53 protein-coding genes and 4 tRNA genes (2 of these 57 running past the window's edge) are annotated in these 56910 nt (G+C 68.0%); 29 read left to right on the top strand and 28 right to left on the bottom strand.

The genetic code is table 11. The features are described from left to right. On the top strand, positions 1–1329 hold the 3' portion of the coding sequence (locus BDK89_RS11570; protein WP_133869089.1) for an anthranilate synthase component I family protein. The gene continues 210 nt to the left of window position 1, outside the view; the window shows 1329 of its 1539 coding nt (coding positions 211–1539); its start codon lies beyond the left edge, outside the window; the stop codon is at positions 1327–1329. 168 nt (positions 1330–1497) lie between these two features. Here the strand turns inward: BDK89_RS11570 and BDK89_RS11565 are convergent, their stop codons facing one another. Beyond that, positions 1498–2088, bottom strand: a complete 591-nt coding sequence (locus BDK89_RS11565; RefSeq protein ID WP_133869088.1) for a hypothetical protein — start codon at positions 2086–2088, stop codon at positions 1498–1500. 120 nt (positions 2089–2208) lie between these two features. Here BDK89_RS11565 and ygfZ point away from each other — a divergent pair, with 120 nt between their 5' ends. Beyond that, the gene (gene ygfZ / locus BDK89_RS11560) at positions 2209–2862 is read left to right on the top strand and encodes a CAF17-like 4Fe-4S cluster assembly/insertion protein YgfZ (protein WP_133869087.1); all 654 of its coding nucleotides are present in this window, start codon (positions 2209–2211) and stop codon (positions 2860–2862) included. A 20-nt stretch (positions 2863–2882) separates the two neighbouring features. Here the strand turns inward: ygfZ and BDK89_RS11555 are convergent, their stop codons facing one another. Continuing rightward, the gene (locus BDK89_RS11555) at positions 2883–4091 is read right to left on the bottom strand and encodes a site-2 protease family protein (protein ID WP_133869086.1); all 1209 of its coding nucleotides are present in this window, start codon (positions 4089–4091) and stop codon (positions 2883–2885) included. 72 nt (positions 4092–4163) lie between these two features. Between BDK89_RS11555 and ppdK the strand changes: the two genes are divergently transcribed. Next, on the top strand, positions 4164–6821 hold the full coding sequence (gene ppdK / locus BDK89_RS11550) for a pyruvate, phosphate dikinase (RefSeq protein ID WP_133869085.1): 2658 nt from the start codon (positions 4164–4166) through the stop codon (positions 6819–6821). A 59-nt stretch (positions 6822–6880) separates the two neighbouring features. Here ppdK and BDK89_RS11545 read toward each other — a convergent pair whose 3' ends face one another. Further along, on the bottom strand, positions 6881–7762 hold the full coding sequence (locus BDK89_RS11545; protein WP_133869084.1) for a TIGR03620 family F420-dependent LLM class oxidoreductase: 882 nt from the start codon (positions 7760–7762) through the stop codon (positions 6881–6883). A gap of 133 nt (positions 7763–7895) precedes the next feature. On the opposite strand from BDK89_RS11545, the gene dnaG reads away from it, so the two are divergent. The 7 genes from dnaG (at position 7896) to BDK89_RS11510 (ending at position 14138) form a co-directional block, all read left to right on the top strand. Next, positions 7896–9653, top strand: a complete 1758-nt coding sequence (gene dnaG / locus BDK89_RS11540; protein WP_133869083.1) for a DNA primase — start codon at positions 7896–7898, stop codon at positions 9651–9653. Next, positions 9643–10899, top strand: coding sequence for an RNA polymerase sigma factor RpoD (gene rpoD, locus BDK89_RS11535; RefSeq protein WP_133869082.1), 1257 nt, complete (start codon positions 9643–9645; stop codon positions 10897–10899). Before dnaG ends, rpoD begins: the two co-directional genes overlap by 11 nt. Before the next feature lie 56 nt (positions 10900–10955). Then, positions 10956–12296 carry an oxygenase MpaB family protein gene (locus tag BDK89_RS11530; RefSeq protein ID WP_133869081.1) on the top strand — a complete coding sequence of 447 codons (1341 nt, stop codon included), beginning with the start codon at positions 10956–10958 and terminating at the stop codon, positions 12294–12296. Between the two features lie 39 nt (positions 12297–12335). Beyond that, entirely contained in the window at positions 12336–12992 is a 657-nt protein-coding gene (locus tag BDK89_RS11525; protein WP_133869080.1) for a helix-turn-helix domain-containing protein, read from the top strand. Further along, positions 12983–13059 (top strand) — tRNA-Asn (locus BDK89_RS11520). Before BDK89_RS11525 ends, BDK89_RS11520 begins: the two co-directional genes overlap by 10 nt. A gap of 41 nt (positions 13060–13100) precedes the next feature. Continuing rightward, positions 13101–13173, top strand: a tRNA-Ile gene (locus BDK89_RS11515). Between the two features lie 68 nt (positions 13174–13241). Then, positions 13242–14138 (top strand): tyrosine-type recombinase/integrase, encoded by an 897-nt coding sequence (locus BDK89_RS11510; RefSeq protein WP_166657535.1) that lies wholly within the window; start codon positions 13242–13244, stop codon positions 14136–14138. Positions 14139–14219: 81 nt separating this feature from the next. Here the strand turns inward: BDK89_RS11510 and BDK89_RS11505 are convergent, their stop codons facing one another. Then, a complete protein-coding gene (locus BDK89_RS11505; protein ID WP_133869078.1) occupies positions 14220–15515 on the bottom strand; it encodes a HEPN/Toprim-associated domain-containing protein in 1296 nt (431 codons plus the stop codon). Positions 15516–15856: 341 nt separating this feature from the next. On the opposite strand from BDK89_RS11505, the gene BDK89_RS11500 reads away from it, so the two are divergent. The 4 genes from BDK89_RS11500 (at position 15857) to BDK89_RS11485 (ending at position 20613) form a co-directional block, all read left to right on the top strand. Then, on the top strand, positions 15857–16594 hold the full coding sequence (locus BDK89_RS11500) for a hypothetical protein (protein ID WP_166657534.1): 738 nt from the start codon (positions 15857–15859) through the stop codon (positions 16592–16594). A 466-nt stretch (positions 16595–17060) separates the two neighbouring features. Next, positions 17061–17897, top strand: a complete 837-nt coding sequence (locus BDK89_RS11495; RefSeq protein ID WP_133869076.1) for a hypothetical protein — start codon at positions 17061–17063, stop codon at positions 17895–17897. Positions 17898–17950: 53 nt separating this feature from the next. Further along, the gene (locus BDK89_RS11490) at positions 17951–18268 is read left to right on the top strand and encodes a hypothetical protein (RefSeq protein ID WP_133869075.1); all 318 of its coding nucleotides are present in this window, start codon (positions 17951–17953) and stop codon (positions 18266–18268) included. 1148 nt (positions 18269–19416) lie between these two features. After that, positions 19417–20613, top strand: a complete 1197-nt coding sequence (locus tag BDK89_RS11485; protein ID WP_166657533.1) for a hypothetical protein — start codon at positions 19417–19419, stop codon at positions 20611–20613. Positions 20614–20665: 52 nt separating this feature from the next. Here BDK89_RS11485 and BDK89_RS21785 read toward each other — a convergent pair whose 3' ends face one another. Then, entirely contained in the window at positions 20666–21370 is a 705-nt protein-coding gene (locus tag BDK89_RS21785) for an alternative oxidase (protein WP_166657532.1), read from the bottom strand. Positions 21371–21538: 168 nt separating this feature from the next. On the opposite strand from BDK89_RS21785, the gene BDK89_RS21780 reads away from it, so the two are divergent. Then, on the top strand, positions 21539–22480 hold the full coding sequence (locus tag BDK89_RS21780) for a hypothetical protein (protein WP_166657531.1): 942 nt from the start codon (positions 21539–21541) through the stop codon (positions 22478–22480). Between the two features lie 6 nt (positions 22481–22486). On the opposite strand, the gene BDK89_RS11470 is transcribed toward BDK89_RS21780, so the two are convergent. Genes BDK89_RS11470 through BDK89_RS11460 form a run of 3 tightly spaced genes read right to left on the bottom strand, consistent with a single transcriptional unit; the run spans position 22487 to position 24392 of the window. After that, a complete protein-coding gene (locus BDK89_RS11470) occupies positions 22487–23530 on the bottom strand; it encodes a DUF2510 domain-containing protein (RefSeq protein WP_166657530.1) in 1044 nt (347 codons plus the stop codon). Further along, complete coding sequence (locus BDK89_RS11465; protein ID WP_133869070.1) at positions 23523–23786, bottom strand: hypothetical protein; 264 nt, start codon at positions 23784–23786, stop codon at positions 23523–23525. The genes BDK89_RS11470 and BDK89_RS11465 overlap by 8 nt, the downstream gene beginning before the upstream one ends. A 21-nt stretch (positions 23787–23807) precedes the next feature. Continuing rightward, positions 23808–24392 carry a hypothetical protein gene (locus BDK89_RS11460; RefSeq protein ID WP_243839152.1) on the bottom strand — a complete coding sequence of 195 codons (585 nt, stop codon included), beginning with the start codon at positions 24390–24392 and terminating at the stop codon, positions 23808–23810. Positions 24393–24417: 25 nt separating this feature from the next. Between BDK89_RS11460 and BDK89_RS11455 the strand changes: the two genes are divergently transcribed. After that, complete coding sequence (locus tag BDK89_RS11455) at positions 24418–25176, top strand: inositol monophosphatase family protein (RefSeq protein ID WP_166657529.1); 759 nt, start codon at positions 24418–24420, stop codon at positions 25174–25176. 6 nt (positions 25177–25182) lie between these two features. Here the strand turns inward: BDK89_RS11455 and BDK89_RS11450 are convergent, their stop codons facing one another. From BDK89_RS11450 to BDK89_RS11390, 13 genes are all read right to left on the bottom strand, one after another. Next, the gene (locus BDK89_RS11450) at positions 25183–25977 is read right to left on the bottom strand and encodes an SDR family NAD(P)-dependent oxidoreductase (protein ID WP_133869067.1); all 795 of its coding nucleotides are present in this window, start codon (positions 25975–25977) and stop codon (positions 25183–25185) included. Beyond that, positions 25974–26825 carry a crotonase/enoyl-CoA hydratase family protein gene (locus tag BDK89_RS11445; protein ID WP_133869066.1) on the bottom strand — a complete coding sequence of 284 codons (852 nt, stop codon included), beginning with the start codon at positions 26823–26825 and terminating at the stop codon, positions 25974–25976. The genes BDK89_RS11450 and BDK89_RS11445 overlap by 4 nt, the downstream gene beginning before the upstream one ends. Before the next feature lie 24 nt (positions 26826–26849). Next, positions 26850–28217, bottom strand: a complete 1368-nt coding sequence (locus tag BDK89_RS11440; protein WP_133869065.1) for a pyridoxal phosphate-dependent decarboxylase family protein — start codon at positions 28215–28217, stop codon at positions 26850–26852. A gap of 480 nt (positions 28218–28697) precedes the next feature. Then, a complete protein-coding gene (malQ, locus tag BDK89_RS11435) occupies positions 28698–30200 on the bottom strand; it encodes a 4-alpha-glucanotransferase (RefSeq protein WP_133869064.1) in 1503 nt (500 codons plus the stop codon). After that, positions 30197–31105: a hypothetical protein gene (locus tag BDK89_RS11430; protein ID WP_133869063.1), complete on the bottom strand. Its 909-nt coding sequence runs from the start codon at positions 31103–31105 to the stop codon at positions 30197–30199. The genes malQ and BDK89_RS11430 overlap by 4 nt, the downstream gene beginning before the upstream one ends. A 47-nt stretch (positions 31106–31152) precedes the next feature. Beyond that, entirely contained in the window at positions 31153–31767 is a 615-nt protein-coding gene (locus BDK89_RS11425; RefSeq protein ID WP_133869062.1) for a TetR/AcrR family transcriptional regulator, read from the bottom strand. 5 nt (positions 31768–31772) lie between these two features. Continuing rightward, positions 31773–32657, bottom strand: coding sequence for a GNAT family N-acetyltransferase (locus BDK89_RS11420; protein ID WP_133869061.1), 885 nt, complete (start codon positions 32655–32657; stop codon positions 31773–31775). Positions 32658–32727: 70 nt separating this feature from the next. Then, on the bottom strand, positions 32728–34188 hold the full coding sequence (locus tag BDK89_RS11415; protein ID WP_133869060.1) for a carotenoid oxygenase family protein: 1461 nt from the start codon (positions 34186–34188) through the stop codon (positions 32728–32730). A 20-nt stretch (positions 34189–34208) separates the two neighbouring features. Then, positions 34209–35426, bottom strand: a complete 1218-nt coding sequence (locus tag BDK89_RS11410; protein WP_133869059.1) for an acetyl-CoA acetyltransferase — start codon at positions 35424–35426, stop codon at positions 34209–34211. Next, positions 35423–36046, bottom strand: coding sequence for a TetR/AcrR family transcriptional regulator (locus BDK89_RS11405; RefSeq protein ID WP_133869058.1), 624 nt, complete (start codon positions 36044–36046; stop codon positions 35423–35425). The genes BDK89_RS11410 and BDK89_RS11405 overlap by 4 nt, the downstream gene beginning before the upstream one ends. 256 nt (positions 36047–36302) lie before the next feature. Then, positions 36303–36379, bottom strand: a tRNA-Val gene (locus BDK89_RS11400). Positions 36380–36399: 20 nt separating this feature from the next. Continuing rightward, on the bottom strand, positions 36400–36879 hold the full coding sequence (locus tag BDK89_RS11395; RefSeq protein WP_133869057.1) for a pyridoxamine 5'-phosphate oxidase family protein: 480 nt from the start codon (positions 36877–36879) through the stop codon (positions 36400–36402). A gap of 88 nt (positions 36880–36967) precedes the next feature. Further along, positions 36968–38449, bottom strand: coding sequence for a protein adenylyltransferase SelO (locus BDK89_RS11390; protein WP_133869056.1), 1482 nt, complete (start codon positions 38447–38449; stop codon positions 36968–36970). A 78-nt stretch (positions 38450–38527) separates the two neighbouring features. Here BDK89_RS11390 and BDK89_RS11385 point away from each other — a divergent pair, with 78 nt between their 5' ends. From BDK89_RS11385 to BDK89_RS11375, 3 genes are read left to right on the top strand one after another with little or no spacing between them, the layout of a single operon-like run. Next, entirely contained in the window at positions 38528–39850 is a 1323-nt protein-coding gene (locus BDK89_RS11385; protein ID WP_133869055.1) for a glycine--tRNA ligase, read from the top strand. A 25-nt stretch (positions 39851–39875) separates the two neighbouring features. After that, positions 39876–40649 carry an indole-3-glycerol phosphate synthase TrpC gene (gene trpC, locus BDK89_RS11380; protein ID WP_133869054.1) on the top strand — a complete coding sequence of 258 codons (774 nt, stop codon included), beginning with the start codon at positions 39876–39878 and terminating at the stop codon, positions 40647–40649. Positions 40650–40685: 36 nt separating this feature from the next. After that, on the top strand, positions 40686–41048 hold the full coding sequence (locus BDK89_RS11375) for a SpoIIAA family protein (RefSeq protein WP_208294051.1): 363 nt from the start codon (positions 40686–40688) through the stop codon (positions 41046–41048). Here BDK89_RS11375 and BDK89_RS11370 read toward each other — a convergent pair whose 3' ends face one another. Together BDK89_RS11370 and BDK89_RS11365 are read right to left on the bottom strand one after the other, a co-directional pair. Continuing rightward, complete coding sequence (locus tag BDK89_RS11370) at positions 41049–41264, bottom strand: amphi-Trp domain-containing protein (RefSeq protein WP_208294050.1); 216 nt, start codon at positions 41262–41264, stop codon at positions 41049–41051. A 28-nt stretch (positions 41265–41292) separates the two neighbouring features. After that, a complete protein-coding gene (locus BDK89_RS11365; protein WP_133869052.1) occupies positions 41293–42294 on the bottom strand; it encodes an FUSC family protein in 1002 nt (333 codons plus the stop codon). Between the two features lie 87 nt (positions 42295–42381). Between BDK89_RS11365 and BDK89_RS11360 the strand changes: the two genes are divergently transcribed. The 4 genes from BDK89_RS11360 to fabZ all read left to right on the top strand — a co-directional run bounded on the left by BDK89_RS11360 (position 42382) and on the right by fabZ (position 46061). Beyond that, positions 42382–43035 carry a phosphoribosylanthranilate isomerase gene (locus BDK89_RS11360; protein ID WP_133869051.1) on the top strand — a complete coding sequence of 218 codons (654 nt, stop codon included), beginning with the start codon at positions 42382–42384 and terminating at the stop codon, positions 43033–43035. Between the two features lie 28 nt (positions 43036–43063). After that, positions 43064–44275 carry a tryptophan synthase subunit beta gene (trpB, locus tag BDK89_RS11355; protein ID WP_243839151.1) on the top strand — a complete coding sequence of 404 codons (1212 nt, stop codon included), beginning with the start codon at positions 43064–43066 and terminating at the stop codon, positions 44273–44275. Next, complete coding sequence (gene trpA, locus BDK89_RS11350; RefSeq protein ID WP_133869050.1) at positions 44272–45054, top strand: tryptophan synthase subunit alpha; 783 nt, start codon at positions 44272–44274, stop codon at positions 45052–45054. Before trpB ends, trpA begins: the two co-directional genes overlap by 4 nt. 587 nt (positions 45055–45641) lie before the next feature. Next, the gene (gene fabZ, locus BDK89_RS11345) at positions 45642–46061 is read left to right on the top strand and encodes a 3-hydroxyacyl-ACP dehydratase FabZ (RefSeq protein ID WP_243839150.1); all 420 of its coding nucleotides are present in this window, start codon (positions 45642–45644) and stop codon (positions 46059–46061) included. A 29-nt stretch (positions 46062–46090) separates the two neighbouring features. Here fabZ and BDK89_RS11340 read toward each other — a convergent pair whose 3' ends face one another. From BDK89_RS11340 to fabD, 5 genes are all read right to left on the bottom strand, one after another. Then, positions 46091–47278: a beta-ketoacyl-[acyl-carrier-protein] synthase family protein gene (locus tag BDK89_RS11340; RefSeq protein ID WP_133869048.1), complete on the bottom strand. Its 1188-nt coding sequence runs from the start codon at positions 47276–47278 to the stop codon at positions 46091–46093. Between the two features lie 5 nt (positions 47279–47283). Further along, positions 47284–47520 (bottom strand): acyl carrier protein, encoded by a 237-nt coding sequence (acpP, locus tag BDK89_RS11335; RefSeq protein WP_133869047.1) that lies wholly within the window; start codon positions 47518–47520, stop codon positions 47284–47286. A 71-nt stretch (positions 47521–47591) separates the two neighbouring features. After that, a complete protein-coding gene (gene fabG / locus BDK89_RS11330; protein ID WP_133869046.1) occupies positions 47592–48335 on the bottom strand; it encodes a 3-oxoacyl-ACP reductase FabG in 744 nt (247 codons plus the stop codon). Beyond that, entirely contained in the window at positions 48332–49285 is a 954-nt protein-coding gene (locus BDK89_RS11325) for a beta-ketoacyl-ACP synthase III (RefSeq protein WP_133869045.1), read from the bottom strand. Before BDK89_RS11325 ends, fabG begins: the two co-directional genes overlap by 4 nt. A gap of 18 nt (positions 49286–49303) precedes the next feature. Beyond that, positions 49304–50476 carry an ACP S-malonyltransferase gene (fabD, locus tag BDK89_RS11320; protein ID WP_133869044.1) on the bottom strand — a complete coding sequence of 391 codons (1173 nt, stop codon included), beginning with the start codon at positions 50474–50476 and terminating at the stop codon, positions 49304–49306. 160 nt (positions 50477–50636) lie between these two features. Here fabD and BDK89_RS22165 point away from each other — a divergent pair, with 160 nt between their 5' ends. From BDK89_RS22165 to BDK89_RS11290, 6 genes are all read left to right on the top strand, one after another. Continuing rightward, positions 50637–51236, top strand: coding sequence for an RDD family protein (locus tag BDK89_RS22165; RefSeq protein WP_133869043.1), 600 nt, complete (start codon positions 50637–50639; stop codon positions 51234–51236). Positions 51237–51318: 82 nt separating this feature from the next. Further along, positions 51319–51391, top strand: a tRNA-Leu gene (locus BDK89_RS11310). A gap of 1 nt (position 51392) precedes the next feature. Beyond that, positions 51393–51680 (top strand): hypothetical protein, encoded by a 288-nt coding sequence (locus BDK89_RS11305; RefSeq protein ID WP_133869042.1) that lies wholly within the window; start codon positions 51393–51395, stop codon positions 51678–51680. Between the two features lie 70 nt (positions 51681–51750). Then, complete coding sequence (locus BDK89_RS11300; protein ID WP_208294049.1) at positions 51751–52326, top strand: ANTAR domain-containing response regulator; 576 nt, start codon at positions 51751–51753, stop codon at positions 52324–52326. 57 nt (positions 52327–52383) lie between these two features. Beyond that, positions 52384–55053, top strand: a complete 2670-nt coding sequence (gene polA / locus BDK89_RS11295; protein WP_133869041.1) for a DNA polymerase I — start codon at positions 52384–52386, stop codon at positions 55051–55053. Between the two features lie 59 nt (positions 55054–55112). After that, positions 55113–56910, top strand: the 5' portion of a protein-coding gene (locus BDK89_RS11290; RefSeq protein WP_133869040.1) for an AMP-binding protein. Its footprint extends 812 nt past the window's final position; 1798 of the gene's 2610 nt are visible here — the first part of the coding sequence; the start codon lies at positions 55113–55115; its stop codon lies off the right edge, out of view.

Below are 56910 nucleotides of genomic sequence, written 5' to 3'. Positions count from 1 at the left end.
ACGCTGCTGCTCCGCAACGGCGAGCTGACCGTCACCGGCGAACTGCCTGCCGACGTGCCGACCGACCAGGGCATCCTCGCGGCGATCGAGTCGCTGCTCGAGGTCTACACGAGCCCGGCGTTCGACGACCTGCCACCGCTCCACGGTGGGATCATGGGGTTCCTCGGTTACGACGTGATCCGCGAGGTCGAGCACCTGCCCGACGTACCGGCCGACGACCACGGGCTGCCCGACGCCGCCATGAGCGTGATCGGTTCGCTCGCAGCGTTCGACCACTGGCGCCAACGCGTCTACATGATCGAGAGCGTTCCGACCCACGGCCTGTCCGAGGCCGAGTTGGACGACGCCTACGACCGGGCGTCGGTGTCGGTGCTCGCCGGCATCGACAAGCTGGCACAGCCGCTGCCGTACCTGCCCGTCGAACCACCGACGAAGGACGACGACGTGCCCGAGTTGCGGTCGTCGATGCCCGACGGTCTGTACCAGCGGGCGGTCGACGTGGCCAAGGAGTACATCCTCGACGGCGACATCTTCCAGGTCGTGTTGGCGCAGCGCTACGACCTCGAGCTCGGCGCCGACCCGTTCGACGTGTATCGGGTGCTCCGGCAGGTGAACCCGAGCCCGTACATGTACTTCCTGCGGCACCCCGACGTCACCCTCGTCGGTTCGTCGCCGGAGCCGATGGTGCAGCTGCTCGACCGCAAGGTCATCAGCCGCCCGATCGCCGGGACGCGCAAGCGCGGGACGACCGATGAACACGACCGTCGACTCGCCGCCGAACTACTCGAACACCCGAAGGAGCGCGCCGAGCACGTGATGCTCGTCGATCTCGCCCGCAACGACGTCGGGCGCGTGGCGAAGTTCGGCACCGTCCAACCCGACGAGCTGATGACGCTCGAGCGGTACAGCCATGTGATGCACCTGACGTCACAGGTGTCGGGCGACCTGCGCGACGAGCTCGGACCCATCGACGTGCTCCGGGCGACGCTCCCCGCCGGCACGGTGAGCGGTGCCCCGAAGGTGCGGGCGATGGAGATCATCGACGAGCTCGAGCCGGTGAAGCGCGGACCGTACGCGGGTGTGGTGGGGTACGTCGACTGGTCGGGCAACCTCGACACGGCGATCGCCATCCGCACGATGTTCATCCGCCCGCCCGATGCCGAGGGGCGGATCATCGCATCGCTGCAGGCCGGTGCCGGCATCGTCGCCGACAGCGTGCCCGATGACGAAGATCTCGAGTGTCGCAACAAGGCCGCGGCGCTGCTGGCCGCCATCCCGGCCGCTCGCCGCATGACCGCCGCCCGCCGCAACGCCGGCACCCAAGCCTGACCGCAGCAACACCGGGTCGGGTGTCGGAGGGAACGGCGACGAAGTCGACGTTTCCGGAGATCACCCGACTCCGGTGAGGTTGGGTGCGCGTCCGGGTCGGGTGATCTCCCGAAACGCCTCGGCTGCGCCTCGGTGTTCCGTACGACACCCGACCCGTGTGGGCGGGTGTCAGAGGGCGAGGGCGATGAGGAAGAAGATGCTCAGGAAGCCGAACACCAGGCTCACGAGCACCGCGGCGAGCACGAGCGCCGGAAACGTCGTGACGGCACGGATGGCCTCCGACAGTCGGGCCGAGTTCTCGAGCGTGCGGGCGGGGATCTCGCGGAAGCCGTACATCTGACGCGACATGACGACGGCGGAACCGGACTCGCCGTCGGTCGAGAACTGCATGCCGGACGCAGCGACCGGGTCGTCGACGGTGAACACCTCGACGACCTCTCGCTCGGCCGGGTCGCCACTGGTGACGAGTGCCCGCATCTCGTTCGCCAGTTCGGGGGCGTGGCGTTTCACGGCGCCGACCCGCCACCGGGCGAGGACTGCGCTGGCGATCGCGATCGTGCCGAAGACGATGCCCAGTACGATCCAGACGGTTTCGATGCCGCCCGACAGCGCTGCGACGCCCAGGGCGAATCCACCGATACAGAGCAGCAGCGTCATCAGGAGCAGCCGGGTGGAGAAGCGGGCCGCTCGGGCGGCGATGTTGGTGATGCCGGCGACGGCCCGCTGCACCAACCGGTCGACGTCGTTCATGTCACTCACCCCACCGAGTGTGCCAGAACACAAGGGGTCAGGCACCTTCTGTTCAGGTGACGCTCATCTCGGTCGGTTCGACGAACAGAAGGTGCCTGACCCCTTGTGTTCGTCGGCAGACTGGTGGGTATGGATGCAGCGGAACTGGAGTCGGTACTCGGGCCTCGCGACGTCGTGGTGGTCGAAGGCGGCGACGCCGAGTCGTACCTGCACTCACAGCTGAGTCAGAGCGTCACCGGCATGGACGTGGGGGAGCAGCGTTGGACGTTCGTGCTCCAACCGACCGGCAAGATCGACGTGCTCGCGCGGCTGACCCGCGCCGACGACGCCCGGTTCGAACTCGACACCGATGCCGGATTCGGCGACGAGCTGCTGGCACGGCTCGAGCGGTTCAAGATCCGCGTCGACGCCACGCTCACGCTGCAGGCCGCCGACGGCGCCGCCGAGGCCGACGAGGCGGCACGCATCGCCATCGGGTGGCCCCGCATGGGTGCCGAGATCGTCGCCGGCGACACGATCCCGGCCGGAACCGGTCTCACCAAGCTCGCGGTCGACTTCACGAAGGGGTGCTACCCCGGACAGGAACTCGTCGAGCGGATGGACAGCCGGGCCGCCGAGGCGCCCAAGTCGCTCCGACGCCTGACCGTCGCCGAGGGCACGTCGGCCGGCGATCCGATCGTCGACGGCGACCAGGAGGTCGGAACGGTGACGAGCGTGTCCGGCACGGTGGCGCTCGGCTGGGTCAAGCGTTCGAGCGACCTCGGCGACGTCGTCCAGTTCTGACGCCGTCGACCGACCGGTCGTCAGGCGACTCGGTCACGGAGTGAGGCGAACTCGGGGCGGGTCCGGACCCGGATGAGTTCGGGCGCCCGGTCCATGACCTGACCGACGACGGCAGCGCTCTCGGGTCCGGCCGACTCGGTCGCAGCGCCGAGCCAGCGGACGGCGTTGTCGTCGTCGCCCATCGCTGCTGATGCCCGTGCGACCACCATGGCCAGCGGCCACTGGCGATGGTCGCCGTATGCGGCGGCGGCATAGGCGCCGGCTCGTTGCACGTCGCCGATGGCGAGCAACACCTCGGCCATGACTCTGCTGCTGTATGCATTGGCGTGGGGCAGGTCGGTCGGCAACACGTCGACGACCGCGCGCAGCTGGTTCGGGTTGGCCGCCGACGGCGGCAGCCAGTTCTTCGGGGCGGGCGAGCGCAGGTCGGCGAGCATGACGCCCATCGCCCCGCCCTGGTCGCCCTGGGTGAGGGCTCGGTGGGCCTCGAACCAGGGGGAGATGCGCTGACCCGGTTCGAGGATGCCGGGGTGGCCCGTCTGCCACGCCTGGGCCTCGGCGTTGACCGCACGGCCGGGTGCCGCTCTCCGGCCGGTGCGCGAGCCGGCGGACTGGAGGATCTGGAACTGGCTGATCAGCAAGAAGGCGATGAAGATCGCGAACCCGGGTCGACCGGTCGAGAACATGAACACGGCGAACGCGCCGGTGAGGGCGATGCTCGCGATCGTCATGATGCGCAGGGCCCGGTCGCCGGTCAGCTTCTCGACCCCGGTCAGCACGATGTGTCCGCCGTCGAGGGGGAGGACCGGGATCAGGTTGATCGCGCCGATCGCCGGACCCGCCCACCAGATGGCGGCGGTGGCGTCGGTCTGCCCGACGCTGTCGATCGAGAGCGGGTTCACACCCATCGCCACGAGCACCAACATGCTGGTGCCGATGTGGACCGCCGGTCCGGCGGCTGAGATGACGGCACGCATGCCGGGCGAGATCGGCCGGCCGGGCGATTCGCGGAACGAGGTGTACCCGGCCAGGAAGTCGAGCGAGATCTCGGCGCTGGCGCCGGCGCGGCGGGCGGCGATCGCGTGGCCGAACTCGTGGAGCAGCGTGAAGACGGCGATGCCGGCCGCGAGCCAGACACCGAACGCGTCCTGGTACAAGAAGACGATCAGGGCGAGGAAGACGACGAAGCCGGTCCGGACGTGAACGTCGAAACCGAGCAGACGGACCATGGGACCGAAGCCTACGGCGATCGGGGAAGAGGCCCTGGGGAGCGGCTGAGAAGTTTCGTAGACTGCACCACGATGCCTTACGTCTACAGCTTCGATCATAAGCACCGGAAGTCCCCCATGACCTACAAGGATCTGTTGGGTGGCAAGGGTGCGAACCTCGCCGAGATGACCACGGTGCTCGAGTTGCCGGTACCGCCCGGATTCACCGTCTCGACCGACGCATGTCGCGACTACATGCACGGCGGCTGGCCGGAGGGCCTCGACGACGAGATCGCGAATCACGTGTTCAAGCTCGAAAAGGCCATGGGTCGCAAGCTCGGCGACGCGCACGACCCGCTGCTGGTGTCGGTGCGCTCGGGCGCCAAGTTCTCGATGCCGGGCATGATGGACACCGTCCTCAACCTCGGCCTCAACGACGAGAGCGTCGAGGGGCTGGCGCACGTGACCGGCAACGAGCGCTTCGCCTACGACTCGTACCGTCGCTTCATCGCCATGTACGGCCGCATCGTGATGGGCGTCCCCGGCGAGGTGTTCGAGCACCCGCTCGAAGCGGCCAAGGAAGCCGCCGGCACCACCAACGACGCCGACCTCGACGCCGACACCCTCAAGGGTCTCTGCAAGACGTACCTCAAGGCCGTCAAGAAGCACACCGGCGAGCCCTTCCCGCAGCGCCCCAGCGTGCAGCTGACCGGCGCCATCGAGGCCGTGTTCAAGTCGTGGAACGGTCAGCGTGCGATCGCCTACCGCGTCCGCGAGAAGATCAGCCACGAGCTCGGCACCGCGGTGAACGTGCAGACGATGGTGTTCGGCAACCGTGACGACATGTCGGCGACCGGCGTCGGCTTCACCCGCAACGCGGCGACCGGCGAGAACAAGCCGTACGGCGACTTCCTCATCAACGCCCAGGGCGAAGACGTCGTGGCGGGTATCCGCAACACCGAGACGCTCGACGACATGAAGCGGGCGTTCCCCGAGATCTACAAGGAGCTGCTCGACATCTTCGTGCGGCTCGAGACGCACTACGAAGACATGTGCGACACCGAGTTCACGATCGAGCAGGGCAAGCTCTGGATGCTCCAGACGCGCGTCGGCAAGCGGACGGGCGCCGCGGCGCTCAAGATGGCCGTCGACATGACCAAGGGCACCAAGGACGGTCAGGGTGGCCGTTGGAAGATCAGCCGCGAAGAAGCCGTCATGCGCGTGACCGAGGACCACCTCGACTCCGTGCTGCACCCGCAGTTCGCCAAGAAGGGCGACGTGCTGACGAAGGGCCTCGGCGCATCGCCGGGTGCCGCCGTCGGCCGCGTGTACTTCACCGCCGACGAGGCCGAGGCCGCCTGGAAGAAGGGCGAGGACGTCGTCCTGGTCCGCAACGAGACCAGCCCCGACGACGTGCACGGCATGATGGCCTCGAAGGGCATCCTCACCGCTCGCGGCGGTCTGGTCAGCCACGCGGCCGTGGTCGCTCGCGGCTGGGGCACCCCGGCCGTGGTCGGCGCCGACGCCGTCAAGATCTCGGGCGATCAGTTCACCGTCGGCGACACCGTCGTGAAGAAGGGCGATTGGCTGTCGCTCGACGGCACGACCGGCGAAATCATGCTCGGCCAGCTCGAGATGGCCGGCTCCGAGCCGCCCGCCGAGTTCACGACGATCCTCAAGTGGGCCGACACCATCCGCAAGGGCAAGATGGCCGTGCGCGCCAACGCCGACACCGGCGAAGACGCGGCCAACGCCCGCGAGCTCGGCGCCGAGGGCATCGGCCTGTGCCGCACCGAGCACATGTTCCTCGCTCCCGACCGTCTGCCGATCGTGCGCGACATGATCCTCGCGAACACGCCGAAGCAGGAGGAGAAGGCACTCGAGAAGCTGCGCGAGGCCCAGCAGGCCGACTTCGAGGAGATCCTCGAGGCCATGGACGGGCTGCCCGTCACGATCCGCCTGCTCGACCCGCCGCTGCACGAGTTCCTCCCCTCCGTCGAGGAGCTCAAGGTCAAGATGGCCAAGAAGGGCAAGCTCTCCAAGAAGGAGCAGCAGATGCTCGAGGCCGCCGAAGACTGGTCGGAGCACAACCCGATGATCGGTACCCGCGGCGTCCGCCTCGGTGTGATCAAGCCGGGCCTCTACGCCATGCAGGTGCGCGCACTGCTCGATGCGGCCGCCAAGCTGCGCGACGCCGGCAAGAAGCCGATCGTCGAGATCATGATCCCGCTCACGGTCACGCGCGAAGAGCTGGCGCTCGCACGCAGCTGGGTGCAGGAGGAGATCGACGAGGCGCTGAAGGGCATGAAGCGCAAGCCGAACATCACGATCGGCACGATGGTCGAGACGCCGCGCGCCGCCGTGCGCGCCGACGAGATCGCCGAGGTGGCCGACTTCTTCAGCTTCGGCACGAACGACCTGACGCAGCTGACCTTCGGCTTCAGCCGTGACGACGTCGAGAGCCGCATGATGCCGGCCTACCTCGAGCAGGGCCTGCTCAAGCAGAACCCGTTCGACTCGATCGACAAGTCGGGCGTCGGCGATCTGGTGAAGCTCGGTGCCGAGCGTGGTCGAAAGACCAAGCCCGACCTGAAGCTCGGCGTGTGCGGCGAGCATGGCGGTGACCCCGCCTCGATCGAGCTGTTCTACGAGGCAGGTCTCGATTACGTGAGCTGCTCGCCGTTCCGCGTGCCGATCGCTCGCCTCGCCGCGGCGCAGGCGATCGTCGGCGCCAGCGACAGCCAGAAGTAGTCCGACCGGGGTTACAGCAACGGGTCGGGCGCCGCACGGCGCCCGACCCGTTTCGCGTGTCAGGTGAGGGCGAAGGCGTCGGCGAGGTCGCGCCACTCCTGCATCGGGAACTCGAGGTCGGGGCGCAGCACCTGGATGCAGACGTGATCGGCGCCGGCGTCGTGATGTTCGCCGACACGGGCGACCACGTCGTCGATCGAGCCACGGACGACGATCGCGTCGATGAGGCGCTCCGACGGGGTCGAGATGTCGTCGTCGGTGAATCCGAACCGCTTGAGGTTGTTCGTGTAGTTGGGGAGCTGTAGGTAGCGCTTCATGTGGCGCAGCGCCGTCTCGGTGGCACGTGCCCGATCGTCGTCGATGACGACCATCTGTTCGGGGGCGAGGAGCGGGCCGTCGCCCATCGTCTCCCGGGCGAACGCCGTGTGCTCGACGGGGGAGAAGTACGGGTGAGCGCCCTGGACCTGGTCGGCGGCGAGTTGCAGCATCTTGGGGCCGAGGGCGGCGAGCACCGTCGGCGGCTCGTCGTCGGCGCCGACCGCGTGGAACGGTGCCTGGAGCATCTGGTCGAGGTAGGCGACCATCTCGCTGTACGGCTTCGAGTACTCGACCTTGCGGACGGCTTCGATGAAGGGTCCGTGGCTGACGCCGAGGCCGAGCAGGAAGCGGCCCCCGCTCGCCTCGTGCAGGGTGCGCTGGCCGTTGCGGGTGGTGACGGCATGTCGTGCGTGCATCTGGGCGATGCCGGTGGCGACGTTGAGGGTCGTCGTCGCGTCGAGGAGGTGGGCGCACGACACGAAGGCGTCGCGACCCGACGTTTCGGGACGCCACAGGGTCGGCCACCCCATCGCCTCGAGTTCGACGGCGACTTCCTGCGTGCGGCTGGTGGGGTGGGCGTCGAGGATGCCGGTCCAGAGTCCGACTCGTCCGATGTCGATCATGCCCCGATCGTGACAGGTCGAGGCGGGATCGCTCGGGTCGGGTGCCAGAGGGAGCGACGGCGTGGACGTTTCCGGCGATCGCCCGACCCGAACGCGGCGCACGGGTCGCACACCGGCTGGTTAGATTCGGCGCATGGCCATCGCAGATGACGACATCGAGCGGATCCGCTCGACGGTGTCGATCGTCGACGTGGTGGGCCAGCACGTGCAGCTCAAGCGCACCGGCCGCAACTGGGTGGGCCTGTGCCCGTTCCACGCCGAGAAGACACCGTCGTTCAACGTGCGTGAGGAAACCGGGCGGTACCGGTGCTTCGGGTGCGACAAGTCGGGCGACGTGTTCACCTTCGTGCAGGAGATCGAGCACGTCGACTTCGTCGGGGCCGTCGAGAACCTGGCGGCCCGTGCCGGGATCCAGCTCAACTACACCTCGGGTGCGCAGTCGAAGGAGCGGGCCCGCCGCAAGAAGCTGGTCGAGGCGATGCAGACCGCCGTCGACTGGTACCACGAACGGCTGCTGTCGTCGCCCGACGCGCGAGCGGCGCGTGACTATCTGCGCAGTCGTGGCCTCAGCGGGGAGATCGCCCGGCAGTTCAAGCTCGGATGGGCGCCCGACGACTGGGACGCGCTGGCCAACGGGGCCGGGATCGATGCCCGGTTGCTGATCGACAACGGACTGGCGTTCACGAACCGGCGCAACCGGCTCCAGGACGCGTTCCGGGGTCGGGTGCTGTTCCCGATCTTCACGGAGAACAACGAGCCGGTGGCCATCGGCGGCCGCATCCTGCCGGGGTCGTCCGATCCGGCGAAGTACAAGAACTCGAGCGAGACGCCGATCTACACGAAGTCGAAGACGCTGTACGGCCTCAACTGGGCCAAGGGCGACATCGTGAACCAGAGCCAAGTGATCGTGTGCGAGGGCTACACCGACGTCATCGGGTTCCATAAGGCAGGCATGCCCCGTGCGGTGGCCACGTGTGGCACCGCGTTCACCGAGGAGCACGTCCGGCTCCTCAAGCGTTACGGAAGCGACATCGTGCTCGCGTTCGACGCCGACAATGCTGGCCAGGGTGCGGCCGAACGCTTCTACGAGTGGGAGGAGAAGTACCAGGTCGAGGTAAAGGTGGCGTCGTTCCCCGGAGGAAAGGACCCGGGCGAGATGGCTCAGTCCGATCCGGAAGGGTTGGCAAAGGCGGTCGACGAGGCGAAACCGTTCCTCGGGTTCCGACTCGGTCGGGTACTCGACGGGCAGGTACCGCAGTCGCCGGAGGCGATTGCTCGACTCGGTGAGTCGGCAATGTCCGTGGTGAATGAGCATCCCAATCGGGACATCCGCAAGCTGTACGCCGGTGAGGTTGCTCTTCGGGTCGGACTTCCGGTCGAGGATCTGGTGCGACTGGCCGAGCGTGGCACGCGGCGGCCGCAGGTGCGGGTGCAGCAACCGAAGCAACGGGCGCAGCGGCGTCAGAACGGCGAGTTCGTCGCCATCACGCTGCTGGTCCAGGACTGGGATGCCATCGCCCCGTGGCTGGTCGAGGCCCTGTTCGCCGACGAGGTCTACCGGCGTGCCTTCCTCGCCGTCGCCGAGGCCGGGGGAGAGGTCGACAAGTCGCTCGAGATCGCCGATCCCGAAGCGCGTGACGTGATCGAGCGTGCGGCCGTGGTCGACCTCGAGGTCGACGCAGAGATCGAGGCGGTCAACCTCATCCGTGCCGCAGTGCGACGGGAGTTGTCGATGCGGCGGGCGAGTGACGATCCCGAACTGATCCGACTCGACGCCGAGGCCCGCGTCCGGATGGAGGCGCTCGGGGAGGAAGAACGAAGCCTGGAGGCAGCCGGCTGGTTGCTAGGTTGGCTGGAAGGACGCAGCGAGGCACGTGAGCATGGGGGCTGAACCGACCGATGCGCCGGTGCCACCTCCCTTCGAGGGGGTGAGTCACACGGAGTGGAAGCAGTTGGTCGCACGCGGTCGCGAGCACGGTGAGCTGCACGCCGAGGAGATCACCCACGTGCTCCGCCACGTCGAACTGACCGAAGACCGACTCGAGACCGTCACCGCCACGCTCACCGACGCCGGGATCAGCGTCGACGAGACCGTCAACGAGGTCGACGACGACACACCGCCTCGTGGCACCCGCAGCGTCGTGATCGACGAGGACGACGTCGAACGCCTGCTCACCCGCCGCCGTCGCCGCCGTGGCCAGAAGCGGACGACCCGCGTCGACACCGGCACCTCCGACACCGTGAGGATGTACCTGCGCGAGATCGGCCAGGTCGACCTGCTCACCACCGAAGACGAGCGGCGTCTCGCCCAGCTCATCGAAGAGGGCCACATGGCCGCCGAGCGGATCGACGAGGGTGGCCTCGACGACACCGAGCAGCGGCTGCTGATGCGTGCCGTCAGCCGGGGTGAACGTGCCAAGAGCGAGCTGACTCAGGCCAACCTCCGGCTGGTCGTGTCGATCGCCAAGCGGTACTCAGGTCGTGGCATGCAGCTGCTCGACCTGATCCAGGAGGGCAACCTCGGCCTGATGCGTGCCGTCGACAAGTTCGACTACACGAAGGGCTTCAAGTTCTCCACGTACGCCACGTGGTGGATCCGTCAGGCGATCACCCGGGCGATCGCCGACCAGGCGCGCACGATCCGCATCCCGGTGCACATGGTCGAGCACATGAACCGGCTCACCCGGACCCGCCGCCAGATGCACCAGGAACTCGAGCGTGAACCGACGGTCGACGAGTTGGCCGCCAAGATGCAGATGGAGCCCGACAAGGTCCGCGATCTGCTCCGGTACGCACTCGACCCGTTGTCGCTCGACTCGCCCGTGGGCGAGGAAGACGAATCGAACCTCGGCGATTTCATCGAGGACGCCAACGTCGACGGTCCCGCCGATGCTGCCGCTCGGGCGATGTTGCACGAGGCCGTCGAGCAGGTGCTCGGCGAGTTGAACGAGCGCGAGCAGGAGATCGTCCGGATGCGGTTCGGCCTCGACGGCTCGCAGGCCAAGACACTCGAAGAGGTCGGCAAGGCGTTCGGGGTCACCCGTGAGCGCATCCGCCAGATCGAGGCCAAGACGCTGGCCAAGCTCCGGCACCCCCAGCGCAGCCAGCGCCTGCGTGAATTCCTCGAGACCGAGTGAGGTCCGCCACCGATCGGGTGGCGCCGAGTCCCTATGATCCGGGCGGGAGGGACGACATGGGGAGTGACACACAGATCGACCGGGAGGCCTGGGTCTACGCCGACGACGTGGTCCGCCAGCGCGACGAGATCCCCGGCGTGTACGGCAACGTCGACTTCACGATCGTGCCGGAGCGATACGACGCCGAGGCGACGGTCGACGACGAGCGGTTCGCGCCGCACCGGGCGGCGGTCGAGCGGGTGTTCGAGCAGCCCGAGCTGCAACGCCTGATCCGTGATGCGACGATGCGCGGCGACCGGTTCGCCGACGCCTACGCGGCGCTCATCCCCGAGTTCGGCTTCCGCACGTTGGTCGAGATGCTCGAGACGGCGTGCGAACAGGGCGTCGACGCGGTCGACGACGCACCGCAGGAGTTGCGCGATCTGATCGGCGCCATGGAGGCGACGCCCGACTGGGTCGACATGGAGCTGGTCGAACGCGGTGCCGCCGCCGAACGGATCGGGATGGCCACGGCGACCCCGTTCGCGATCCGCGGGGCGTTCCTGGCGACGTTCCTCAACAAGTACGCCGCGCTCCCGATGACGATGACGGGCACCCTGTCCGACGAAGCCGCGGCGAAGCGGGTGTTCGAGACGGCGAGCTTCTTCACGGCGACCACGTTGCCGGGCGCGCTGCGTCGCGACGGCAAGGGGTTCGAAGCGGCGGCGAAGGTTCGCCTGATGCATTCGATGGTCCGGTTCCACCTGCTGAGCTCGGGGAAGTGGGACGTCGCCACGTACGGCACCCCGATCCCGCAGGTCGACCAGATGCCCGCCGGCCTCATCGGCGTGTTCCTGATGTCGGCCGAGGTGCTGCGCAAGGGCCGGACCGAGTTCACCGACGCCGAGCGGGCGCGGGTCGAGCTGTCTCGCTACCGCTGCTTCCTGCTCGGGCTGCCCGAGAACCTGTTGGGGGAGACCCCGCAGGAGATCGTCGACCTGATGACTGCCCGTCACGTGTCGCTGGTCGAGGGCTACGACGACGAGATCTGCGGCTCGCTGGTGCGGGGGACGATGGAGGTCGACCTGTTCGACACGTCGACCGTGCGGGGCAAGGTGCACGCCTGGCTCGAGAACGGATTCTCCCGGTTCGTGCTGATCAAGAGCTTCCTCGGCGGCGACGCGGAGCGGGCCGAGTCGATCGGCATCACGTTCAGCACGGGGGAGAAGGTCGCCGCCGGCGCCGCGCTGGGGGCCATCACCGCCAAGACGCTCTTCTACACCTACGGTCTGAAGGCGCCGGTGGTCGGCGACCGGATCGACCGTCGCCTCAACGCACGCATCGCCACCCTGCTCGACCGCTACGGCCACGCCGACTTCGTCACCGACGCCGACCAGTACAAGCTCTCCGCAGCCTGACGCCGCAACTGCGTCACACCCTCGTGCGCACCATGCGGCATGGGGTATCGAGGCAAGGTCGAACAACGTCAGCGCGCTCGTGAACTGCGCGCCGCGTCGTGGACGCTGCAGGAGATCGCCGCCGAACTCGACGTGTCGAAGAGCTCGGTGTCGGTGTGGGTGCGAGACGTCGAGTTCGACCCCCGACCCCGCAACCGGGGCCACCCCGCCGGCCCGAAGCATCCGATGCGCCTGAAGCGAGAGGCCGAGATCGAGGCGAGCCGGGTCGAGGCAGCGGCGTGGGTCGGTTCGCTCACCGCTCGCGACCGGGCCATCTACGCACTGGGGCTTTATGCAGGGGAGGGAGGCAAGAGCGACGAGGGTGGCATCGTGTTCGCCAACAGCGATCCGGTGCTCGTGGTCGCTTTCCTGACGTGGCTGCGGCAGGAGTTCGAGATCGACGAGAAGCGTCTGAAGGGCCGTCTCTACCTGCATGCCGATCTCGACATCGACGCGGCCGAGGTGTTCTGGAGCGAGGTCACGAGTATCCCGCGATCCCAGTTCCAGCGGGCCTACCGGGCGGAGGTCGACGAGACGATGAGACATCACCGACACGTGACAGGTTGCTTCACGCTGCGGTATTACAGCAGAAGTCTGCATCGGCGTGTGATGGCGCGGATCGCGGCGATAGGCTCTGCCGTCGCCGATCCGGGGTAGCTCAGCTGGCAGTAGCATCTGACTGTTAATCAGAGGGTCGTGGGTTCGAGCCCCACCCCCGGAGCCACGATGACAGGGTCCCCATGTGGGACCCTGTTCTTCGTTTTCGGGGCGGTAGCTCAGTGGTCAGAGCAAGGGACTCATAATCCCCGGGTCGTGGGTTCGATCCCCACCCGCCCTACTACCAGGTGCTTTGTGGTATCAAGGATTGCCACACTGGAGCCACAGCGGATAACTCTGCTCAGTCTCGTGGACCTCCTCGACTCCTGGACACGCTCGCTCCGAGCCGCCGGACGATCTCCCGCGACGATCTCCGCCTACCTAACGGACGCTCGTGGCTACCTCGAGTATTTGGACGCCGACCTCGTCGAAGCGACCCGACGAGACGTCGAGAGCTACCTCGTCGCCTGTCGCGACCGCGGACTCTCGGACGCGACCGTCGCCCGCAGATATCGATCCCTCCGCCAGTTGTACCGATGGCTCGAAGACGAAGAGGAGCTCGCCGGACCGAACCCGATGGGGAAGATGACGCCGCCGAAGGTCGTCGACCAGCCTCCGCCGATGCCGTCCGACGAAGACGTCCGCGCCCTCGTCAAAGCCTGTCGGAGCGACGCGAAGGCGTCCAATGGTCGACACGGAAAGTTCGAGCAGGCGCGGGACACCGCGATCGTCCTGGTCCTCGCAACGACCGGGATCCGCGCCTCGGAGCTGATCGGGATGCGCGTCGCGGACGCCCATCTGGGCGCCGAGACGATCACCGTCACCGGGAAGGGAGGACGGACCCGCGTCGTCCCGCTGATGTTCCAACCCCTTGAGCAACTCGACCGCTACGTCCGCGCACGCCGCCGGCATCCGTCTGCGAAGTACCCGGAGCTATGGCTCGGTGAACGAGGACCGCTCACCGACTCCGGTCTCCGTCAGATGCTCGAGCGTCGATGCGTCGACGCCGGGATCGACCGGATTAACCCGCACGCACTCCGGCACCGGTTCGCGCACGTCGCGAAGACGCGAGGACTCTCCGACGAGAACCTGATGGTCCTCGCCGGATGGTCGACACCGCAGATGCTCGCCCGGTACGGACGATCGGCGCAGTCCGAACGCGCGCAGCAAGCCGCACGCGATCTGTTCCGGGACGAACGGCTGTAAACGCGACCCGGGTCCTCGTCGTGTGCGGATTCCTGTCCCCGCGCGGTCGTCGATGCCGCCGCCGGATCGGAGAGTCGGACGTCAGGGATGCTGACGTTGCGAGATCGACAGGCCGCGAATTGAAGACAGCAGGTGTTCCAGTAGTTCGTCGAGTGCTGCCCAGTCTTGGGTCTCCATAACGGCGGGGTTGTTCCGAGCGCTAGCGACCTTCGTCCGAAACGCGTCCTGCACCGCGCCCTTGTCAGTGATCGCGCCTTGGTAGTTCGAGACGCCGCTCACATATCCGCCCCATTCGACCGGACGAAGACCCGACGAGTCCGCGAGAACGTCAGTCCCGAGGAACAGTTCAATCGAGACTGCGAGCCCATTCACGTCCATTGCGTGGTCGCCTTGAGGGCCTCGTGTCGGGTACTGACGTGCCAGTTCGAGCGGTGGGAGACGAGTGGTGACGATATTGGGAGGAAGCGCGTCGTTCGAGATGCTGCGCATCGCATCCCGGGCCGCAGAGTCGTTGTCGAAGAGACCTACGACCCGGTTCGGAATTCCCGCCGATGCGAAAGCGCGAATGGTCTGGCGGAGGGCGGCCGCACCGCCTTCGGGACGCTGATTGAAGTCGGGAAAGCGTATGAAGCTGGCGAGATGGGGACGTCTCAACTCCAATGTCGCAGCGAGAACCTCGGCATCGAATCGACCTTCGGTCAACACGATGGGATCGAGACCGCCGTGGCTGGCGTAGGCGACAAAGTCGCTCGCAACGGTGCGCGGGTCGTCGTCAGGCCCGAGCCAACCGCCTTCGATAAGGTCAGCGAGATCCAGAGTGATCTCTAGGTCTGCTGGCAGTACCTCCAATACGGCGCGGAGGCGGTACCGCGGATCGTGATAGTCCCACAGGGACATCAGCCATGAAGCAGAACCGGGGGTGCGCTGTCCAGGTCGGTCGACGTGGTCTCCGGCTTGGATGCGTTCGCCTAGTTGAACGAACCACGACTCGGAGTCGACGGCGGCCCAAGCTCCGATGTCCGTCTCAATCTGCGCAACGACGTCCGGTGAAGTCGCAAACGACTCGACGAGGTGCGACTTCCGATCGGTCTGCTCCTCGAGGAGGACCTCGAGCTCGGATCGCACCGTCTCCCTGTCGACTCCCATGACGTCGAGCCGGTCTCGCAGCGATCCTGCTGCCACCCTGAAGCCAATGATGACGGCTTCTTCAGGGTCGAAGTCGACGAACGACTTCGGCGCGAGTTCGTACGCCTCCTGACCATGCAGCTCGACCCAGTCGCTACGCATGAAGAGCGTGTAGAAGAGCTGGTCGACGCCGTCTCGAAACGAGCAAATCGGCCGGCCGTCGGCAAGATACGTCGTTGCATAGCTGCTCACGACCGAAAGGTATCTGTTGGGAGCGCTCAGCCGAAGTTTATCTGTTGGTCCGGATCAAAGCGCGTTGCTGGTCCCGGGCGCGTCCGAGATGTCACGAGGTCCACCGCAATCGGGAACTGACCAGGAGACACGATCTGTGATTGCACGAGTAGGTTCGGCGTGATGGAGAAAGGGCAACCGCATCAAGAGCGCCCGGGGCGAGAGCATGCTCCTCCACAAACGGCGAAGCGTGCGCACATTGAGCAGCTCATGGAGCCAGGTCCCGGGCGGACGCGGCATCGGACCCAACGGCACGCCCAAGATCGAGGACTGATCTAGTCGTGGCGGGATACGGCACGGATGTGAAGGTCCGCAACGAGTTTGATGACCTCGTCCGGGCGTTGATGCGCGCCGCCCAAGCGCGCGGCCGCCGACTCGGTCTCGATGTTCGGTTCCGGCGGAGAGGGGGTGGACGACTCTCCGAATGGGAACTCATCGCGGACGGACCCGGCGTTCTCATCGCTGCATGGGCTCAACAACTCGAGCGCGAGCTCCCAATCGTCGCGGAAGGGTTCACCGGTCGCGGCCATGGCGCAACTGCGGTTCGCGTCGCTCGGTCCTTAGTAGCGCGCTTCGTGGAATTGTGCGTCGGTGACACACTGAGTCCGTACCCATCCGACGTCGTCGTGTCGTCGCGGGACGACGAGCCACGCGTCTTCTGGCCCATACTCGACCCACCCGATCGAGGCCACCCGCTCTCCGATCGCCTTACTCTCGCAGACGAGCAGATCGGACGCTGGATCGTTGGAGACCTGCCCGATGAGATCGGACTGGAGGAGATGCACACGGCGCTCGAGATCGTCCTCCGTTCCGTGCTTGCTGCCGGCAATAACACCCGATTCCCTGCACTTCTCGACCGTGCTCGCGCTGCAGACCTCATTGGCGACGACGGCCACGAAGCGCTCACACGGCTGAACGCGCACCGGCGTGCGGTCAAGCATCATGGAGGTGTCGTCCCGATCGAGGACCAAGGCGCGGTGAGGACTGACCTTTGGCGGGTCGCCGACGTTCTGGATCGCCTGCAGGGTCGAACCGACTAGATCCGGGTGGCGCAGGCGTAGGGGTGCGGCCCATAGACAGTGTTCCGCCGCGATGGATTCCTGATTCAGAGGTCCCTGCGGCTCGTGCCGTCAGGTCCCTGCGGCTCGTGCCGTCTGATCCCGGCCCGTCACGCCGTGCTAGAGGATAGACGTTTTAGATGATGTACTGCCAGAGAGTGGACTCCTCTTGGGCGGCACCGCACGCAGGGGGACGATCGAGAATCGGTGGTCAGAACTCAGATCAGCCTGTTAGCTGGCATTGTCCGATCGGTCGGCGCCCATCGTATGGGTGCGTCGGTCTTGGACAGGCCCCCGTGGCGGGCGCTGGTCGTCTCGTATGCGAGCAGCGCCTGCCACGGGATCTCCATCCGACACACTAAGGCGACACCACCTCATGGCCAAGTCAAGCTCGACGAGGGCCGGCTATCAGTACCGGCCTGGAATTGTTGGCAAGCATGTCTTTCGCGTGCGCGAGACCTACGTCGCCGGTGCCGCGGCGGAGATGCTGCGAAAGAGGCAAGTCGGCGCTGCAAAGCTCGATCTCGTGCTGCGGGGCATTGCGCTCTGGCCGGAACACGCCGGTCAGCGCACGCCCGGACTCGTCCTCCGCCGGAACATCAGCTATGAGGACCTGCACGATCTTTGTCGGGATCCCCACGTGTTCACGATGACGCTGCCTGAAGACGCCATGTATGACCCGGAGATCGTCGACAAGAAGCGTGAGTGGGTGCGCGCCCAGCTTCAGATTCTTGAGCGCAGGAAGCTCGTCAGGCGGGTACCGTTCGCCGCCGGTCGGCGGCCGGACATCATCGTCCTGCGGGACGATGGGAGTGAAGAGGAGTTCGACGATCCAGGGGCTCGTGCGGGTCAAGTACCGGGCAACAGCTACGTGAACGTGCACGGTCCCGTAATTTCTGATCCTCGATTCGGCCTATGGGGCGCCCCGGAGTTGGCGGCCTACTACTGCGCAATGACTGCGGAACGCTTCGATCCGCAGCCCCCCTCGGTGGCTGGCACGGGCGAGTGGTGCCGTCCGGTTGGTTGGTTTGGTGGTGACCGGCGTCCCTCTGGTCATGTCACGTACCCGTTCGGCGAACGCACCATTCGAACCGGATTGCTCGCCCTGGAGGAGCAGGGTTGGATCTCGATGCGCATGCTGAGCCGGTGGCGAGGAAGCCGGTTCGCGCGGCGCAGGCGTGTCGTCGCAAACAAGTTCGTCAACGCTAAGGCGCGTGTGAAGATCGTCGACCTCGCCAACCATCGCACGGGATCGCCGTCAAAGAAGTCCGCCCAGGGATCTTGAACGGCTGGCGGCCGCTCGCACTGATCAACGTCTCGATACCCTCCAGAACCGAGATGAACGACGAACTCGACATCTACGAGGTCCTTCTACGCCGGTCGGACGTGGCCGAGATTGACACCCGCGAGTTGCAGGACGGAATGCGAGTGATCGGGAATCAGGAGACTGTGCGTCGGCTTGCGGAGGAGGTCGTTCAGTCAATGATCAGCGGGAGCGGCGGCGAGGTTGCGAATGCGGTACTTGCGAAGAGCGTCGTAGCCAAGGTCTTCCCCAGCTCGTTCGGTGATCGTGTGATGTTGCTCTCTCCCGAGAACTTTAGGTTGACTCTCTTCCACGGCGACCCCATTCTGATCTGGTTGGACTCAGCGGAATAACACGTCCCAGACCGGCGGGTCGTGACCTGCAACTATCAGGGGAAACGCTCGGGGCTACACCGCATGGGGGTGGAAGACCTCATAATCCCCGGGTCGTGGGTTCGATCCCCACCCGCCCTACGAACACCTGTGATTTGCCGAGCGTGGTCGCGGGTGACACCATGCTCGTCATCGAGCGGGGCGAGGTGCGAACACAGGGTGACGCGTCGGGGCAGAGGCACCCGGCATCGACCGTGCTGCTCGTGGTTCTCGGATTCGTGCTCGCAGCCTGCGGTGTCGCAGCCGACGCATCGTCAGCGGTGCCGCCACCGACGACGACCACGACCGTGGTGCCGTTGACGACCATTCCCGGGCGGGTGGTGGATGGGAGTGGCGCGCCGATCGCTGGTGCTCGTGTGCACACGTACATCGTCGGCACGACGTACTCGAGTACCCTCACCGTCGATGCCGATGGCCGCTTCGAGCTGACGGTGGGCGATGGGTCGCACCTGCCGCCTGGTGAGTGGGAGATCGGGGCCACCGCCTATCCGCCGCCGGAGCGGCACGAGTTGCTACCCCAGTCTGTGTCACTCGGCATGGTCGGCGGACCGCTCGTGACCGAGATCGAGTTCGTCCTGTCGACGACCTCGACGATCACGGTCGACGTCAGCGCCGGCGGCCAACCGGCCGACGCGTGGGTGTATCTCGTTCGAGGTAGTCAATCGCTCGGTTCGCCGGCGGTGATCGATGGGCCGACGATCGACGGTGTCGTCGAGTTCGAAGCGGTGCCGCTCGACGACTACCGGGTGTTCGTCAACAGCCGGACGCCAGGATTCGCCGACGAGTGGTACGACAGCACGCCGGTCCGCTCCGAGGCCGCCGTCGTGTCCATGACGGGCGGCGACCGCACCCTGTCCATCGATCTCGAGCCCGAGGCCGTCGTGACGGGGAGGCTGTTCTTGCCCGACGGCACCCCTGCCCACGATGCCGCCGCCATCGTGAGCGTCGACCCCCTTGCTGCCGATGCGTACGTCAATCCCTGTCGAGCCGACGTCAGCGCTGAACCGGCCGGCACCTTCCTCCTCGGCTGTCTGCACCCCGGTGCCGACTATCGGATCGTTGCACGATGGCAAGCGCCCGATGGCTCGTGGCTCGAGGCCAGCGCCACGGTGCAGGTCGCTGCCGGCGAGACCACGGTCGTCGATCTCTACCTCGGAGACGACCCGGCGGTGGTGCCGGTGGTGCCGGGGCGGTTGGTGGATTCTCGGTTGGGTGGGGTGACGGTTGATGGTGTGTTGGCTGGTGGTGGTGTGGTCGATGGTGGGTCGGTGTTGGTGGTGCCGGTGGTTGGTCGGCATGGGGTGCCGGAGTCGGCGAGTGCGGTGGTGTTGAACGTGACGGCGGTTCGTGGTGATGAGGCGGGTCATCTGACGGTGTTTCCGTGTGGTGGGGATGTGCCGACGGCGTCGAATGTGAATTTCGTTGCGGGTGGTGTGGTGGCGAACTCGGTGACGGTGAAGTTGGGTTCGTCGGGTGAGGTGTGTGTGTTCGGTTCGGCGACGGTGCATGTGGTCGTCGACGTGAACGCGTATGTGTCGGGTGAGGATGCGGTGGTGCCGGTGGTGCCGGGGCGGTTGGTGGATTCTCGGTTGGGTGGGGTGACGGTTGATGGTGTGTTGGCTGGTGGTGGTGTGGTCGATGGTGGGTCGGTGTTGGTGGTGCCGGTGGTTGGTCGGCATGGGGTGCCGGAGTCGGCGAGTGCGGTGGTGTTGAACGTGACGGCGGTTCGTGGTGATGAGGCGGGTCATCTGACGGTGTTTCCGTGTGGTGGGGATGTGCCGACGGCGTCGAATGTGAATTTCGTTGCGGGTGGTGTGGTGGCGAACTCGGTGACGGTGAAGTTGGGTTCGTCGGGTGAGGTGTGTGTGTTCGGTTCGGCGACGGTGCATGTGGTCGTCGACGTGAACGCGTATGTGTCGGGTGAGGATGCGGTGGTGCCGGTGGTGCCGGGGCGGTTGGTGGATTCTCGGTTGGGTGGGGTGACGGTTGATGGTGTGTTGGCTGGTGGTGGTGTGGTCGATGGTGGGTCGGTGTTGGTGGTGCCGGTGGTTGGTCGGCATGGGGTGCCGGAGTCGGCGAGTGCGGTGGTGTTGAACGTGACGGCGGTTCGTGGTGATGAGGCGGGTCATCTGACGGTGTTTCCGTGTGGTGGGGATGTGCCGACGGCGTCGAATGTGAATTTCGTTGCGGGTGGTGTGGTGGCGAACTCGGTGACGGTGAAGTTGGGTTCGTCGGGTGAGGTGTGTGTGTTCGGTTCGGCGACGGTGCATGTGGTCGTCGACGTGAACGCGTACGCGACAGGCTGACCGGCGCCCTCGACGACTCGAATACGGCCGATCCGAGAGGGGCGTCGATGCGTTAGCCGGCGCTCGGAGCGTCCGAGGTTCCGTCGGCGGAGTCGCCGAAGCGGGCCGCGGCGACGAGTGCGATCGACTCGTCACGGTGGCTGCGCTCGTCGAGGGCGATGCTCGTGTAGAACTCGGCGAGCGTCGACCAGGGCGCGTAGTCGTCCTGGAAGTCGCTCACCCATGGGGTGTCGTGGAACTCGGGGTGATCGTCGACGAAGTCGAGGTACGTGTGCAGCGCGTGGTGCTCGAAGTCGGCGTTCAGCGCATACGACCATTGCGGTCGCACCACGTACAGGAGCCAGGAGATCTGGTAGTAGACGAACGCCATCGCCTGGGGCAGCAACCGGCCCCGGATCCACGACCGCCGGAACCGCCGCTGATCGAGTTGTTCCTCGATCATCAGCAGGTGGAGCAGTTCGTTGTCCTGCTGCGACCGGGCGCCTCGCACCCGCTGCTGGATGTCGCGTGCGAACGACGGCTGTTCGTGGGTGTGGGTGATCGCCACGAACGCGACCTGCTCCCAGGCCTGGTACGGCACCCGTGCCACGACCTCGAGCACGCGGAACTTCTCCAACGTCGACGCTCGGCCGTACAGCAGGTCGAGGGCTGCGAACAGCAGCCGTGCCGGAACCCCGAAACGACGGGGCGCCTCGGAGCGGGCACGGTCGGCCTCGGCGAACAGCTGGTCGGGGGCGATCTCGTGTGCGGTCGGCACGGCTCCTCCTGGGGTGGGTCGGGAAGCGTTCTGGCCGTCGGTGGCGACGTCGTCCAGGGTACCGACGCTTCTCCGGACAGGTGGCAGAACGGGCCGAACGCGCGTGATCACGTAGGGTTGTGCCCTGGGCGGACGGCGAGGATTCTCGTGCGCCGGAAGGGGAAGCGAATGTCCATCACCATCACGCCGCGTTCCGTCACGGCCTTCGTCGCCGGCATCGTGGTCGCCGTGCTCGGCGCTCTCGTGGTCGCCGACTGGCGAGCAGACGCAGCTGTCGACGTCGACGAAACCACCTTCGTTCCGGTCACACCGTGCCGCTTGTTCGACCTCCGCCCGGGTGACGAGAACGTCGGGCCCCGGTCGACCCCGCTCCGGGCCGACGAGACGTATGAGCAGCAGGTCGCCGGATCGAACGGCGATTGTGTCGTCCCGAACGGCATCAGCGGTGTTGCGCTCAACGTGACGATCGTCGAGCCGACCGCCGCTTCGTTTCTCACCATCTACCCGTCCGACGTGCAGCGCCCGACGGCATCGAATCTCAACTGGGTGGCCGGCCAGGCGGCGACGCCGAACAAGGTCGACGTGAAGGTGTCGGCGGCGGGGGCGATCGATCTCTACAACCGGTTCGGCGACGTGTTCGTGCTCGCCGACGTCACCGGCTACTACACGGCCTCGGGCCTCGACCAGATCGAACAGCGTCTCGCCGTCCTCGAACGCACGTCGACGATGGTGGGCAGTTCGGGTGACCCGACCGACCTCACGCAGTTGCCCGTCGACGGAGCGATCGTCGACGTGACCTCGTTCGACCTCGAGGCGCCCGGTCCCGGATCCATCGTGGTCCACTCGTCGGCCACGGTGTCCGACCAATCACCGGGCGCCAAGATCTTCTGCACGATCTCCGACGCAGCCGAGCTCCAGACTCCCTTTCAGGGGTGGGAGTCGGCCGGCAGCGACGGCAGCATCGGACAGCTGGCCGGCTCCAGGGTGTTCGACGTTGCGGCCGGGAGCCACACGATCTGGTTGATCTGTCAGTCCGCCACCGGCTCCATCGACCCTGCACTCGGGAACGTCAGCGGCGCCGTCCTGAGCTACGTGTTCGTGCCGGACTGAGTCGGATCAGGCGTCGCGGCGGTTGCGGGTGCGGTAGAGCACCGACATGGCGGCGGCGGTCACGCTCGACGCCAGGATCGTGCCGACGATCGAGGTGATCGAGGTGACGACGATGAACCACCATCCGAAGTCGAGTTCGTCGTCGAGCACGACCGGGTCGAAGTTGCCGTCGCTGTCGATCTCGATCGTCGTAGTGCCACCCGACCCGAAGCCGCCGAACCCGCCGCCCGTGGCGATCGTGCCGACGGTCTGGATCAGCAGCGAGATCAGCCACATGATGATGCCGAGCAGGAGCAATCGGCCGAAGGTCGACCACCAGCGGCCCCGTGCGACCTCGCTCGACCGTGCGAACGGGGCGCCCGGACGGTCGATGATCGCCACGAGCACGAATGCCCACTTGATGCCGAGCCACACCCCGAACGGGATGCCGACCAGGATGAGCAGGATCGCGAGGGGCGGCACGAGCGCGATCAGCACGATCGCGACCAGGGTGGCGGCGATGACGGCGGCCATCAGGACGACGAACCAGCCGATCGCTCGGGGGAGTGTCGCCAGGCCACGACCGAGCGCCCGGAACCCGGCGGCGATCTCGTCGCCGGTCGAGCCGGGTTCGTCCCCGTCGACCGTGTCGAGCAGGAGTCGGGCCATGCCGAGTCCGCCGATCGCACTGGCGAGCATCCCAACGACGAGTAGCACGATCACGACGGGCAGCCGGTCGCTGCTCCATCCTTCGACCTCGTCGCTCGTGATGACCAGGCCGTCTGCCAAGCGGTCGATGGCGATATAGCTCGCGGCCGTGGTGATCGGCGCCGTGACCAGGGCGATGAGCGTCACGGCACGCCAACGCTTGTACGCGTTGCGGAACGACCGGTCGAGCCAGTCGCCGATGTCGGGGAAGTCGTCCGTGTCGGTCGGCGCGAAGCCGAACGCCGGCGTCGTCAGGTCCCAGGCGCGGCCGTCCCAGTAGCGCTGCTGTGCAGGGTTGTACGGGTCGGGATACCAGCCTGCGGGTGGGCCGGACGGTGGCTCGAACCCGGGAGCGTCAGGCATCCGGCTGTTCGATCGCGTCGATGAAGACATCGACGTCGGCATCTTCGCCGCCGATCAACCAGACGACGTCGCCGTCCTCACCTTCGTCCTGCCACGGCATGACGCCGTCGACGTTGTACCGGTCGACGGTGATGTCGTCGTCGCCGTCCTTGACCGGCGCGACGATCGACATCTCGACGATGGCGTCGCCCGGATGGTGGCTCAGGATGTCGATCAGTTCGGCGACGGTGAGACCGTCACGATCCTCGAGTTCCAACGTTCGCTCCTCGGTTCTGGGTCAGAAGGTGTCGCCCAGCCAGGCGCCGGCCCGGTCGAGCAGGTAGAGGCTGACGTGCTTGCACCGCTCGAGGGCCTGGGCGATGGCGCCGTCCTCGTTCATGTCGGTGTTCAGGTACACGTCGGCCAAATCGATGTTGATGCGGGCCACGAGCGACAGACTTCGCTCGGGGGCGTCGGTCACACTCGGGAACGAGTCGATCGCCGACACCTCGACGGGCAGACCCATCCCGCCCACGCCGGCGAGATCGGTGGCGAGCACGAGCAGGTCGGGCGGGTCGGTGAGCGGCGGGAGCGTCCACGTGAACAGCAGGGGGAACGTGAACCCGGTCGGCGGTTCGTCCTCGAGGTCGTCCATCTTCATGACCTCGTCCTCGAAGCCGAGGAGTGCCCTCGGGTCGACGTCGAGCGACAGGTGCAGGTCGATCGGGCCCGCACACGCCTCTTCGGGGTGCAGGTCGACCTCCCACAACTGGCGGAGGGAGTACGTCTCGACGAAGTGCCGTTCGTCGTGCACATGGAAGCCAAAGTCGATTGCTTGGCTCTTGAGGTCCGCCACGAAACCCGCGACGTCGATCACTGCCACGTCATGGACACTACCGTCACGGAGCGTGAAGGCAGTCAACCCCTCCCAGGCCCTCGACACGTTCCGTACGGCGGCCGACGCCGTCGCCGCTGTGCTCGCCTCCAATACCGATTGGGGAGCGTCCGGTCGGCGTGACGGCCAGTACGCCGTCGACCTCGACGCCGACCAGGCGTGCCTCGACGTGCTCTACCGGTCGGGCTACCGAGTCCTGTCCGAAGAGAGCGGCGTCACCGCACCCGACGGCGCAGACGGCGACGCCCCGATCGTCGTCGTCGACCCGCTCGACGGATCGACCAACGCCTCCCACGGCATCCCCTGGTTCGCCACCGCGTTGTGCCTCGTCGACGACGACGGTCCCGCCGTCGCCATGGTCGCCAACCACGCCTCGGGCGCCGTCTACACGGCGACTCGCGGCGGAGGCGCCTTCCTCGACGGCGAGCGGTGCCGCCCCAACGCGACCACCGACCTGTCGGCGGCGCTCGTCGGGGTGTCGGGTCTGCCGACCCATCACTACGGCTGGGCCCAGTTCCGGGCGATGGGTGCCTCGGCGCCCGACATCTGCAACGTTGCCGGCGGCGTCACCGACGCCTTCGTCGACATGAACGACCAGCACGGGGTCTGGGACTACCTTGCCTCGGTCTTGATCGCCGAAGAGGCGGGGTGTGTCGCCGCCGAGGTGTTCGACCGAGACCTCTGCGTCCTCGATCACACCGCTCGCCGTGGGCCGGTCGTGGCCACCACACCCGAACTGCTCGAGGCCATCCTCGCCGCCCGTCGGGCGTGAGGCGGCTCAGCCGATTCTGGCCGTCTGGCCGCCATCGACCGGGAGGCAGACGCCCGTGATGAAGGCGGCTTCGTCGCTCGCCAGGAACAACGAGGCGTTCGCGACGTCCCAGGCCGTTCCCTGACGTCGCATCGGCACCTGCGCTGCTCGCTTCGCGGCGTACTCGTCGCGGTCGACGCCCAACGCCGCGGCGGCGGCATCGACGCCGATCGGCGTGTCGATCAGGCCGGGGAGCACGGCGTTGCACCGGATGCCGTGTGCGGCGTTCGTGACGGCCACATTCCTGGTCAGCGCGTCGACACCAGCCTTCGACATCCGGTAGGCGGCGATCTGGGTGCCGGCGATCGACGCGATCGACGACACATTGGTGATGGCGCCCCGCTGCTGCTCCCGCATGGTCGGGATGGCGGCTTTGCACAGCCGCCACGTCGCTTTCAGGTTGACCTCGACGATCCGATCGAACACGTCCTCGTCGAGTCGGTGGGGCGGCCGGTCGCCGGCCCCGATACCCACATTGTTCTGCAGCACGTCGAGCCGCCCGAAGTGCTCGACCGCTGCGGCGATCACCCGCTCGGGCGCCCCGGCATCGGTCACGTCGACGACGAGCGGCACGGCCTCGACTCCCATCTCGGCGACTGCATCCAGCGTCGCCTCGACGGCCTCGGCGTCACGATCGACCAGGACGAGGCGTGCCCCCTCCTCGGCAAACCGGATCGCGGTGGCTCGCCCGTTCCCGATCGTCGCGCCGCGCTGCTGCCCGGCGCCGACGACGACGCAGACGGCGCCCTCCAGCCGGCTCACGGGCGCCGCTCGCCGTAGTCGCCGAAGGGGCGGTCCCGATCGCGGACCGCTTCGCGGAAACCGACCTCTTGCGATCGTTCGACGAAGTCGAGTCCTTCCTGGGTGTGACGGGCCACCCCGTCGAACAAGGTGCCGAGCCGGCGCGACGCCCTGGGGTCGTACATCTCGTCGGCGACGGCGTTCAACGACCAGGTGATCATCTCGAGCTGATTGCCCGGGACCTGGGCGATGCGTTGCGCCAAGGACATCGCGTGTTCGTGTAACTCGTCGTCGGGGACGACGTCGAGCACGGCGCCCATCTCCAACGCTTGCGCCGCCGTGAACTCGTCGCCGGTGAGCATGTAGCGGCGTGCCCGCTGGAGCCCCATCCGGGCAACCCAGTTCCAGGGTGCCTCCGGAATGCCCCACACCCGCGACGGTGGATAACCGAACCGGGCGCTCTCGCCGGCCACGATCAGGTGGGCGTTGAAGACGATGTTGGTGCCCCCGGCGATGCACCACCCCTGGACGGCAGCGACGGTCGGCTTCGAACAGTCGTGCAACTTCGCCCACGTGTCGGCGAACGAACCGATCATGTGTTGGTCGCGCACCGAGTCCCACACCCGTTCGTCGCGTTGCTCTTCGCCGGACTGGGCGTCGGTCGACCAATCGAGTCCGTAGCCGGCGCAGAACGCGGGGCCTTCGGCGTCGAACAGGATCACTCGCACGTTCGGGTCGCGCTCGGCCACGTCGAGCGCAGTGCCGAGTTCGTCTCGCAGCTCCGGTGTGATCGTGTTGTACCGATCGGGTCGGCACAGCGTCAGCCGCCGCACATGGCCGTGTGTTTCTTCGCGAACTGCGTTCCCCATGCCCGCATGCTCGCGGGCGGCGAGTCAGCCGAGCGAGGCGGCGACCTCGGTGATCACGTCGGCAGCCCGGCGGGCGTCGTCGAACGTCGTCTTCCACGACGACACGCTGATCCGCATCGCCGTCGCCCCGTTCCACGAGGTCGGACCGCACCAGATCCGTCCGTCGTCCTGCACGGCTTCGATCAGCCTCGCCGTGGTAGCCGGATCGCGATAGATGACGAGCACCTGGTTGAGCACCACGTCGTTCACGATCTCGAATCCGTCGCTCGTACCCAGCCGCTCGGCGATCGCCGTGGCGCCGTCGCACCCACGCTGCACCAATGTTGCGAGACCGGTCCGGCCGAGGGCACGCAAGACCGCCCACACCTCGATCTGGCGGGCACGCTGCGACGACTGGGGTGTGTGGTGCATCGCCTCGAAGCCGCTCGCAGGCGGCAGGTAGCCGGCGATCGACGCGAAGGTCCGCCGGAGTGCGCCGGGTCGCTGGACGAGCGCGATCCCGCAGTCGTAGGTGACGTTCAGCCACTTGTGGCCGTCGGTGGCCAGCGAGTCGGCCCGGGTGAGCCCGGCGGTGAGGTGTGCACGCGTCGGATCGGCCAGGGCCCACAACCCGAATGCGCCGTCGACGTGGAGCCAGCCACCGCGAGCCTCCGTCCAGTCGGCGATCTCGTCGAACGGATCGAACGCTCCGGTGTTCACCTCGCCGGCCTGCGCACACACCAGGATCGGGCCGTCGGCCGGGTCGAGATCGGGGAGCAGATCGGCACGCATGCGGCCCTGATCGTCGGACGGCACCGTCATGATCCGTTCGGAGCCGAGTCCGACGAACCCCAACGACTTCCGAACCGTCGAGTGCGCCTGGCGGCCGGTCACCACCTGGATCAGCGGGGCCCCGAACAGTCCCTGGGCCGGAGCGTCCCACCCCACCTCGGCGAGGAGCGCGTCCCGCGCGGCAGCGAGGCAGGAGGCGTTGGCGACCGTCGCCCCGGTGACGTACGCGACGTCGGTGTCGGCACCGAGGCCCAACAGGTCGACGAGCCACTCGCGGGTGACGTCGTGGAGCGTCGCTGCCACCGGCGACATGACCGGCAACGCGGCGTTCTGGTCCCAGGCGGCTGCGATCATCGCAGCGCCGAGTGCGGCAGGGTGCGTCGCCCCGGTGACGAACCCGTAGTAGTTCGGGCCGGTGTTGACCACCGTGGCCGCACCGCCCACCTCGGCCAGCAGTTCGAGCGTCTCGGCGACGTCGGACTCGCCGTCGGGCACGGTCCCGCCCAGCGCCGACAGTGCATCGACCGCACCAGCGTCGGGGAACACCCGCCGCTCGTCGATGGTCGCGGCGTACGCCAACGCCCGTTCCGCCGCGTCACGTACCGCACTCAGCTCGTCCATCCGACCATGCTCCCACGACCCCGACCCTCGACCGGCCCGGATTCCCAGGAGCCATGGCCGCCCCGGCCCCTCGGCGGGCGAGTTCTCTCGGTGATCGGGCCGGGTCGGTGGGCTCGTGGGGGTGGAGGGTCTGGCGCGGTGGGTGGGGCAGTTGTCGTTCTCTGGAGGCAGTGACGTGGCTGGTGGTGTCGTTCTCGGTGGCTCTGGTCCGGGTTTTCGGACGAGGTTCACCGAGATCGTGGTGGTCGGGGTTGGTGGGTGGGTTCTCGGTGGCTCTGGTCCGGGTTTTCGGACGAGGTTCACCGAGATCGTGGTGGTCGGGGTTGGTGGGTGGGTTCTCGGTGGCTCTGGTCCGGGTTTTCGGACGAGGTTCACCGAGATCGTGGTGGTCGGGGTTGGTGGGTGAGTTCTCGGTGGGGGTGGTCCGGGTTTTCGGACGAGGTTCACCGAGGACTGGTGTGCGGTGCGGGTGGCCGGCCCTCAGCGGTTGGTCGACTCGGCGAGGGACCTGAGGTCGCTCGCCAGGCGTTCGGTGAGCGCGCCGGGGCGGAGACGCCACTGCCAGTTGCCGGTCGCCGTGCCGGGGAGGTTCATCCGGGACTCGCTACCGAGGACGAGCAGGTCTTGCACCGGGACGACGGCGGCCACAGCGGGGCTCGCGAGCACCGTCTCGATCAGCGACCACACGGCCTTGCGGGTGCGGACCCTGGGCGGCATCCCGGTGTCGCGGCGGACGCGCTCCTTGCGACGACGCGGCGACGATGTCCACCATCCTGCGAGGGTGTCGTTGTCGTGCGTCCCGGTGTAGACGACGCTGCGCTCGACGATGCGACTCGGATGGTGATCGTTGGGCGGTCCGTCGAAGCCGAACTGCAAGACCCGCATCCCGACGAGGTCGTTCCGGTCGCGCAGCGCGAGCACGTCGTCGTCGAGGTCACCGAGGTCTTCGGCGACGATCGGGAGTGACGGGAACGCCTGCCCGACTGCGTCGACGAACGCCTGGCCGGGGCCGGTCATCCACGTCCCGTCGATCGCGGTCTCGTCGTCGGCGGGGACCGACCAGTACGCCGACAGGGCGCGGAAGTGGTCGATGCGGACGATGCCGGTCTGATCGAGGGTTCGCCCGAGCCGGTCGATCCACCACGAGAATCCGTCGTCGGCCATCACGTCCCAGCGGTAGATCGGGTTGCCCCACAGCTGTCCGGTCTCGCTGAAGTAGTCGGGCGGCACGCCGGCCTGGGCGGTCAGCCGGCCGTCGTCGTCGAGTTGGAACTGCGACTGGTGTGCCCACACGTCGGCCGAGTCGGGCGCGACATAGATCGGCGTGTCACCGAGCACCACGATGCCGGCCGCGTTGGCTCGGGCACGCACCGCCTGCCACTGCCGGTCGAAGAAGAACTGCAAGACCTGCTCGCGCTCGATCGCTGCGGCGTGCTCGATCGCCGAGGCGGCAAGCGCAGCGGGCTCGCGCCGCCTGATCGCCGGATCCCAGTCCCACCACGGCGAGACGGGGTCGGCGTGTTTGCGTGCGATGAAGTGGCACACGTCGGCCAACCACGGGGACTCGGCGACGAAGCGCTCGTAGTCGGGCCACCAGGGGTGGCCGTCGTCATCGAGGAAGGCGCCGGCCGCTGCGTCGAGCAGTGGCGCCTTCCACGTTCGCATCGCCTCGAAGTCGACCTGGGTCTCGTCGCCCCGGGGCGGGGTGCCGATGCCCGCGATGAGACCGGCCGCCACCAGCTCGCGCAGATCGATGAGCCAGGTGTTGCCGGCGAACGACGACGGGCTGAAGTACGGCGAGTCCTCGCTGCCGAGGTAGGTCAGCGGCAGGATCTGCCAGATCGACGCTCCGGTCGTGGCCAGCCAATCGACGAACTCGTGCGCCTCGGCACCCAGGGTGCCGATCGGTTCGGGGCCCGGGAACGACGTCGGGTGCATGAGCACCCCGTAGCAGCGGGACGGGAACGGTGCGGTCTCGGTCACCAGTCGACCTCCGGAGTCGGCGGGAACAGTGCGTCCCGTTCGGCGGCGAGACGGTCGCAGTCCCAGTCCTCGTCGACTCGCTTCAGGATGATCGGGCTCTTGTCGAGATCGGCGTACTGCACCCACTCGGTCGCCATGTCGAACACCGGGTCGCTCGCTCCGATGACGAGCTGTTCGGAGTCGTCGGTCACCGTGCCCTGCAGGGTGTCGGGGTCGGTCAGGTACGCCTGGTAGGCGAAGATCTCTCGCCGGGCGATGTAGAGCTCGCCGGTCAGTTCGTCGCTCACTCGGATGTCGACGGTGATCCCGGGGTTGCCGTCGCCGTCGTCGTCGATGATCCGGGGATCGTTCGGGTCGGTGGGAAGGGGTTCGTTCGCCGGGTCGTCGAGCTCGATGCCGACGGGTGTGGGCGTCGCCGGCCGTGTGATGCGCAGGGTGTCGTCGATCTCCTCGACGGTGACCGGAGTCGGCGGCGGCTGGATGGCCTGTGTCGCCTCGTCCGACAGCGACGTCTCGATCGGTTGGTCGGTTCGCTGCTCGGAGAAGCAGAACGATCCCTGGTCGATCAGCTCGCCGTCGACGGCCGTGAAGTCGTTGAAGCCGTAGCTGATGATGAGCGTCTTCAGGGTGCCGTCCTCGTAGGCGACGACGTCGTAGTGCGCCCACCGACCGACGAGTGGAGCGAACCGCGGGTCGACCGGTGGCATCGTGATTCCCGGGGGAGCGGTGGTCACCGGGGGAGCGGTGGTCGTCGGCGCTGCGGTGTCGGGCACCATGGTTGCCGGGATCGTGTCATCGGCGGTCGGCACACTGTCGAGCGGGACCGATCCGGCACTGTCGTCGGACGGCTGAGCGGCGCATGCCGACAGTGCCAGTGCGACGGTGCACCAGAGAAGTGGTCGCATCCCGGTGAACCTAGTGCGGCGTGCGTCGTATCGACCGGACGGTCGTGTCACCCGGTGGGAGGAACACGGATGCCGCGCAGCAGTAGGTCGATCGCCGTCGGTCCGAGCTCGGCGGGGCCCTCGAGCCGATAGATCGACATGTTCTGTGACAGCGCAACAGCGCCGTGGACACCTGCCCACAACACCTGCGCCAACCGCTCGGGCTCGCCCGCCACGATCGTGCCGACGCCCTGCCCCTCCCGCACCGCCGTCACCAGCAGGGCGTGGAACGGCAGCTCGTCGGGATGGTCGGGTTCGGGTTGATCGTGCGACGGTGGTCGTACGTACAGCAGTGCGCTCCGGTACACCTCGGGCTCGTCGAGCGCGAACTGCACGTAGCGCTCGAGCAGGGCTCGGATGCGTGTGAGCGGCTCGTCGAACTCGCTCGCCAATTCGATGAACTCGACGTTGACCCGTGCGACGGCGCCCGTCCACAACGAACGCATGAGCGTCGCGAGGCTGTCGAAGTAGGAGTACACGGTGCCGACGGAGACACCGGCACGGTCGGCCACGTTGCGGACCGTCACGTCGGAACCCCGCTCCCGATACAGCTCGATCGCCGCGCGTTGGATCTGGCGACGCTTCGCCGAGCGTTCCTCGTCGGATTGGGGTGGTCGTGCCACGACGTTCAGCCTGGCACGCAGCCCGTCGGCCCGGCGAACATCCGGGTACGACGGTCGGGCACGAACCCCACGTCGAGGTACAGGCTCGCTGCAGGTGGGTTGTCGGGGCTCCAGCAGATCTTGACCCGCTCGGCGCCGGCGTGGGCGAGCAGTGCGAGACCGCTCGTGAGCAGGTGCCGCGCCAAGCCCTTGCGCTGATGGTCGTCCTCGGTGCGCATCGGCTCGACGAGACCGGTTTGCGTGACCGGATCGAACCAGAACAGGCCCGACGCCACGGCGTCGCCCTCGTCGTCTTCGACGAGCAGGTCACGATCGGGCGAGTAGAGCGACGTCTGCAGCAGCCGTGCCTCGACGTCGGCGCCGCTGCGCCGGATGTAGTGGTGGGGGCGATCGGTGCGGTCCGTTCGTCGATGCAGTGAGTAGCCGTCGGCGATCGGTGACACGGCCGGAACGGCGGCGGCGTCGATCCAGCCTTCGACGTAGCCGCCGTCGCCGGGCGTGAACCCGTTCCGGAGCAGTGCCCGCTCGACCGGTCCGTCGGGAACTGCCTCCAGCTCGACGTGTCCGATCCCGTGTGCTGCCGCGTGTTCGAGGCCGCGTCCGACGACCGACTCGGCCCAGTCGTCGTCGGCGTCGGGGAGCAGCAGCGGGTCGAGAGCTGTTGCCTCACCCCACGCCGTTGCGATCGCCGCGGCGACCGGGCCGTCGTCGTCGAACCAGAACAGTTGCGGGTACTCGTCGGTTCGGCGGGGCGACCGCCACCACCACTGGAAGTCGGCCGCCTCGTACATGCCGGCGGTGGGATGCATCGCCCGGTTCCGCTGCAGCAGCTCCGTCGTCGCCACAACCGCATCGATCCCCGACAGGTGCCGTTCGACCGCTGCGCCCATGTCGGCAACCTACGTGAGTGACGGGGTCCGTCGGCGGTGGGTTCGCGACGCTCGTCGCCGTCCCGTCGGGTCAGGCGTCGGCGGGGCTCCAGAAGCCGTGGGTGCCCGAGCTGATGCGCTCCGGCAGCGAGATCCGGGCGATCGGCCCGGCGGTGATGTCGGCGGCGTCGACGACGAGGCACTCGGAGCGGTCGTCGTTCACGTCCATCGTGAACGTGATCAGGTAGCCGTCGTCCTCGGCGGTGGAGCCGAGGCGCGGGGCCATGACCGTTTCGCTCGCGAACACTCCATCGGGCAGTTCGAGGATCTCCTCGGTGCCGCTGTCGACGTCGTGCTTGATGACGCCCTTGAAGCCGAACCAGCCCTCGCACGGCAGCGCGTTGAACGAGTAGCGGTGGCGGCGACCGCCGTAGCGGCCGTTGATCATCCCGAACTCCTGGATGCGTTCCGACAGGTGCTCTTCCTTCGTCTCGCCGGTGCGCAGGTTGAACCGCCAACGGTGGGCCTTGGCGTTCATGGAATACAGGTCGAGGTAGCGGAACAGGTTCTGATCGAACGACCACTCGGGGATCGGATCGGGCGATGGCGTCTCCTGGAAGAAGCCGTCGAGGACGATCTCGTCGCCGTCCTCGTAGGCGTTGATCCAGTGCAGGACGTAGGTGGGGTCGGCCTCGAACCAGCGGATCTCTTCGGTGGTGCCGTAGCGCGGCACGATCGCGAACCGGGTCGGGACGTCGCGGTGGAACGACGGCAGGTAGATGCCGTGCTCGATCAGGCTCGGCTCCCAGAACATCGACAGGTCGGGCAGGATCGAGTAGTGCTCGGTGAACGCCATGTCGTGGGGCAGGCGAGGGCCGGGCAGCGGCACGTCGATGTAGTGGGCGAGTCCGCCGTCGGCACCGACGACGCCGTAGTGCATGTACGGCTGTTCGGTTCCGTAGTTGAAGAACAGCAGCTCGTTCGTGACCTCGTCGATCTTGGTGTGGGCCGAGATGCCGACGCCGTCGGGCAGGCCGAAGGTTTCGCGGCCCTGTGCCTCGAGGGTGACTGGGTCGAAGGCGTACAGGTCGCCGCACAGCCAGAAGCTCGATAGCGCCTTCCCGTTGTGGACCACCACGTCGGTGCTCGACGCGTCCTTCATGTTCGGACGCGCACCGAGTTCGCACGACTCTTTGGCGGCGTTGACGTTCTCGGCGACGCCGGCGAAGAGCGCTTGGCCCATCTCCCGTTCGGCGACGAAGCCGTCGGTGCGCACGAACCGGTTGTGGTACTGCGCCTCCCCGGCGGCGAACGAGATGGAGTGGAGCATGCCGTCACCGTCGAACGGGTGGTAGCGCTCGATCGAGGGGAGCAGCGGGTTCTCGGTGTTGCGGATGTAGGTGCCGGCGAGGTCGTCGGGGATCTCGCCGACCACGTCGAGGTCCCATGCGTCGTACTCGCGTGTCTGCGGGCGCCAGGCGCCCGTGCGGTACGGGTGGGTGTCGTCGGCGGGCAGGCCCGACTCGAACGTTTCGTGGATCTGGACTCTCACGGTGGTGCTCCTGGGGAGGGTCAGCCCGCGGTGGCGGGTTCGACGACGAAGCTGACGGTGGTGGCGGTCGAGCCGCCGATGTTCAGGGTCTGTGCTCGGCGGACGCCGTCGACCTGGTAGCCGTTGGCCGTCCCGCGCACTTGCTTGCAGGCGTCGACGAGCATGCGGACGCCGGTCGATCCGACCGGGTGGCCGCCGCCGAGCAGGCCGCCGCTCGCATTGATCGGCGTGGCGCCGTCTCGGGCGATCGTGCCGTCGTCGATCGCTTGCCACGACCGCCCGGGCTCGGTGAGGCCGAAGTGGTCGATGGCCATGTACTCCGACGCCGTCATGCAGTCGTGTGTCTCGATCGCGTCGATCGCTGCGACGTCGTCGACCCCGGCCCGCTTCCAGGCGTCGGTGATGGCCTGGCGCACGTGGGGCATCACGTAGGCGTCGTTCCGGCTGGCGGCGAGCTTCGGCTCGAGCGGCAGGCCGACGGTGCGGTGCCCCCACCCGACGATCCGGGCCTCGTCGACCGACGGACGGTGCTGCGCCATCCACCGCTCCGAGACGAGCACGACGCCCGCTCCGCCGTCGGTGATGTGGGTGCAGTCGGTGCGGCGCAGGCGGCCGACCACGACCGGATTGGCGTGGTCGTCGGCGGCGAACATCTCGGGTCCGAGGTTCCACCCTCGGGTCTGGGCGTTCGGGTTGGTCTGGGCGTTGGAGAAGTTGAGTTCGGCGATCGAGCGCAGATGGGCATCGTCGACGCCGAATCGGCGGTCGTACTCGTCGGCGATGCGGTCGAACATCGCCGGCCAGATCGGCAGGTCGCCACCGGTCTCGGTCGGCACGTGCGCCGCCGCGGCTTGCACCTGGGCGGCCTGGATGCCGGGCATCGTTCGTTCCTGTTCGGCACCGAGCACGAGCACGACGTCGTAGCGGCCCGCCTCGATCTCGGCCATGGCCGCCAGTGCGGCGATCGAGGCAGATGCGCACGCGGCCTCGTGCCGCATCGCCGGTACGCCGGCGAGTTCGGGCACGACGGTGGCCGGCATGGCGCCGAGGTGCCCCTGGCCCGTGTAGAGCTGACCGAACGCGTTGCCCACGTGGATGCTCTCGACCTGGGCCACGTCGATCGCGGCGCTGCCGAGGGTGCCACGGACGATCTCCTCGACGAGGTCGTCGAGGGTCAGTTCCTCGCGGCGCAGGTTGCGGGCGAAGTCGGTCTGGTAGCCGCCGAGCACGTAGGTCATGCCGGGTCTCCTTGCTTGCTGGGTGGGGCGAGGTGCGCCGCCATGGCATGCACGATCTCGCAGTGCAGTGCACCGTTGCGTTCGCACGACAGGACGCGGGGATGGTTCCAGCCCTGCGAGGTGAGCATCATCGCCTCGGCCATCGCGTCGGTGTCGCCGTCGCGGATGACCGACGCCCGCTGGCCGAGGCGGACGAAGCGGGTGTAGTGGGCGAGTGCCTCGGCCTCGCGCTCGCGGTAGATCGTGCGGATCTCGGGCGAGCGGAGATGGAGCGACCGAGCGAGGTCGAACACCACCGAGTTCTCGCGAAAGAAGCCGAACGCACGCCATGTCCAGCCTTCGAGGAACGGTGTCAGCTCGGCATCGAGGAGTTCGGCGACGTCGAGTTCGTGCTCGACGAACGCGACCAGGTCGACCATCGCGGCGTCGAACGCACCGGCGACGGCGACCTCGTGCGACTCGAAGTAGTTGTAGAAGGTCGCCGACGACGTTCCTGCCCGCCTGGCGACCTCGCCGGCGGACACGGCACCTTCGTCCTCGATCGTGCTCCGGACCGCCTCGACGAGCCGCAGACGCGTCTTCGCCGCCCGTCCGGTGTTCGTGTGCGGTTCGGCCCCCATGAGCCGAGCATTGTTGTAGTGCGACTCCAACTTGTCAAACCGAAGTCGAGTGTCACTCCAACTTTGGCGAGAGCGAGCTCAGTCGAGCCGTGATGTTCGCAAGCTCGAGTCGAGACGGCGCGACGTCATGACGCGCCGTCCGGGCGGCAACGTCATGGCAGCGCCTCTCGTCGTCGGTGAGACGCAGCGTCAGCGCCATGGGCGGGGTGGTACCGGACCTGACACCATCAACCCGACATCAACAACCTGACACCGCTGGTGGGCGTTGAGGGACTCGAACCCCCGACATCTTCCTTGTAAGGGAAGCGCTCTAGCCAACTGAGCTAAACGCCCGGAGCGGGAGATCCTACCGGTCAGGCGTGCCAGTCGAGGATGTCGCCCGAGCCCTCGAGCAGCATCGAACCGGGGAACACCCGGAGCCGCCACGGATCGAGCCGCATGGCGACGAACGTCTCGTCGGTGGGCTCGTTCCAGACGGGGATCATGGTCGGGTCGTACCCGACCGGCTCGGGGCCGTCCTTCAGCAGGTTCCAGACCCGGGTGCAGGTCTCGTCATCGGTGAGGAGTTCGGCGTTGCACTCGGCGGTGGCGATGTCCTGCTGAGCATCCCAGTAGTTCACCGACACGAACGGGGTGTGTTCGAGGTGGGCCACCTTGACCGGCGTCGGAGCGGTGCCGATCCAGCCGACGAGGCGGTTGCCGTCGAACTCCCAGATCGGGTGCAGTACCCGAGAGCGCGGTCGGCCCTGCGGGTCGACCGAGGCGACCGTCGCCCAGACGATCCGGTGTGCGGTCTCGATGAACGCAGGTGCGATGTCGGCGATCGAACTCATCCCCGCAGCCTCGCATACAGCACGACATGGGGTCGGATACGTTTCGTCGGGGCCGACGAAACGTATCCGACCCCATGCTCCCATCTCGTCAGGTGCCGCAGAAGGTCTGGTAGGTGCGGTCGAAATCGTCGGGCGCCGGGCGGGCGTGGCGTTCGAGGCCGGGGCGGGCGGTGAACGGGTCGGTCACGGCGTCGAGCATCGTGCCGAACGGTTCCATGTCGCCCGAGGCAGCGGCGCTGAGCGCCTCCTCGACCAGGTGGTTGCGCGGCACGTAGATCGGGTTGACGGCGTCCATCGCGGCGGCGACCGCATCGGCATCGCGACCCTCGCGTTCGAGCCGCGCCGTCCAGCCGTCGACCCACGCACCGACCGCCTCGCCATGGTCGAGCGGGGCCGACACCAACTGCGTGCTGCGCCGGGCCTCGTCGGCGAGCATGCGGAACGTGAGGGTCAGGTCGGCCCGGTCGTCGCGCATCGCGGCGACCAGTTCGTCGAACAGCTCGGCGTCGCCGTCGTGCTCGTCGAGCAGGCCCAGTTTGCGGCGCATCCCGGCTTCCCAGGCGGTCCGGAACCGAGGCATGAACGTCTCGAGGACCGAGCGAGCCTCGGCGACCGCGTCGTCCACGTTCCCCTGGTCGGGGGCGACCACGAGTGGGAGCAGCGATTCGGCGAGTCGGGTCAGGTTCCACTCGGCGATCGACGGCTGATGCGCATAGCGATATCGGCCGCCGTGGTCGATCGACGAGAACACGGTGTCGGGGTCGAACCGGTTCATGAACGCACACGGGCCGTAGTCGATCGTCTCGCCGGAGATCGTCGTGTTGTCGGTGTTCATGACGCCGTGCACGAAGCCGACGAGCATCCACTGGGCGATCAGCTCGGCTTGGACCCCGACGACCGCATCGAGCAGGCCGAACGCCGGGACGTCCGCATCGGCGGCGCCCGGGTGATGCCGCTCGATCGCCTGGTCGGTGAGGCGCTGCAAGACCGACCGGTCGGGAAGCCTCGCTGCATACTCGAACGTGCCGACCCGCAGGTGGCTCGCAGCGACGCGCACCAGGAGTGCCCCGACGTCGTCGCCGGCGCGGTGGACCCGGTCGCCGGTCGTCACCACGGCCAGCGCCCGAGTGGTCGGGATGCCGGGCGCGTGGATCGCCTCGGCGAAGAGGAACTCGCGCAGCATCGAGCCCAGCGCCGCTCGACCGTCGCCGCCACGTGCGAACGGGGTGCGACCCGAACCCTTCAGGTGGAGATCGACCCGCTGCCCGTCGGGCCCGGTCACCTCGCCGAGCAGGAGCGCGCGGCCGTCGCCGAGCTGCGGGTTGTAGCTGCCGAACTGGTGCCCGGCGTACGCCATGGCGACGGGATGGGAGCCGGGCAGCAGCCGCTGGCCGGCGAGCACGTCGACCTGGTCGCGCAAGGCCGCCAGCCCGAGATCGGCGGCCAGAGTGTCGTTGAACGCAACGAGACGCGGATCGGGCATCTCGGCCGCCTCCCAATCGACGGCGAGTTCGGGCAGCGTCGCCCGGTACGTGCTGGTGAGCTCGATGTCGGAAACTGCGGTCGACATGGCTCCAGTATCGCTGGAGAACGCGCGTCCCAAACGGCCCCCTCGGTCGCCGTGATCAGGCCCTAGCCTGGTCGCCCTATGCCGGCAACCGAGCTCGACCAGATCGTCAACCTCTGCAAGCGCCGCGGGTTCGTGTACCCGTCCGCCGAGATCTACGGCGGCTTCCGCTCGACCTACGACTACGGCCCGCTCGGTTCGCTCCTGCTCCGCAACGTCAAGGAGGCATGGGTCCGGGCGATGGTGCAGCAGCGCGACGACGTCGTGTTGATCGACGCCGCGATCCTCGGCCCGCCGCAGGTGTGGGAGGCCTCGGGGCACCTGTCGAACTTCACCGACCCGCTCGTCGATTGCACCAACTGCAAGAACCGGTTCCGCGAAGACAAGCTCGACGACCCGAACACGTGCCCGTCGTGTGGCGCCAAGAACTCCTTCACCGAGGCGCGCGAGTTCAACCTCATGTTCAAGACCCAGGCCGGCCCGGTCGAGGGGTCGGGCGCCGACGCCTACCTGCGCCCCGAGACGGCCCAGGGCATGTTCACCAACTTCGGACAGGTACTCCAGACGACCCGCAAGAAGCCGCCGTTCGGCATCGCCCAGGTCGGCAAGAGCTTCCGCAACGAGATCACCCCGCAGAACTGGATCTTCCGCACCCGCGAGTTCGAGCAGATGGAGCTCGAGTTCTTCGTGCCGCCGGCCGAGGGCCCGCAGTGGTACGAGTACTGGTGCAACGAGCGGCTCGACTGGTACGTCCGCCACGGCATCCCCGCCGACATGCTCCGCATCCGTGCCCACGACGACGACGAGCTGTCGCACTACTCGACCGGCACCTCCGACGTGGAGTTCACGTTCCCGTGGGGCTGGGACGAGCTCGAGGGCATCGCCCAGCGCACCGACTACGACCTCAAGCAGCACTCGGAGCACTCGGGCGAGCGGCTCGACTACTTCGACCAGCCGAACAACGAGCGCTACGTTCCGTACGTGATCGAGCCGGCGGCCGGAGCCACCCGCACGATGGCGGCCTTCCTGCTCGCCGCGTACGACGAGGAGGAGGTCGGCGACGGCGACAAGAGCGACGTCCGCACCGTGCTCCGGCTGCACCCGCGCCTCGCCCCGTACAAGGTGGCGGTACTGCCCCTCTCGAAGAAGGACACCCTGACGCCGCTGGCGCACGAGGTCCGCAAGCTCGTCGGCGATCGCTACATGGTCGACTACGACGAGACCCAGTCGATCGGCAAGCGGTACCGCCGCCAGGACGAGATCGGGACGCCGCTGTGCATCACGGTCGACTTCGACTCGCTCGACGACAACGCGGTCACCGTCCGCGAACGCGACACGATGGAGCAGGTGCGCGTGCCGATCGCCGAGCTCATGCCGCTGCTCACCGAGAAGCTCGGCTTCTGAGGGCCGCGACGCCCGCCGATTGACGATGGCGACGTACCTCGACTCGATCCTCGAACGACACCGTGAGGTGGCGGCGGCCGACACCCGGTCGCTCGACAACCTGATCAGCGAAGCCCGCGACCAGCCCGCCACGCGCGGCTTCCGCGCCGCGCTGGCAGCGTCGCCGACGCTGGCGGTCATCAGCGAGATCAAACGGCGGTCGCCGTCGAAGGGCGACCTCAACGCCGGGCTCGACCCGGCCGAGATGGCTCGTATCTATGAGCGTGGGGGAGCGGCGTGCCTGTCGGTCCTCACCGACGAGGAGTTCTTCGGCGGGTCGGTCGCCGACCTCCAGGCGGCCCGCTCAGCGTGCTCGCTGCCGGTCATCCGCAAGGACTTCACCGTCTGCGCACACGACGTCGCCGACACTCGCATCATGGGTGCCGACTGCCTGCTGCTGATCGCGGCGGCGCTCGACCCGAACGAACTGGCCGAGTTGCACGCGCTGGCGACCGACATCGGCCTCGACGTGCTCGTCGAGATCCACGACGAAGCCGAACTCGAGACGGCGATGGCGGCGGACGCCACCCTCGTCGGCGTCAACCAGCGCGACCTCGTCACGTTCCAGGTCGACCACGAACGAGCGGTTCGGGTCGGTCGGGTCATCCCCGACACCGTCGTCCGAGTCGCCGAGTCGGGGGTCCGCGGCGCGGACGATGCCCGTGCCCTGCACGCAGCGGGTTTCGACGCCGTCCTGGTCGGCGAGACGCTCGTCACCAGCGGCGATCCCGCTGCGGCGATCGCCGACATGATCGGCTGAACTCGGCATCGACCGCGTTGTTCTAGTGTCCGCTGCATGTTGCAGCTCATCGAGAACCTTCCCGGCAACGTGGTCGGGATCCGCGCCATCGGCGAAGTCGAGGACGACGACTACGAGGACGTGCTCGTCCCGGCGATCGAGGCGGCTCGGGCCGAGCACGAGAAGATCCGTCTGCTGTACGTGCTCGGTGAAGAGTTCACCGGCTACGAGGCCGACGCCATGCTCGAGGACGCGAAGCTCGGTGCACGCACGTTCACCGCGTACGACAAGATCGCCGTCGTCACCGACGCGACCTGGCTGCAGCGCACGGTGAAGGCGTTCGGCTGGATGATGCCGGGTGAGGTGCGCACCTTCCACACCGACGCCCTCGACGATGCGACCGGCTGGATCAGCAGCTGATCACCAGCTGATCTCGATCTCGATCGAACTCTCGTCGCCGACCTCGAGTTCGACCTCCACCTCGACCTTGTCGGGGACGGCGACGCGCGTGCGGATGCCGTCGCGCACGAACTCGATCTCGTTGTGACGCTCCAGCGAGTCGGCGAGGGCGTGCAACCGCTTCGCCGCCTCCTCGCGCGACATCCGACCTTCTTCTTCGATCTCGAACAGCTCCATGCCGCTCATTGTGGCCGGGCCGGGACGATCAGGACAGGGCCGGAGGTTCGTGATCCGGATGGGTCCTCGTCCACACCGTGTTCGCGATCCACGCCACCCCGACGACGGCCCCGGCGGTGACGGCGGTGAGCACGACACGGTCGCGGTTCGCCTCGACGAGCGACGCTGTCGAATCGGACGAGCTGAACACGACCATGATCGTGAGGTACGCCGAGTACACCCAGTAGCGGTTCGTCATCTCCTTGAGCATCGGCACGATGGCGAGCAGCGAGAGCACGCTCCAGAGGTCGGGCCACGGTAGTGCCCGGGCGAGGAGGAGGGCGGCCGCCCCACCGACGACCGTGCCGGTCGTCCGTTCGAGCGCCTTTCGGTACAGGTCGTGGCGTGACGGAAGAGCGACGAGGAAGAGGGTGAGGTTGGCCCAGGCGCCGTGCTCGACCTCGTACCCGACGACGAGCCCGTTCACGACGGCTGCGGCGAGCCCGAGACCGACCGAGTACGCGATCGCCGATCGGCGCGACAGCGTCGCGGCCGGTACGTGGACGTGGATCGTGCCCCGTCGGACGAGGAGCGAGAGCGTTGCGGCGGCCCACAGCGCCCCGCCGACCAGCAACACGGCGTCGAGTGCGGCGTCGCCGACGTCGACCGTCGGCGACACGGCGAAGCCGGCCGCGATGGCGCCGACGTTGACGGTCTTGGACAGTCCGTCGATCGCCGACCAGCCGACGCCGACGCCGAGCAGGCCGAAGACCGCCACGGCGGCGGGTACCGAGGTGCCGACGAGGCCGCCGGCGAACACGGCCACACCGCCGAAGGCGATCGTGATGGCAGCGGCACGTCGTCCTGCGAGCGTGCCGACCGCACCGGCGAGGGCGCCGAACTGGAGCGGCATCACGACGTCGGATCGGTCGGTGGCGATCGCCACGATCATCGGGGCGACGACGAGCAACCCGAACACGGCGACGCCGACCGTCCGCTCGATCCGTTGCCGTGTCGTCGGCGCGGCCCGACCTCCGCCTGTCTCGTCCACCGACTCGGACACTACGCGCTGCGGCCCGCGACGACGTGCTGAACGGACCGCGTGGTCGGGCCCTTGCTCGCGTAGGATCGGGCGCACATGTTCGTCAAGATCTGTGGGATCACCAACGAGGACGACGCGCTCTTCGCCGTCGCCATGGGTGCCGACGCGGTCGGCTTCATCTTCGCCCCGTCACAGCGCCAGGTCGCGCCGCAGGTGGTGTACGACATCACCCGCCGGCTCCCGCCCGAGGTGCTGACGGTGGGCGTGTTCAAGGACGAGCATCCGTCGCGGGTCGTCGAGATCGCGAACAAGTCCGGCGTGAAGGCCGTACAGCTCCACGGACGCGAGACGATCGAGCAGACTCGGGAGATCGCACACAACGTTCGCTACGTCATCAAGGCGTTCGGGGCCGACTCGCCGCACCTGGCCAAGGCCGACCAGTACGGCACCGATCTGGTGATGGTCGACTCACCCGGCGGAGGCACCGGCAAGCTGTTCGACTGGAACGTCGTGAGTGACGTCCCCGACTCGGTGCGTCTGATCCTGGCCGGCGGACTCGACCCCGACAATGTCGCGTCGGCGATCCAGGCCGTCGAACCGTGGGGCGTCGACGTCGCCTCCGGCGTCGAGTTGTCACCCGGCAAGAAAGACCCGAGCAAGGTCAGGCGCTTCATCGCGAACGCACGTGCCGCCGCACCGACGCCGTATCTCGGCCCCGACGATCTGCCCTACGACTGGGCTGACGAATAATCCCGCCCCCGACCACGGACCGTTCCCGATGACCGACACCACCCCCTTCGACACCCGATTCGACGATGACTCCCTCATGTCCGAACCCGACCCGACCGGTCGGTTCGGCGAGTTCGGCGGCCGGTTCGTCCCCGAGACCCTGGTGCCCGCCTGCCAGCAGCTCGAGGCCGGCTTCCGTGAGGCCTGGTCCGATCCCGAGTTCCGCGACGAGCTCGACACGATCCTGCGTGACTACGCCGGTCGGCCGTCGATGCTCACCGAGTGCTTCCGCCTGAGTGAGGAACTCGGCGTGCGCATCTTCATGAAGCGCGAAGACCTGAACCACACCGGTTCGCACAAGATCAACAACGTGCTCGGGCAGGCGCTCCTCGCCAAGCGGATGGGCAAGCAACGACTCGTCGCCGAGACCGGCGCCGGCCAGCACGGTGTCGCCACGGCGACCGCCGCCGCGTTGATGGGTCTCGACTGCAAGGTGTACATGGGCGCCGTCGACGTCGAACGACAGGCGCTGAACGTGTTCCGGATGCGGCTGCTCGGCGCCGAGGTCGAGGCCGTCCACTCCGGATCGAAGACGCTGAAGGACGCCGTCAACGAGGCGATGCGCGACTGGGTCGCGACGGTCGACGGGTCGCACTACTGCCTCGGTTCGGTCATGGGGCCGCACCCGTACCCGTGGATGGTGCGCCAGTTCCACCGGGTGATCGGCGACGAGGCACGCGAGCAGTGCCGTGCGGCCACCGGGGGCGATCCCGACGTGGTCGTCGCCTGCGTCGGCGGCGGTTCGAACGCGATCGGCATCTTCACCGGCTTCGTCGACACCGACGCCCGACTGGTCGGTGTGGAGCCCGCCGGGGGAGCGGCGGTTCGTCACGGCGTGCCGGGCGTCGTCCACGGCATGCGCAGCTACCTGATGCAGGACGAGTACGGCCAGGTCGAAGAGGCGCTGTCGATCTCGGCCGGCCTCGACTATCCGGGCGTCGGGCCCGAACACTCGTGGCTGTCGTCGATCGGGCGGGCCGAGTACCCCAACGTCACCGACGACGAGGTCGTCGAGGCGTTCCAGTTGCTGTCCCGCACCGAGGGCATCATCCCCGCGCTCGAGTCGGCCCACGCGATCGCGTGGCTGAGCCGTGAGGCGCACACGATCCAGGGCCAGACCGTCGTGGTCAACCTGTCGGGTCGTGGTGACAAGGACGTCGCACAGATGATGGACGTGCTCGGCGATCGGGGCGAGGCGTGAGCGAGACGTTCGGCCGCATCGAGACCGAGTTCCGCGCCAAGCGCGACGCCGGGCACAAGCTGCTCGTCCCGTACATCACCGGGGGTTACCCGGGCTGGCAGGACGCGATCCGCGCCTGTGCCGCACAGGGCGCGGACGCCGTCGAGATCGGGATCCCGTTCTCCGACCCGGTCATGGACGGTCCGGTGATCCAACAGGCGTCGCAGGCGGCGCTCGATCGCGGCGCGACGCCGCAGTCGGTCCTCGACGAGGTGCCACGCCTCGACGTCGAGATCCCCCTGCTCGTCATGACGTACTACAACCTGGTGCACCACGACGGCCACCGCCGGTTCGCCCACCGACTCGTCGAGGCGGGCGTCTCGGGTTGCATCCTGCCCGACCTGCCGCTCGAGGAGTCCGAGCCGTGGACCCGGGCCGCCGATCACGAAGGCGTCGAGACCGTCATGCTCGCCGCTCCGACGGCGCCCGACGATCGCCTGCCGCGAGTCGCCGCCCGCGCCCGAGGCTTCCTGTACTCGGTCGGCTTGCTCGGCGTCACGGGTGAGCGCGACGAACTCGCTGCCACGGCGACCGCCCTCGCCGGACGCCTGAAGGCGATCACCGAGGTGCCGGTGCTCGTCGGTGTCGGCGTCTCGAACGCCGAGCAGGCCTACGAGGCAACTCGCGTCGCCGACGGTGTGATCCAGGGCGCGTCGATGATGCGCCGCCTCATCGATCAGGGCCCCGATGCCGTCGGTGAGTACGTCGCCGAGGTCCGCGCCTCGATCGACCGGCACTGACGCGAACCGGCCTGACCCGGGCCGGTGCCCGGTCTCCACCGCACGCGAAACGGGGGACCCGGCGAGCCGGGTCCCCCGTTTCCTGTTCTGTGCGATCGCCGGCTGCCGCCGTTGGTGACGTTGCCCCACCAGTCACCGTCCGTGCGGACCGGAGCGATCATCGTGCGTCGACGCCGTGGTCGGGTCGGTCAGTGGGCGGAGGCACCCGGCTCACTGCGACCGTCCCGCGGTCGTCGGCGCATGTGGAATCAGCACGGCCTGACGTAGTGCATGGTTGCCTCCTTCCGACCTGGGACAAACGGTCAGTGGGAACAATAGCACTCTGCGTGAGACCACTTGCCAAATTTCCGAAAGTTTCTTGAAAGAGACGTCGTGATCTGGGCATTTGCGCGACGTGGAGTGACGGTGGGACCACAATCACGTCGCGTGAGAGCCACGTCATGTGGCCACTATTTCAGTGTTCTCTCAATGCCGCAGCCGTGTCGGTCGACCGTCGATCGTCGTTGATCACCGTTCATCGTCGGTGCGGAGCGTCGGTGCGGGTCGTCGGTGCGGAGCGTCGCGGTCTCGTCGCCTACGCTGCCGTCGTGCGCCCCGACGAGCTCCTCCCGCATCGACCGCCGTTCCTCTTCGTCGACGAGATCGTCGATCTCGTGCCCGGTGAGTCGGCGCGCGGCATCTGGCGGCTCACGGGGGAGGAGTACTTCTTCGCCGGTCACTTCCCGGGGCGTCCGACGCTGCCGGGCGTGCTGATGTGCGAGGCGATCGCTCAGGTCGGCGCACTCGCCGTGCTCGCCGACGAGCGCTTCTCGGGCAAGCTGCCGCTGTTCGGCGGCCTCGACAAGGCGCGTTTCCGTCGGCAGGTCGGGCCGGGCGACGAGCTGGTGCTCGAATGCGAGATGACGCGCCTCAGTACCCGTGCGGGGAAGGGGAGCGGTCGAGCGCTCCTGAACGGCGAGGTGGCGACCGAGGCCGACCTGATGTTCGTCGTCGTCGACCAGCAGTAGCCGACGACGACGAACCCGATCCGGTGTGCTCAGCCCGCCGGGCCGAGCACGATCGTGCCGTTGTGGCCGCCGAACCCGAAGTTGTTCGAGATCGTGGGGCCGGGCGTCCACTCACGTGGCTCGCCGATGACGACGTCGATCTGCATCTCGTCGTCGAGCACCTTCGTGTTGGCCGTCGGCGGGATGAGGCCGTGTTCGAACGACAGCAGCACCGCTGCAGCCTCGAGTGCGCCCGCAGCGCCGAGGGCGTGACCGGTGACGCCCTTGGTGGAGACGACCGGAACCGAACCGGCACCGAACACGTCGGTGATCGCGGCCGCCTCGGCGGCGTCGTTCAGCGGGGTCGACGTGCCGTGCGCGTTGATCTGCTTGACGTCGGCCGGTGAGATCCCGGCGTCGTCGAGCGCCTGACGCATGCAGCTGATGGCGCCGACGCCACCCGGTGACGGAGCGGTGATGTGGTGGGCGTCGGCCGTGCTGGCCCCACCCATGATCTCGCCGATGATCGTGGCGCCGCGGGCGACGGCGGTGTCCCACTCCTCGAGCACGAACGCGGCAGCGCCTTCGCCCATGACGAAACCGTCACGGTCGGTGTCGAACGGGCGGCTGGTGCCACTCGACGACAGCGCGGTCATGTTGCCGAACCCGGCCAGGGCCGTGATCGTGCCGGCGTGCTCGGAGCCACCGCCGATGACGGCGTCGGCGAGACCCCAGGCGATCAGTCGGGCGGCGTAGGTGAGGGCGTGCGTGCCGGCCGCGCAGGCCGTCACGATGGTCTCGCAGGGCCCTTGGAAGCCGTGCCGCATCGACACCGCAGCGCCGGGAGCGTTCGCCATCATCATCGGGACGAGGAACGGCGACACGCGCCGCTCACCCTTGTCGATGCGGACGGTGATCTGCTCTTCGAGGGTGTGGATGCCGCCGACGCCGGTGCCGAAGATCGTGCCGATGCGCGACGGGTCGACGCTGAGTTCGCCCGCCTGCTCGAGTGCCTCGGCGGCGGCTGCGATGGCGTACTGCTCGACACCGTCGGCGCGACGCGCGACCTTCGGCGACTCGTAGTACGGCGACGAGTCCCAGTCGGTGATCTCGGTCAGGCGCCCGACACCGTCGAGCCCCGGACCGAGCAGCCCGTTCCAGTAGGCCTCCTTGCCGAGCCCGCAGGGGGCGACGACACCGAGGCCGGTGATCGCGACGCGGCGGCCCTGACCCTGCATGTTGCTCAGAGCTTCGCGGCGACCAGCTCGTAGGCCTGGCCGACGGTCTCGATGCCTTCGAGTTCGTCCTCGGGCACCTCGACACCGAACTCTTCTTCGAGCGCCATGACGAGCTCGACCAGGTCGAGGCTGTCGGCGTCGAGATCGTCACCGAACTTGGCGTCGGGGGTCACCTGCTCTTCGGAGACCGAGAGCACCTCGACGGCGCACTTCTGGAAGCGGGCGAACAGTTCTTGATCCAACGGATTGTCTCCTTGCTAGGTGGGGCGGCCCACAGTGTAGGGGTCGCCCGGTCGGTGATTCTGGGTTCGGGTCAGTGACCCATGCCGAGGCCGCCGTCGACGGGGATGACGGCTCCGGTGATGTAGGCGGCATCGGATGATGCCAGGAACGCAACCGCGCCGGCGATCTCGTCGGGCGTCGCCGCCCGTTCGAGCGGCACGGCGGCGACGATGTCGGCGAGGCGGTCCTCGCCGAGGGCGGCGGTCATGTCGGTGGCGACCGGACCGGGCGCGACGACGTTGACGGTGATGCCGCGCGAACCGAGCTCGCGCGCCAGCGAGCGGGCCAGACCGACGAGACCCGCCTTGGACGCCGCGTAGTTGGCCTGGCCGGGAGCGCCGAGCAGGCCGACGACGGACGACATCAACACGATCCGACCCTTGCGGGCCTTCAACATGCCGCGAGCCGCCCGCTTCGTGACGCGGTACGACGCCGTGAGGTTGGCGTCGAGCACTGTGGCGAAGTCGTCCTCGCTCATGCGGAGCAGGAGGGTGTCGCGGGTGACACCCGCGTTCGAGACGAGGATCTCGACCGGGCCGCCGAACTCGGCCTCGACCGCCGAGAACGCTGCGTCGACCTCTTCGGTGTCGGTGACGTCGCACTTGACGCCGAAGAACCCCTCGGGCGGCGGCGACGAGTTGTAGGTGACGGCGACGTGGTCGCCGAGCGCCTTGAACCGTTCGGCGCAGGCGAGCCCGATGCCGCGTGAACCGCCGGTGATGAGGACGATGCGTGGTTCGTTCGTGGACGGCGCGTCGGCGGGCGTGGCGCTCATTCGGCGTCACCGCCCCAACGCAGCACGCAGCTGCCGGCCGTCATGCCGCCGCCGAATCCGACGAGCAGGACCAGGTCGCCGTGCTGGACGCGTCCGTGGTCGAGAGCGTCGGCGAGCGCGAGCGGGATCGACGCCGACGAGGTGTTGCCGGTGCGATGGATGACCGTCGCCGCCTTCTCGACCGGCACGCCGAGGCGCTCGCAGGCGGCCTGGATGATGCGGATGTTGGCCTGGTGCGGCACGACGAGGTCGATGTCGTCGGCGGTCACCCCGGCGTGCGTCATCGCCTTCTCGGCCGAGTCGACCATGAGCCGGACCGCCCGTCGGAAGACCTCCTTGCCTTCCATCTTGATGGTGCCGCCGACGTCGGCGTGGAGGATCGACAGCAACGAGCCGTCGGCGTCGAGATCCCAGCCGAGCAGCTGACCGGCGCCCTCGACCGACTCGAGCACGACGGCGCCGGCGCCGTCGGCGAACAGGGGAGCGGTGCCACGATCGTCCCAGTCGGTGATGCGTGAGAGCGTGTCGGTGCCGATCACGAGCACGCGATCGGCACCCATGGCGATCATGCCGTGTGCCTGGACCAGCGCGTACATGAAGCCGGTGCAGGCGGCATTGACCTCGATGGCGCCGCACGACAGGCCGAGTTCGTTCTGGACGAGTGCCGCGGTGCCCCACTGCTTGTCGGGCGTGGTGGTGGCGAGCACGAGTGCGTCGATCCGGTCGGGCGTGAGCCCGGCCATCTCGAGCGCCTGGCGGCCGGCGTCGGCCGACAGCCCGGCGGTCGAACCGCCCACCCGTCGCTCCTCGATGCCGGTGCGAGCGCGGATCCACTCGTCGCTGGTGTCCATGGTCGCGGCGAGTTCGTCGTTCGTGACGATCTTCTCGGGAAGTGCGGTTCCCCAGCCGGAGATGACGGCGCCGGTGGCGCCGGGTCGGATGGCAGGCATTGGTACCCCCTGTTGCCCTCAGTCGGTGCGCAGCCAGGCGATCGGCTGGCGCGAGGTGACGCGTTCGGTGTCGACGGCGATGAAGCTCTGGAGCACACCGCGGAACGGTGACCGGACCTCGTGCTCGCCGACCTGGCCGATCACGGTGCCGACGTCGATCAGATCGCCGGACGCGACGGCTGCCGGTGTGAAGATGCCGGCCGCAGGCGAGACCACGAGACGCTCGACGGCGAAGAGATGCTCGCCCTCGAGTGAGGCGGCGCCGGCGTCGGCGGTGCCACCCATCCACTCGACGAGCTTGTCGAGGTCGTCCGGTGTCGCGACCGAGATGGTGCGGGCGCCGTCGACGCTTCGCTTCGCCATGCCGGTCAGCACACCGCCCGGGCCGAGTTCGGCGAAGTCGGTGACGCCGAGCGACGAGAGCGTCTGGAGCGAATGCTTCCAGCGAACCGGGCTCGCGAGCTGTGCAGACAGCAGCGCCGACCACTCGTTGCCTCGGTCGTGCGGCTTCGCATCGACGTTGGAGACGACCGGGATCTCGGCATCGCGGATGTCGGCCGCTGCCAACGCGTCGCGGAGCCGGTCTCGTGCCGGTGCCATGAACGCGGTGTGGAACGCACCGGACACCTGGAGCGGCATCACCCGCTTCGCACCGAGGTCCTTGGCGTGCTTGCCGGCTGCCTCGACACCGTCGGGTGAGCCGGCGATGACCACCTGGCCGGGTGCGTTGAAGTTGGCGACCCAGACGTCGGCGTCGGCGAGATTGCACGCCACCTCGACCTGGTCGTCGTCGAGGCCGAGCACCGCCGCCATCGTCCCGACCCGCTCGCTGCCGGCGTCGTGCATCGCCGCAGCGCGTTCGGCGACGAGGACGACGCCTTCGTCGAAGCCGAGCGCACCGGTGGCGGCCAACGCGGTGTACTCACCGAGCGAGTGTCCGGCGCAGAAGCTGGCCTCGATGCCGAGGCGTTCGACGGCGTCGAGGACCATCAAGCTCGACACGAACGTCGTGAGCTGTGCGTTGCGGGTGTCGCGGAGCTCGTCGGCGTCGGCGTCGAGCAGCAGTGCACCGACGTCGCGGCCGGCGACATCGCTCGCCTCGTCGACGAGTTCCCAGCTCTCGTGGTCGACCCAGGGTCGGCCCATGCCGGGTCGCTGCGACCCCTGTCCGGGGAAGGTGAAGGCGAGCATCGAGGCGAGGCTAGACCGATTCGGACGGCGTGCCAGCACTACTGGTGGGTAACCCGCGACTTTTCGCGGCAACGTGCCGGATGGGTCATCGCGGTTGTCGTCACGGACCTGTCATGAAGTGGTCGGTTGTCGTGTCGCGCGTCACGCCTACGCTGCGGCTATGAGTTCGACCCCGCCACCGCCGCCACCGCCGCCGTCCTCGATGCCGCCGCCCCCGCCGGGTGGCCCGAGTGGCGCCGACGGCGTGCCCGGTGGCGTTCCCGGCGGTCCGTACGTGCCCGGCAACCGCACCCTCCCGTCGCCGTGGAAGCGGATCGGCGCCCGTTTCCTCGACGGCCTCATCGTCGGCCTCGTCTTCGGGTCGATCTTCTCGGCGATCGTGTTGAGCGGTGACGACGACGGCGGTCTCGGTGGCTTCGGCACTGATGCGAGCTTCGGCAAGCTCTACCTGATCAGCATCATGGGTGCCGCCGTGGGCTTCGTCTGGGATGCGGTCTGCACGAAGCAGTTCGGCGGTTCGCCGATGAAGCTCGCGTTCGGCATGCGCGTGGTGCAGGCCGGCAACGGCGAGCCGGTCGAGTGGTCACACGCCATCATTCGTTGGGCGGTGCCGGGCGCGCTCGCGCTGCTGCCGCTCGCCAACTTCGGTGGCCTGATCAACCTGGTGATCGTGATCGTCAGCCTCGTGTTCCTCTTCACGAAGCCGCTTCGTCAGGCCGTCTGGGATCTCGCCGCCAAGACGATCGTCGTCGACAAGTAGTCCGACGGTCACGATCGTTGCGACGACGACCTGGCGACGGAGGCTCTGCTGCGCTGGTCGCGGCGCTAGCCTCGTCGCGCACGCCCCGGTAGCCCAACGGCAGAGGCAGCGGTCTCAAACACCGTCAAGTGTGGGTTCGAATCCCACCCGGGGCACATGGCAGCCTGGCTGACCCAGCGTCGGTTGTCGCAGAATGCGACCCGTCTCAAACAGCTGCGCGCCGAGTTGGCGCAGCTCGACGAGCAGGTGATGTACCTGCGTTCCGACGCGGACGACACGGCGCTGCGAGCGCTCGTCTCGGAGACGCCGGGGGCGGCGCAGGAAGCGACGCAGGCCGAGAAGCATGCGGCGGCACTCGACAAGACGAGGCGCCACGTGGTCGACGAGATCGCCAAGCTCGAGGCCAAGCAGGACGAACTGCTCGACCGCCTCACCGGATCCTGAACAGGGCAGGTACGGCTCGCTCTGATTGAATGGTGCCGCCCGCACCCGGCGGGCCGAGAAAGGAACCACGTTGTCACTCCGAGTCGTCATCGCCGAAGACGAGGCCATCATCCGGATGGACCTACGCGAGACCCTCGAAGAAGAGGGGTACGACGTCGTGGGCGAAACGGGTCGCGGCGACGAAGCCGTGCGGCTCGTTCGCGAGCTCGAACCCGATCTGGCCGTGCTCGACGTGAAGATGCCCGGGATGGACGGGCTCGAGGCAGCCGGCATCATCACGAGCGAGAAGCTCTGCGGTGTCCTGATCCTCACCGCGTTCAGCCAGCGTGAGATCGTCGAGCAGGCGCGCGACGCCGGTGCGCTTGCGTACCTCGTCAAGCCGTTCCAGAAGAGCGATCTCGTCCCGGCGATCGAGGTGGCGATCGGCCGGTTCCGCGAACTGCGCAACCTGACCGGCGAGGTCGACGCGCTCGGCGAACAGCTCGAGACCCGCAAGACGATCGACCGTGCCAAGGGGCTGCTCATCGACGAGTGCGGCATGAAAGAAGGCGACGCCTTCAGCTTCATCCAGCGCACCGCCATGAGCGAGCGCACCAAGATGCGCGACGTCGCCGAGCGGATCCTCGACGGCACCTTGCGACCCTGACGCCCGGATCGTCACCGACGCCGTGGGATGTTTCCCGCGCGGCGTAACCTCCGTCGGGTGGGTACCTACCTCCTCGTCGACGGCAACTCGCTGACCTACCGGGCGTTCTTCGCACTCCCGCCCGACATGGCCACGGCCAGCGGGCAGGTGACCAACGCCGTCTTCGGCTTCACGTCGATGCTCATCAACGTGCTGAAGGACCATCAACCCGACGGCATCCTCGTCGCGTTCGACCGTCCGGAGCCGACGTTCCGGCACGAGGCCGAGCCCGAGTACAAGGCGCAGCGCGAGGCGGCGCCCGACATTCTTCGCCAGCAGATGGGTCTCGTGCGTGAGGTCCTCGACTCGCTCGGCATCCAGCAGGTCGACGCGGCCGGCTGGGAGGCGGACGACCTGATCGCCAGCGCCGTCGACCGGCTGGTCGACCGCGGCGACGACGTCATCATCGTCACCGGCGACCGCGACAGCTACCAGCTGGTGGCCGATCCGCATGTCAAGGTGCTGTACAACAAGCGCGGCGTCAGCGACTACGCCCTCTACGACGAGGCGGGGATCGAGGAGCGCACCGGGGTGTCGCCTGCCCTGTATCCGCAGTACGCGGCGCTCCGTGGTGACAACTCCGACAACTTGCCGGGCGTGCCCGGGGTGGGCGAGAAGACCGCGGCGAAGCTGATCAACAAGTACGGCGGCCTCGACGGCATCTTCGAACACGTCGACGAGCAGACGCCGAAGTTGCGCGAGAATCTGGGTGCGCACGAGGAGCGGGCGCGCAAGAACCTCGAACTGATGCTGCTGCGCCACGATGCCCCGCTCGACAGTGTCGACTTCGACGATCTGGCGATCACCCCGCATCCCGAGGAACAGCAGCGCCTGTTCGACTTCCTGGAGTTCCGGACACTGGGCGATCGGCTCGCCGATGCGCTCGGGCCGGACGCCGGCATCGCCGGAAGCTCGCCTCGCGACGAGCTCGTTGCCGAGGTCACCGAGCTCGACGACCCGGCCGCGATCGCGTCGGCTCTCGGATCGCTCGACGTCGTCGACCTCGCCGCCGTCTGGTCGGGTGAACCGGGCCGATCCGACGTCGTCGGAGTGGCGTTCGTGACCGATGCGTCGTCGTCGGAGGTTGCGTGGTTCGCCGGCGCACTGCTGCGCGACGACGCCGTCGCCGACGCACTGTCGTCGCACGAGCACCTTCGCGGTCACAACGTCAAGGCGCTGATGCGGAGTCTCCTCGAGGCCGACGTCGACCTCCGGGGCCTGCAGCTCGACATTGCGATCGCCGCGTACCTGATCGACCCGTCCGAGGCCCGCTACGAGCTGGCCGACCTGCTCGAGAAGTTCACCTCGTACGCGCCGCCGAGCGACGACGCATCGGCGTCGGGCCAGCTCGATCTCGACGGTGCGGCCGTCAGCGACGCCCAGCGCGCAGGCCGCGACGCCCTCGCCGTCCACCACATCGCCGGGCCGATCGAGGCGAGTCTCGACACCCACGGCATGGCCGGTCTCTACCACGAGATCGAGAATCCGCTGGTGCGCGTGTTGGCCCGGATGGAGCACGTCGGTGTCGGTGTCGACGCCGACACCCTGCGGTCGATCAACGAACGACTGACATCCGAGGTCGAATCGCTGGGTGCCGAGCTCCGCCAGGTCGCCGGTCGCGACGACCTGAACCTGAACTCGCCGACCCAGTTGCGTGCCCTCCTGTACGACGAGCGCGAACTCAGCCCGCAGGGTGTCAAGAAGACCAAATCCGGCTACTCGACCGACGCCCAGACGCTGGAGAAGCTGCGCGACCAGTGGCCCGAGTTCATCGAGCCGCTGCTCCGTCACCGTGAGGTCGAGAAGCTGCGCGGCACGTACGGGGAAGGACTCCTGCACGAGGTCGGGCCGGATGGTCGCATCCACGCGACGTTCAACCAGACCGTCGCACGCACGGGTCGCTTGAGTTCCGACAAGCCGAACCTGCACAACATCCCGGTCCGTTCCGATGCCGGCCGTGTGTTCCGCACGGCGTTCGTGCCGTCGGAGGGTCGCGAACTGCTGGTCGCCGACTACAACCAGATCGAGTTGCGCTGCATCGCCCACCTCGCCGCCGACCCCGGATTGATCGAGGCGTTCACCAGCGGCAGCGACATCCACAACGCGACGGCGTCGCGGGTGTTCGAGGTCGAGCCGGACGCCGTGACGCTCGATCAGCGTTCGAAGGCGAAGATGGTGTCGTACGGATTGGCGTACGGCATGGAGGCATACGGGCTCGGCCAGCGCCTCAACATCCCGACCGACGAGGCCGCCAAGATCCTCGACGCCTACTTCGAGGCCTTCCCGAACGTCAAGGCCTACATGGACGCCACCGTTCAGGAGGCCCGCAAGAACGGGTACACCGAGACCCTGTTCGGTCGTCGTCGGCCGATCCCCGAGCTGCTCAACTCGAACTGGCGGATCCGTCAGGCGGGGGAGCGGCAGGCGATGAACGCCGGCATCCAGGGGCTGGCCGCCGACATCTTCAAGGTCGCGCTCGTGCGCATCGACGCCGCGCTCGACGATGTCGGGCTCGAGAGCGAGCTGGTACTCCAGGTGCACGACGAGGTCATCGTCGAGGTGCCGGCGGCCGAGCGCGAGCGCGTCGGCGGTCTGGTCGTCGACCTGATGCGAGGGGCCGCCGACCTCGACGTCCCGCTCGAGGTCAACGTCGCCTGGGGCTCCACGTGGGCCGACGCCAAGGGGTAGTTCTCGAAATCCCCGAAGACGCCTTGGCGAATGCTGTTAGCTCTCCTTAACCTGGTGGGGTGCCGACGGCTTCGACGTATCCAGGCGTCCGCCCGACGGTCGATCCGTTCGACGTCCGAGACCCTGCTCGCGTCGCGCGCCCGGCCATCGCCCACCGCAACGGCACGATCACGTACGGCGACCTGGTCGGCCTGATCGATCGCCGAGTCGCCGCGTTCGACGACGCCGGGCTGCCCGACCGGTCGATCGTGGTGTTGACCGGTGACAACGGCGTCGAGTGGGTCGTGTCGTACCTGGCGCTCCTGGCCCGCCGCGACGTGCCACTCCTCGCCGCCGATCACATCGACCGCCTGGTCGAACGGTGGACGCCCGCTGCGGTGCTGCAGGTCGGCGCCGACGATTGGCACCTCGCCGTCGACCGGTCGGCGCCGTCGTCCGAGCTCCACCCCGACCTCGGCCTGCTGATGAGCACCAGTGGGTCGACCGGCAACCCCAAGCTCGTGCGCCTGTCGGTCGACAACCTCGTCGCCAACGCCCGGTCGATCGCCGAGTTCCAGGGGCTCACCTCGAACGACGTCGGCATCACGAGCCTGCCGCTCCGCTACAGCTTCGGCCTGTCGATCCTGCACTCGCACCTCGCCGTGGCCGGCAGTGTGGTCACCACGTCGACGTCGGTCGTCGATCCGTGCTTCCGGGCCCTCATGCTCGACCACGGCGTCACCAACCTGGCCGGGGTGCCGCACACCTACGATCTGCTCGACCAAGCCGGACCCGAACAGGTGCGTGTCCCGACGCTGCGGTTCCTGGCGCAGGCCGGCGGCAAGATGGCCGCCGACAAGGTCGCGGCGTGGGCCCAGCGCGCCGATCGGTGGCACGCCCAGTGGTTCTCGATGTACGGCGCGACCGAGGCCACGGCTCGCATGACGTACGTCCCGCCGGCCGACGTGCGGGCGAACCCCGACACGATCGGCATCGCCATCCCCGGCGGGGCCCTCGAGATCCGACCGACCGACGCCGTCGACACGATGAACGACGTGATGGACGACACCGGGGCCGAGACGGGCGAGATCGTCTACACCGGGCCGAACGTGATGCTCGGGTATGCGACCGAGCACGCCGATCTCGCCGCAGGTCGCACGATCGACGAGCTCCGGACCGGCGACCTCGGTCGTCGCGACCCCGACACCGGCTTCGTCCGGGTCGTCGGGCGGCTCGCACGTCGCGTCAAGCCGTACGGGCTGCGCATCGACCTCGACGACGTCGAACGCCACCTGGCCGATGCCGGTGTCGCTTCCGACGTCGCCGGCGACGACGACCTGCTCGCCGTCGCGGCGCCCCACACCGACCCGACCCGCACCGTCGAGCTCGTCGTCCGAGCCACCGGCCTGCCGTCCAATCGGGTCGTCGCGTTCGACCGGGTCGCACCGAGGACGAGCAACGGCAAGCTCGACTACCCGGCGCTGCTGGCCGACGCCCACGCTGCGGTGGCCGTCACCCCGCTCGACGACGGGCCGGGCGATCGGCAGGGTGCGGTGCAGGCGACGTTCGCCGCTGTGCTCGGCGTCGACTCGATCACCGACGACGACACCTTCGTCGGCCTCGGTGGCGATTCGCTCAGCTACATCGAGTGTTCGATCCGTCTCGAGCGTGCGCTCGGGTCACTGCCCTCCGATTGGCACCTGCGACCCGTCTCCGAACTGGCCGCCGACCGGGCCCCGAAGCGCCTCGCCCGTGTCGACACCACCGTCGTCCTGCGCGCCGTCGGCATTCTCGCCGTCGTCTCGACCCACATGCGGCTGTGGCACGTCCCCGGTGGGTCGCACCTGTTGCTCGGCGTCGTCGGCTACAACCTGGCCC

Origin of the sequence: Ilumatobacter fluminis, from assembly GCF_004364865.1 — a bacterium.
Classification (GTDB): domain Bacteria; phylum Actinomycetota; class Acidimicrobiia; order Acidimicrobiales; family Ilumatobacteraceae; genus Ilumatobacter; species Ilumatobacter fluminis.
This window is presented reverse-complemented; position numbering and strand designations above follow the sequence as displayed.

Coding starts and splice junctions, on each gene's coding strand:
- BDK89_RS11470 (WP_166657530.1), bottom strand. CDS start 23,530: ATGCCTGACGCTCCCGGGTTCGAGCCACCGTCCGGCCCACCCGCAGGC.
- BDK89_RS22165 (WP_133869043.1), top strand. CDS start 50,637: ATGAGTTCGACCCCGCCACCGCCGCCACCGCCGCCGTCCTCGATGCCG.
- dnaG (WP_133869083.1), top strand. CDS start 7,896: ATGGCCATCGCAGATGACGACATCGAGCGGATCCGCTCGACGGTGTCG.
- BDK89_RS21780 (WP_166657531.1), top strand. CDS start 21,539: ATGTCCATCACCATCACGCCGCGTTCCGTCACGGCCTTCGTCGCCGGC.
- BDK89_RS11375 (WP_208294051.1), top strand. CDS start 40,686: ATGTTGCAGCTCATCGAGAACCTTCCCGGCAACGTGGTCGGGATCCGC.
- ygfZ (WP_133869087.1), top strand. CDS start 2,209: ATGGATGCAGCGGAACTGGAGTCGGTACTCGGGCCTCGCGACGTCGTG.
- fabG (WP_133869046.1), bottom strand. CDS start 48,335: ATGAGCGCCACGCCCGCCGACGCGCCGTCCACGAACGAACCACGCATC.
- BDK89_RS11305 (WP_133869042.1), top strand. CDS start 51,393: ATGGCAGCCTGGCTGACCCAGCGTCGGTTGTCGCAGAATGCGACCCGT.
- BDK89_RS11360 (WP_133869051.1), top strand. CDS start 42,382: ATGTTCGTCAAGATCTGTGGGATCACCAACGAGGACGACGCGCTCTTC.
- BDK89_RS11545 (WP_133869084.1), bottom strand. CDS start 7,762: ATGATCGACATCGGACGAGTCGGACTCTGGACCGGCATCCTCGACGCC.
- fabD (WP_133869044.1), bottom strand. CDS start 50,476: ATGCTCGCCTTCACCTTCCCCGGACAGGGGTCGCAGCGACCCGGCATG.
- BDK89_RS11420 (WP_133869061.1), bottom strand. CDS start 32,657: ATGGGCGCAGCGGTCGAACGGCACCTGTCGGGGATCGATGCGGTTGTG.
- BDK89_RS11385 (WP_133869055.1), top strand. CDS start 38,528: ATGCCGGCAACCGAGCTCGACCAGATCGTCAACCTCTGCAAGCGCCGC.
- BDK89_RS11490 (WP_133869075.1), top strand. CDS start 17,951: ATGAACGACGAACTCGACATCTACGAGGTCCTTCTACGCCGGTCGGAC.
- BDK89_RS11405 (WP_133869058.1), bottom strand. CDS start 36,046: ATGGGGGCCGAACCGCACACGAACACCGGACGGGCGGCGAAGACGCGT.
- BDK89_RS11340 (WP_133869048.1), bottom strand. CDS start 47,278: ATGCAGGGTCAGGGCCGCCGCGTCGCGATCACCGGCCTCGGTGTCGTC.
- BDK89_RS11445 (WP_133869066.1), bottom strand. CDS start 26,825: ATGGGGAACGCAGTTCGCGAAGAAACACACGGCCATGTGCGGCGGCTG.
- BDK89_RS11525 (WP_133869080.1), top strand. CDS start 12,336: ATGGGGTATCGAGGCAAGGTCGAACAACGTCAGCGCGCTCGTGAACTG.
- BDK89_RS11530 (WP_133869081.1), top strand. CDS start 10,956: ATGGGGAGTGACACACAGATCGACCGGGAGGCCTGGGTCTACGCCGAC.
- BDK89_RS11430 (WP_133869063.1), bottom strand. CDS start 31,105: ATGCGACCACTTCTCTGGTGCACCGTCGCACTGGCACTGTCGGCATGC.
- trpC (WP_133869054.1), top strand. CDS start 39,876: ATGGCGACGTACCTCGACTCGATCCTCGAACGACACCGTGAGGTGGCG.
- BDK89_RS11440 (WP_133869065.1), bottom strand. CDS start 28,217: ATGGACGAGCTGAGTGCGGTACGTGACGCGGCGGAACGGGCGTTGGCG.
- ppdK (WP_133869085.1), top strand. CDS start 4,164: ATGCCTTACGTCTACAGCTTCGATCATAAGCACCGGAAGTCCCCCATG.
- BDK89_RS11410 (WP_133869059.1), bottom strand. CDS start 35,426: ATGACCTACGTGCTCGGCGGCTACCAGACCGACTTCGCCCGCAACCTG.
- trpB (WP_243839151.1), top strand. CDS start 43,064: ATGACCGACACCACCCCCTTCGACACCCGATTCGACGATGACTCCCTC.
- BDK89_RS11395 (WP_133869057.1), bottom strand. CDS start 36,879: ATGAGTTCGATCGCCGACATCGCACCTGCGTTCATCGAGACCGCACAC.
- BDK89_RS11370 (WP_208294050.1), bottom strand. CDS start 41,264: ATGGAGCTGTTCGAGATCGAAGAAGAAGGTCGGATGTCGCGCGAGGAG.
- BDK89_RS11325 (WP_133869045.1), bottom strand. CDS start 49,285: ATGCCTGCCATCCGACCCGGCGCCACCGGCGCCGTCATCTCCGGCTGG.
- rpoD (WP_133869082.1), top strand. CDS start 9,643: ATGGGGGCTGAACCGACCGATGCGCCGGTGCCACCTCCCTTCGAGGGG.
- BDK89_RS11555 (WP_133869086.1), bottom strand. CDS start 4,091: ATGGTCCGTCTGCTCGGTTTCGACGTTCACGTCCGGACCGGCTTCGTC.
- BDK89_RS11390 (WP_133869056.1), bottom strand. CDS start 38,449: ATGTCGACCGCAGTTTCCGACATCGAGCTCACCAGCACGTACCGGGCG.